Below are 54861 nucleotides of genomic sequence, written 5' to 3'. Positions count from 1 at the left end.
AGGCAATGTCGCCAATTCAACCAACAGCATGTGGGGCAATGTTTCCAACGCCGCCGACGCCAATATGTAGGGAGGTGATCGACTGTCCCGTTTTCGGCCGGAACACCGACCGGATCGCATAAGGCCCATTAAGATTTTCAAAACCTATTCGACCTACACCGTTCATGTTGACCCAGACCAGACCGTCAACAGGGTAAGTGATATCAGGAGACCAGTCATGAAGTTCATCAAGAAGTTCGTTCGCGACACCAAAGCCGCCACCGCCATCGAATATGGCCTGATCGCGGCCCTCATCGCCGTCGCCGGTATCTCGGCCATGGGCCTCGTCGGCAACAGCGTCAGCAACACCTTCAACGAAGTTTCGGAAAACCTCGACGCCTAATCGTCGATGTCTTGCGCGCCGTTCGGCGCGCAGCGAAACAGGAAAGGGCGGTGGGCAATCCCACCGCCCTTTCTTATGCGCCGCGCCTAGCGGCCCGAATAAACGACGATTTTCACTTTCTGCCCCGGCGTCAGGCGACTCGATGCGGTCAGCCGGTTGAGGACTTGAAACCGTTCGGTCTGATAATCATTATAGGCCATCCGTCGCGCGAGGCTGGCCACCGTGTCGCCGCGCCCCACGGTGACGACATCGACGCGACGCGGCCGGATCGCGGCGGCTTCGGACGTGCTCAAGCGCTGCACGCTGGCGAACATCGGGTCAAAGACGCTGCTGCGTCCCGCTTGCGTCAACGTGACGAAATGAAACGCCTGGCTGGGCGAAAACTCATAGGCGAAAACGGTGACGTCGACCTGCCCCGACTGGCTGTTGACGCGCGCGGTCGAATAATAGGCCGGAATCCCGTTCACCGTCGTGCGCTGGATCGTCCCCGGGCTGATCGCCGCATTGCCCGCCACGGCGCGAAACACCGACGCGATATAGGCGTTCATGTCACCGCTATAGGGGGCGGTCGAAAACTGCCCCTGGCCGCCATTGCCGCTGATCGACACCGCGGTCGTGCCATTCTGCATCACATAACCGCTGGGGACGGTAAAACGCAGGCGAAGATCAGGGTGCAGGAAATTGCGCCCTTCGACCACGCCTTGCGCGGGATCGTCGCCGTAAAGCACGCCATCGACCGACGCCAGAAAGGCATCGGCGTTGCGCATACCGCCAGCGCCGACGCGATTGGCGAGCGATTGCGCGTTGCGCACGCGCGACGCAGGGTCGGGGTGCGTGCTTGCCCATTCGGGCAGCGAGCGGGCATTGCCGCCTGCAAGGCGGGCGTCGAGGCTGGTCTGGTTGGCAAGACTCGCGAGCATCGTCGACAAGGCCATCGGATCATAGCCCGCGCCGCGCAGATACTGGACGCCCAGCTGGTCGGCCTCCAATTCCTGGCTGCGCGAAAAGCCCAGTGTTGCAAGCTGCGCGATCCGCATCGAATTATTCTGGAGCAGTCCGCCAAGCCCGCCAAGCAGCCCGCCATTGTCGCCGATCGCGCTCCCAAGCACGGCGCCAAGAATGCCAAGGATCGAGTTGCGCGTCGCCGCCGACTGGCGCTTCTTGCTGTGCTGCGCGGCGACGTGGCCGACCTCGTGCCCCAGCACGCCTGCCAGTTCGGCCTCGTCGTTCATCAGCGCCATCAACTGCCGCGTCACATAGACATAGCCGCCGGGGATCGCGAAGGCATTGTTCACCGGCGAGTTGAGCAAAGTGACAGTAAAGTCGCTCGGCGACCGCGACAGGCCCGACTGGACGGCGATATTCTGTCCGACGCGGTTCACATAGGACGCCTGCGGCCCGCTATAGGCGCCGCCGAACTCCTGCAACAGCTGCGGATGCGCCTCGTCGCCCTGCTTGCGTTCGGCCGGCGAAATGCTCGTCGCGGTCTTGACCGGTTTCGTCTGAGCGCCGGCCGTGCCGTTTAACCCGCCGCCGCCTGCTGCCGCACAGCCCGCCAGAATCGCGGCAATCGCTGTCACTGTCGTCAACCGGCCCATGATCGCGCCTCCCACCTTTGCTGTCATCGTTCAGAATATCCCTATCATTCCATCGGACAAGCGGGGGCCAGGGACCGTCGCTTGCCCGTTAGGCAATGTGGGGAACGCTGGCGGGGTGGATCGGGTTCCGCACCCGTCAGGCGCGGCCCATCGCGAGAAACTTTTCCTCGCGCGCGGCGAGCAAAGTGTCGCGGGGAAGGCCCGACAGACCGTTCAGTTCCTGTTCGATCGCATCGCCCAGCGCGGCGATTGCGACTTCGGGCGCGCGATGTGCGCCCCCGACCGGTTCGGGAACGATCCGGTCGATGACCTTCAACGCCAGCAGATCCTGCGCCGACATCTTCATCGCCGCCGCTGCCTCCGCCGCCTTGTCCGACGTGCGCCACAGGATCGAAGCGCAGCCTTCGGGCGAGATCACCGAATAGACGGCGTGTTCGAACATCAGCACGCGGTTCGCCGCGGCAAGCGCGATCGCGCCGCCCGAACCGCCCTCGCCGACGATCGCCGCGACCATCGGCACGCCCAACGCCAGACATTGTTCGGTCGATCGCGCAATCGCCTCGGCCTGCCCGCGCTCTTCGGCCTGGATGCCGGGAAAGGCGCCCGACGTGTCGACCAGAGTCACCACCGGCAGGCCGAAACGGTCGGCAAGCTGCATCAAGCGGATCGCCTTGCGATAACCCTCGGGCTTCGCCATCCCGAAATTATGTTTCATCCGCGACGGGATGTCGTCGCCCTTTTCATGGCCGATCACCATGACGCGGCGACCCCGGAACCGGGCCAACCCGCCCAGGATCGCCTGGTCGTCGCCGAAGTTGCGGTCACCCGCAAGCGGCATCCAGTCGTCGAACAGGCCCGCGACATAATGTTTGAAATGCGGCCGGTCGGGGTGGCGCGCCACCTGCGTTTTCTGCCACGGCGTCAGCCTGGCATAGATATCGCGGAGCAGCCTGGCGGACTTGTCCTCCAGCCGGGCGATATCGCCCTCGATATCGAGCGTGGGATCGTCCCCCATTTCGCGCAGTTCGGCAATCTGTCGATCGAGCGCGGCGACCTGTTTTTCGAAGTCCAGAAAGGCTGTCATGCGCCGTCGCTAGGCCGAAGGCGCCTTCAGGTCAACGTCATCCATCCGCGCCAGCGGGTGCCGACGGTTGACCAGTTCGACAAGGCGCCGACTGTCGACATGCGTGTAAATCTCGGTCGTCGCGATATCGGCGTGGCCGAGCATCAGTTGCAGCGCGCGCAGGTCGGCGCCGCCTTCGAGCAGGTGCGTCGCAAAGGCGTGGCGCAGGACGTGCGGGCTGACCGCAGCCGGATCGACGCCCGCGCGCGCGGCAAGTTCGCGCAGCATCTGGAACAGCCGGACGCGCGAGATATGCGCCTTGCCCGATGGAAACAACCATGGCGATCCGTCGCCAAGCAAAGGCAACCAGCGATCGAACGCCGCCCGCGCGCGCGCCGACAACGGCACCAGCCGCTCCTTGTCACCCTTGCCGCGGACGATCAGATAGTCACGCTCGCCCGCCATGGCCCGCCGCGGCAGCGACACCAACTCACTGGCGCGCAGCCCCGATCCATAAAGGAGTTCGAGGAACAGCAGCATCCGCACCGCCGCAAGCGGGGGCGCTTCGCCTGCGGCCTCGGTAGCCGCCTGCGCGAACAGGCGTTCGACATCGTCGTGATTCAATATGCGCGGCAGCGGGCGCCGCGTGGTCGGCCGCGCAATGTCGAGCGCCGGATTGTCCGCGCGTTCGCCTTCGTCGAGCAGGAAGGCAAAGAATTGCCGCAGCGCCGACAGCTTGCGCGCCGCGCTGCTCGCCGCCAACGCGCGATATTCGGCCATCAGGTGCCGCAGCACCGCGGAATCGGCCTCGGCCAGCGGCCCCCTGGCCCGCTCGGCCGCCTGCTCCAGATCGCGGCGATAGGCGGCGAGCGTATTGCGCGACGCGCCACGCTCGGCCGCCATCATCTCCAGAAAACGGTCGATTAAGGCCGCGTCAGACACGCACCAAAGCTTCGGCGGCGATCATCCGGGCTTCGGCGGACAACCCCACATCGCGCAGCGCGCGGACGATATGATAGAGATGATAGGGCGGCACCTTCGACCAGTCGCCCTGCATCCCCGCCGCCGCGAGCAGCGCGACCATGCCGGGCTCGCGCCGCTCGGCCGCGGTCATCATCGCGCGCGTCCAGCGCGTCTGTCGTCCCAGATCGACGTCAAGGTCGCGCGCCGCCGCGGCCGTGGCATTGGCGTCGAGCCGCCCCAGCCCGGCCAGCCCCGCAAGCAGGAACTTCGAGCGCAGATAATCGGCGCTGTCGTCATCGTCCGAAAACCGTTCGACCGCGCTTGCGCTCATGTCGCCAAGCGCGCGCGGCGACCCGACCGCAAGCACGCCCCAGGCGCGGCTGCCCACCTCGACACGGGGCACCCATGCCAGCGCATTGGCATCATAGCCTGCCGCGAGCATCGAACCCACGAGCTGCCACGGATCCTCGCCGACGTCGGTGCCCGGCGGCAGCGCGGCGGCAGCGCGCGCGGTCGCGATCATCGCCGCATAAGCCTCCGCAGGCGTGTTCGCCGCGCCCCACAGCGCCACCATCGCGGCATAGCGATCAGCCCCGGCCGCCGCGCCGAACGCCCCGCGCAGTCGGTCGGTCTGCGCCACCAGCTCCTCGCCGGGTTCTTCCTCACCCGCCGCAGCGCTCAGCAGCGACACATAGGCTTCGCTCGACAACACGCCGCGCGTCGCGGCTTCGGGCGCTGCGGCGACGCGCTGTGCCATATCGGTCATCGGCGCGAGCACGGTCCAGCCTTTCATATAGCCGGGTGCGGCGTCACGCAGCGTCTCTGGCACCGGAATGGCGGTCGCGGTCGCCATGCCAAAGCGCCAGCTCGTCAGCCGCCCGACATTATCCCATTCGATTGTCGTCGAACGCCGCCCGGCGCCCGTCGCGCCCAGCACACGTTCGGCGAGCAGAATGTCGAAGTTCGACAGCCGGCCGCTCGACCGCACGCGGCCGATCGCCCAGCCCGCCGGCCCCGCTTCGCCCGACAGGCCCGCACAGATCGCCGACGCGAGCCGCCAGCTGTGCTCGTCGCCATGCGCCAGCCCCGCAGGCACATAGGGGCAGAGGCCCGCCGGGTCGGCCGTGGCAAGATAGACCTGCTGTGCCGCAGCGACGAGGCGCGGGCTCGCGCGATCATAATCGACCGACTGCACGATTCGCCGCGCCGTCGTCGATTCGCCCATGCGGAGCAGCAGCGACACGCGCTCGGCGGCGAGGTCGGCGCCGTTGATCGTCGGGGGCGTGTCAATGGCCGAGGCGAGCGCGCGGCGCAGCAATATCTGGCCCCAGCGCGAGGCAAGCTGGCCATTCGTCTTGCGCATGATCGCCGCGGCATATTGGCCGCGCACGCCAAAGGCGTCCGCCGCCAACCCGCCGGTTTCCGGAGTGAGTGGGCCGATCCGCGTCAGCAGCCGGCGCGCGCCGGGCGGCAGGTCATATTTGAGCCCGCCCGATTCAACCGCTTCCTCGTCCGCATCTTCGCCTTCGTCGGCGTCCGCATCGCTTGCGCTGCCGCTGATCGACGGGGCGGCGGCGGGCGGCGCGCTGCCGTTCGTCGGCGGCGACGTCGGCGGCGGTGAACCCGGCGTCGGGGCGGGCCGCGGCGCAGGCGTGTCGGCGGGGGTGCCAAACCCTTCGGGCAGCAGCGATTCCTGCGCAATCGCGGGCAGGACCAGCGCCGCAGCCGACAGGCCCAGCGCCAAGGACAAGGTCGTTCGCTTCATACTGCGGCGCTTTCGGCCATCTTGTCGTTCCCATCCACCTCGATCGTCGGGCGCGCCATCGCGCGCCAGTTCGCTTCATCCCGGTTGCCGCGCAGCAAAACCATTGTCCCCTGCCGTTCGGGCGGTATAGCCGCGCGCACCATGTCGCGAAACCCGAAAAGCCCGGCGCGTTCGTCGCCCGACGCCGTCCCCGCGTCGATCCGCGACCGGTCGATCGTGCTCGTCGGGCTGATGGGGTCGGGAAAATCGACCGTCGGCCGCCGCCTCGCGCAGCGGCTGGGAATGCGCTTCGCCGACGCCGACGACGAGATCGAGCGCGCCGCGGGCATGACGATTTCAGATATTTTCGCGCGGTTCGGCGAAGCGCATTTCCGCGACGGCGAGCGCCGCGTCATCGCGCGCCTGCTCCGCGGCAAGCCGATGGTGCTCGCGACGGGCGGCGGCGCCTTCATCAATGACGACACGCGCGCGCTGATCCTGAAGGACAGCCTCAGCATCTGGCTCGACGCCGACATCCCAACGCTGGTCGATCGCGTTGCCCGTCGCAGCCACCGTCCGCTGCTCAAGGATCGCGATCCCGGCGAGGTGCTCCGCGAACTGGCCGCGGTGCGCAATCCCATCTATGCCGAAGCGCATATCCGCGTCAGCTCGGCGAGCACGCCGCACGAACATGCGGTGCGCGCGATTCTGGAGGCCCTCAAGAAATGGAAAAGCTGATCGTCGAACTGGGCGCCCGCAGCTATCCGATCCTGATCGGCGAAGGGTTGATCGGCGACATTGGCGCGCATGTCGCGCCGCTTTTGAATCGCGCGCGGACGATGATCGTCACCGATGCGCACGTCGCCGACCATTATCTCGCCCGGCTCGGCACCGCGCTGGCGACAGAGAATATCTCCTTCTCCTCCTTCGTCCTCGACCCCGGCGAGGGAACCAAGAGTTGGGCAGGCCTCGCGCGCCTCACCGAATGGCTGATCGGCGAAGGCATCGAGCGCAGCGATCATGTCATCGCGCTTGGGGGCGGCGTGATCGGCGATCTTGTTGGGTTCGCGTGCAGCATCGTCAAGCGCGGCTGCCCCTTCATCCAGATACCGACCACCCTGCTCGCGCAGGTCGACAGCAGCGTCGGCGGCAAGACCGCGATCAACGTGCCCGCGGGCAAGAACCTCATCGGCGCCTTTCACCAGCCAGCGATGGTCGTGATCGACCCGACGACGCTCGACACCCTGCCGCGCCGCGAACTCGGCGCGGGATATGCCGAGGTCGTCAAATACGGGCTGATCGACGACGCGGGCTTCTTTGCCTGGTGCGAGGCGAATGGCGCTGCGCTGCTCGCGGGCGACAGCGCGGCGCGCGCGCATGCCATTGCGCACAGCGTCGCCGCCAAGGCGCGGATCGTCGCCGCCGACGAGCGCGAGACACAGGATATTCGCGCGCTGCTCAACCTCGGCCACAGCTTCGGCCACGCGCTAGAGGCCGAAACCGGCTATTCGGACCGGCTGCTCCACGGCGAGGCGGTCGCGGCGGGCATGGTGCTCGCGCACCAGTTTTCGGCCGCCAACGGGCTCTGCCCCGCCGCGGACGCGGCGCGCGTGCAGGGCCATCTGGCGAGCGTTGGCCTGCCGCACAGCCTCGCCAGCGCGGGCATCAACAGCGGCGGCGCCGAACTCGCCGCGCATATGGCACACGACAAGAAGGTGCGCGGGGGCAAGCTGCCCCTCATCCTGTCGCGCGGGATCGGGAAAAGCTTCGTCACCGACGAATATGGTTTGGATGCGGTGGCCTCCTTCCTCGACGAACAGCGCGGCGCATAACAAGGGGCGGCGTGCCAACGGAACGCCGCCCTGGTTGCTATCATCGATCAGGCCTCTCCCAGTTCTTTCGCCAACTCATCGAGCAAACCGCGCGTCCCAGCCTCGCGGCCGGCGACATCGCGGTCGTGATAGGCGCCCTGTTCGGTGAACAGGAGGCGCGTGCCGTCACCATCGTCGAAAAATTCGACCGTCGAAAGCGATGAGGACAAGGGTTTGCCGTCGACCGTCATCGCATAGGCAAAGATCAGCCGCTCCTGCGCAGCGACGTCGAGGAAGGTCGTATCGTTGGTAAGGACAACATCGGCGCCGGGCGGGCTGAAGCGGCTGGCCTCGACCGCGCCCGGTACGACTTCGGCGGGCGGGTCATAGGCATGAACCGTCCAGCCGTCGGATTCGACAAGCCAGCGACGCCGTGCCTCGGCACTGGTGAAAGCCGCGAAAACGCGCTCGCGCGGCGAACGATAGGCGCGTTCAACGGTAAAGCTGGCGTGATGGATCAGACTGTCAGTCATGGTCTTTCCTTTCATCGTCGGGGGATTCGCCCAGATAGTCGCCAAGCCGGTCGAGGCGGCGCTCCCAGGCCGTTTTCTGCTCGGCTACCCAGCGTTCGACCTGGCGGAGCGCGGTGGGGTTCAGAGACACGGTCCGTACCCGCCCGATCTTTTCGCTGCGCACCACCTCCGCGGCTTCAAGCACCGCGAGATGCTGCATCGCCGCCTGGAGCGACATCGGTAGCCGCCCGGCGAGCGCGCTGACCGAGGCCGGTCCCTTGGCAAGCTGTTCGACCATGACGCGCCGCGTCGGATCGGCGATGGCGTGCAGGATCGGGCCGAGTGCAGTTTGATAGTCAAGCATATGCTTTACTAAAAACGCAATAGGATAATAGTCAAGAGAATAATTGACTATTAAAAGTCGGACCTGCCCCAGCGAAAGCGCGGCGCAATCCGCCGCGCACCTCGATTACGATCAGGGAAGGATCGCCATAGCGATCAGGTTTCGGCGGTCAGTCTTGCCGCATCGCCCTCTTCTCGCGCCGCCTTTGCCGCGCGGCGGCGCTGGCGGAAGGTTTCGATCACGCTGTCGGCCTCGCGGCCGCCGCCGGGTTTGAAACGATGTTCCATGCCCGCGGTCAGATCCCCCTCGTCGATCTGCGCCGCCAGCCGCGTTTCGTCGAGCTGGCGAAACGCCGCTTCGACGTCTTCGATTTCGCGCGGGTCGACATCGAGTTCCTCCAGCGCCTTGATTCCGAGCGCGACCGAGCTTTCGAACACCTCGCGCACCGCAGCCGACACGCCCGCGCCGTCGATCGCGATCAGCTGGCGGCGATCAAACACGCGCGCCAGCACACGCGCCTGTGGAAAGGCCTCGACGATCGGGCGCATCGTCGCGGCGTCGAACGCGGCGTCGTCGATGCAATAGATGATGAGCCTTGCATCATCGGCGCCCGCGCGCCGCAGCAGATCGAGCCGCAACCCGTCGCCATAATAGACTTTGGTATCGAACCGCCCCGATCGTTCGATCTGGCTCGGCTTCTTGTCGATAAGCGTCACCGAACAATCGACCGCGTGCAGCATCTGCGCCACCGTCTGTCCGAACCGGCCATAACCGATCACCAGCGCCGAACCGCGCGGCGCATGTTCGGGACCGTCCATCGCGGGGCCGTCGCGGTCGGGTGCAAACTCCAGATTGCGCGCGAACAGCATCAGGAAGGGCGTCGAGATCATCGACAGCGTGACCACGGCGCTGAACAGGCTCGCCGCCTCGGGCGCGATGAGCAGCGCCTGCTGCGCCTGCGTGAACAGCAGAAAACCGAACTCGCCGCCCTGGCTCAGAAGCAACCCCAGGCCGAGCGCGGTGTTCCACGATTTGCCGAACGCGCGGACGATCAGGGTGAGCACCGCGACCTTGACCACGACCAGCGCGGCCGCGAGCCCGACGACGCGCAGCGGGTCGGCAAGCACTACATTGATGTCGAGCACCATCCCCACCGCAAGGAAAAAAAGACCGAGCAGGATCAGGCGGAAGGGTTCGACATCGGCCTCGATCTCGTGCCGATAGGGCGAGTCGGCGAGCATCACGCCCGCGACAAAGGCGCCGAGTGCGGTCGACAGGTGCAGGCTGTGCATCAGCGCCGCGCTCGCCAGCACCGCGAGCAGCCCGACCACCACGAACAATTCGCGCTCGCCATAGCGGCCGATGAGCCTGAGCAGCGGATTGAGGATGAACCGCCCCGCGAGCACCAGCCCGATGATCGCGCCGACCGTATAGAGCGCAAGCATCGCGCCCGGCGGTGCCGACGGATCGGCAGGCGCGCGCGACAGCGCGGCAACGATGGTAATCATCGGCACGATCGCCAGATCCTGAAACAACAGGATCGAAAAGGCTTTCTCGCCAAAGGGCGAATTGATGCGACCCGAACTTTTGAGGCCGGGGAGCACCTGCGCGGTCGACGAAAGCGCCAGCGGCAGGCCCAGCGCGATCGCTGCGGCGGGGCTGAACCCGAGGACGAGGTAGATGAGGCCGGTGAGCACCAGCCCGGTAACCACCACCTGCGTCATGCCGAGTCCAAAGATCGCGCGGCGAAGCTGCCACAGCCGCCGCGGATGCAGTTCAAGCCCGACGAGGAAGAGGAGGAAGGCAATGCCGAGTTCGGCGATCGCCAGTTTCGATTCGCCGCCGCCCACCAGTGCCAGCCCGTGCGGTCCGACGATCGCCCCGGCGATCAGATAGCCGAGCACGGCGCCAAGGCCGAGTCGGCGAAAGATCAGCACGAACAGCGTCGCGACACCCAGCAGGATCGCGCCTTCAAGCAGCGCGGTATCGGTGGCGGCTTCGGCGGCTTTTTCTGCCGCTTCGGAGGCCGCGGCCGACAGCGCAAGCAAAGTCATGCCGCAGCGACCCGTTCATCGAGCGCGGCGATCGCGGCGTCAAAGGGCAGCAGAATCGCACCATGGCGCGCCGGATAGTCGCGCGCGGGGGCCAGCAGGTCGAACCCCGGCCAATCGGGTTGCGCGCCGGTGCCCGCAAACCAGCCCGCGATGCCGTCGCGCGCGCGGCGCAGGTCGGCGAGGCCGCGGCCGGGCGCATGGCGCGCGAGCAGCGCCGCCGATGCCTGCCCCAGCGCGCACGCCTCGACATGCAGCCCGACGCGCGTCACCCGCCCGCCCCCGTCGGTATCGAGATCAAGGATGATCGCGCTGCCGCACAGCGGTGCACGCTTGCTCGCCCGGTATCGCGCGTCGGGGTTGGGCAGATAGTCGGCGGTGGCGATCGCCAGCGCCAATATGTCGCGGTTATAAAGCGCGGCGCTCATGGCGCGTCCGCCTTCGCTTCGGCATCGCGCGCCTCGGCGCGGCGTTCGGCGATCACCTTGCTCATCGCCGCGCCACTCGCGCTGAGCGCGGGGTAGGTGCGGCTGGCCGTCATCCATTCGGGGCGCGGTGCGGTGCCATAGCCGATGTCGTAAAGCATCGTCAGCAGCATGAAGCCGATGGTGGCGATCAATAACCCCTTGATCGCGCCGAACCCGGCCCCCAGCCCGCGGTCGAACCCGCCGACGATCGAGGCGCGGCTGCGCCGCCCCATCGCGCGCGATCCCCATTTGGCCAGCGCAAAGATTCCGCCGAACAGCAGGACAAAGGCGAGCACCGCCGCCGCGCCGCCGGTGCCGACCCAGCCGCTCGTCAAATCCGTCACCGGCGCGTGAAAAAAATACACCGCCGCGATCGCCAGCACCCACGCGAGCAGCGTCGTCACTTCCTGCACGAGACCGCGCATGAAACCGAGCACCGCGCTGCCGCCGACGAGCGTCAGCACGATCATATCCAGAGCCGTCAAACTTCCCATGCTCGCCGGGCTAGTCGCGCCCGAGCATCAGGTCAACGAGTTCGCCGAGCCGCGCAAAGCCGGTGACGCCGATGCCGTTCACGCGCTTCATTCCCTTTGGCCCCCATCCCGTTGAAAACCCAAGCTTTGCCGCTTCGCGAAGCCGCAGCGCATCGTGCGCGACAGGGCGCACTTCGCCCGACAGCGACAGCTCGCCGAACACGATTGCATCGGCGGGCACCGGCCGCTCGCTGAACGCCGAGATCAGCGCGGCGGCAACGGCGAGGTCCGCGGCGGGATCGGTGAGCCGGTATCCGCCCGCGATGTTGAGATAGACTTCGGCTGCTCCCATTTGCAGCCCGCAGCGCGCCTCCAGCACCGCGAGCACCATTGCGAGTCGCCCGCTGTCCCAACCGACCACCGCGCGCCGCGGGGTCGCCCCACTCGCCAGCCGCACGGTCAGCGCCTGCACCTCGACCAGCACCGGGCGCGTGCCTTCCAGTGCGGGGAACACCACCGATCCCGGCACGTCGCGGCTGCGGTCGGTCAGGAACAGGCTCGACGGATTCGATACCTCGCCCAGCCCTTCCTCGCCCATCGCGAACACGCCGATCTCGTCGGTGCCGCCGAAACGGTTCTTGACCGCGCGAAGGATGCGATACTGGTGGCTGCGCTCGCCCTCGAACGCGAGCACCGTGTCGACCATATGTTCGAGCACGCGCGGCCCCGCGATCGTCCCGTCCTTCGTCACATGGCCGACGAGCACGATCGCTGCGCCGCTGTCCTTGGCATGGCGGATCAGTTCCTGCGCGCTCGCGCGCACCTGGCTCACCGTCCCCGGTGCGCTGTCGATCAGGTCGCTGTGCATCGTCTGGATCGAATCGATCACGACGAAGTCGGCGGCCTGGCGGTCGAGCGTCGCGAGGATGTCGCGCACCGATGTCGCGCTGGCGAGCGCGACCGGCGCATCGCCCAGCCCCAGCCGCTGCGCGCGCAGCCGCACCTGCGCCGCGGCTTCCTCGCCGCTGATATAGACGACCGACCTGCCCGCCTTCGCGAGTTGCCCCGCCGCCTGCAACAGCAGCGTCGATTTGCCGATCCCCGGATCGCCGCCGATCAGCGTCGCCGACCCCGCAACGAACCCGCCGCCCAGCGCGCGGTCGAACTCGGCGATCCCGCACAGCATCCGTTCGGGCATCAAACTCGCGGCGTCGAGCGTTTCGAGCGTCAGCGGCCGTCCGCCTTTGCTCAGGTCGTGCTTCGCGGAAAAGGCGGTTGCGGGCGCCTCTTCGACCAGCGTGTTCCATTCACCGCAATCGCCGCACTGCCCCTGCCAGCGATAGGTGGCGGACCCGCAATTCTGGCAGATATATTGACGTTTCGCTTTGGCCATCACGCAGGCTTAATGGGAACAAAGAAAGAACTCCAGCGCTTTTCAAGCTTCGTCACCCCGGACTTGATCCGGGGTCCGTGCGGCAACGGCGGAATGGATGCCGGATCAACCCTGTCCTGCGCTTGCCGAAGGGTCCGGCATGACGAAACTGGGAGCGGAAGGTTCATATTTCGTGCGCGTTGCTCTAGGGCGATGGGCAACCCGAATCATCTGCCCACCAGAAAGCCCATCCCATGAAATTCTTTGTCGACACCGCCGAAATTGACGCCATTCAGGAGCTCGCCGCGACCGGCCTGCTCGACGGCGTCACCACCAACCCGTCGCTGATCGCCAAGTCGGGCCGCGACTTCAAGGAAGTGACCAGGGAAATCTGCGGCATCGTCGATGGCCCCGTTTCGGCCGAAGTCGTCGCGCTCGATCATGAAACGATGATGAAGGAGGCCGAAATCCTCCGCAAGATCGCCGACAATGTCTGCATCAAGGTGCCGCTGACGATCGACGGCCTCAAGACATGCAAGGCGCTGACCGGCGACGGCACGATGGTCAACGTGACGCTCTGTTTTTCGGCGGCGCAGGCGCTGCTCGCCGCCAAGGCTGGGGCGACGTTCGTCTCGCCCTTCGTCGGGCGCCATGACGACAATGGCTTCGACGGGATGCAACTGATCGGCGACATCAAACTGATCTACGACAATTATGATTTCAAGACCGAAATCCTGGTCGCGAGCGTCCGCCACGGCATCCACGTCCTTCAGGCCGCGCAGATCGGTGCCGACGTGATGACCGCGCCGCCCGCCGTCATCAAGGGGCTGTTCAAGCATGTCCTGACCGACAAGGGCATCGAGGGCTTCCTCGCCGATTGGGCGAAGACCGGGCAGTCGATCTGACCCGCGCCGAACATGGAATTGCGGCGTGTCCCCGCAAAGGCGGGGACCCATCGTCCGCCGGATCAAGCTTGCCCCTTTCGCAGATGGGCGCCCGCCTTCGCGGGAGCGCGCCGCATTGTCATTCTCCACCCTTTACAGTTGACGTAAACGTCAACCGCCCGCGATAATCGCCCGAAAGGGAGAGATTCGCGATGACCGACACCACCATCCTCACCGAACGTCACGGTCACATATTGATCGTGACGATCAATCGCCCCGAAGCGCGCAACGCGGTCAACGCCGCGGTTCATGTCGGCATAGGTACGGCGCTGGAAAAGGCCGAAGCCGACCCCGAAATCCGCGTGGTCGTCATTACCGGCGCGGGCGACAAGGCTTTTTGCGCGGGAGCGGATCTGGTCGCCCTGTCGCGCGGCGAAAGCCTTTATCCCGACGATGCGGCGCAGCAGGCGTGGGGCTTTGCGGGCATGGTGGCGCACCCCATCTCGAAACCGATTATCGCCGCGGTCAATGGCATTGCCTTTGGCGGCGGGTGCGAGATCGCGCTGATGAGCGACATCATCATTGCCGCAACCCACGCGCAATTCGGCCTGCCCGAGGTCAAGGTCGGGCTGTTCGCGGCGGCGGGCGGCGCCTTTCGCCTCGCGCAGCAGCTGCCAAAGAAGCTCGCGATGGAACATATGCTCACCGGCGACCCGATCCCCGCCGCGCGCGCCGCCGAGTTCGGGCTGGTCAACCACGTCGTGCCGCTCGGCGAGCTGATGCCCACCGCGCTCGCGCTCGCCGAAAAGATCGCGGGCAACGCGCCTTTGTCAGTGCAGGCGTCGAAGCGCGTGGCGCTTGGCATCCAGAACGGGCGGATCGCGGCGGACGCACCCTATTGGGAACATAACAGGCTGGAACGCAGCGCGCTGATGCAGAGCGAGGATGCGCGCGAAGGCCCGCGCGCCTTTGCAGAGAAACGCAAGCCCGAATGGAAAGCGCGCTAGTGATGACGATGACCGACCCGGAACGCATCCCCGTTATCATCGGGGTCGGCCAGGTGAACGATCGGCCCACCGACCCCGACGACGGGCTGGATTCGCTTGGCCTGATGGTTGCAGCGCTGAAACTGGCCGCCGAGGACGGTGGCATCCCGCTTGCCGACATCGACAGCCTCGCGATCGTCGACCAGATCAGCTTTCACCATCTCGGCAAGCTCTGCGAGCCGCTCGCCGCCGCAATCGGCGCCACGCCGGCGATCAATTACCAGTCCGCCGCGCCGCACGGCGACACGCCCGTCCGCCTGCTGAACGAGGCCGCCAACCGCATCGGCGCAGGCGAGGTCAAGCTCGCGGCCATCGTCGGCGGCGAGGCGCTGCGCACCGCCGCCGGGCGCGCCGCCAAGGCCGCCAGCGGCGAGGACAAAAGCTATAACGCGGTGCGTCAGGTCGCGACGCGGCGCGAGCCCAACTATGCCCAGAAACATGGCCTTGCCGCACCGGTCGATGTCTATCCGCTCTACGAAAACGCGACCCGCGCCGCGTGGGGACAAAGCCTTGCCGAGGCGCAGTTCGAGAGCGCCGAAATCTGGTCGCATTTTTCCAGGGTCGCCGCCGCGAACGACGGCGCATGGATTCGCAAACCCGCTTCGCCCGACGACATTCTGGACGTCAATGAACGCAATCGCCCGATCGCCTTCCCTTACTCAAAACTGATGGTCGCGAACTCTTCGGTAAATCAGGGCGCAGCCTTTATCGTCGCCAGCCTTGCCGAAGCACGGCGGCGCGGCATCGCCGACAGCCGCCTCATCCATGTCGGCATGGGCGCCGCGGCGAAAGAGCCGCCCGGCATCCTCGCGCGCGACCGCTACGATCACAGCGTCAGCATGGAAACGTCGATCACGCGCACGCTGGCGCTCAATGGCATGACCGTCGACGATTTCGACTGCGTCGAACTCTACAGCTGCTTTCCCTGCGTGCCCAAGATGGCGCGACGCATCCTCGGCTGGCCATGCGATCGCCCCGCCACGGTATTCGGCGGGCTGACCTTCGGCGGCGGGCCGATCGCCAATTATATGAGTCATGCCATCGTTTCGATGGTTCAGAAGCTGCGGAGCGGGGGCCGCCATGGCTTCCTTTTCGCCAACGGCGGCTTCGCGACCGACAATCATTGCATTGTGCTGGGAAAGGAACCGATCGCTGCCGCCCGCTTCCCGCAGGATTTCGACTATCAGGCCGAAGCCGAGGCGAAGCGCGGACCGGTGCCCGAACTGATCGAGGATTATGCCGGGCCGGCGACGATCGAGAGCTATACGGTGTTTTATGGCCGCGACGGCGCGCCGCGGGCCGGCGTCGTCGTGGCGCGCACGCCCGAAGGCAAGCGCACGCTCGCGCATGTCGATGTGGCCGATGCGGCAATGCTGGCGTTCTTGACCGATGGGTCGCGGGAGCCGGTGGGGACCGACGGGCAGGTGGTGCAGCTTGAAGATGGGTGCGGCTGGCGGACGGCCTGACGCCCCCCTCTTTTTCCCGTTCGCTCGATGCGAACGGGAACGGGCGGCGGGCTCGCCGGCCTAAATATCGAACGACACCCCCTGCGCCAGCGGCAACATGTCCGAATAATTTACCGTATTCGTCGCGCGCCGCATATATTGTCGCCACGAATCCGACCCGCTTTCGCGCCCGCCGCCAGTCTCCTTCTCGCCGCCGAACGCCCCGCCGATCTCGGCGCCGCTGGTGCCCAGATTGACGTTGGCGATGCCGCAATCGCTTGCAGCAAGGAAGCGTTCGGCCTCGCGCATGTCGGTGGTGAAGATCGCCGACGACAGCCCCGCGGCGACATCATTGTGCAGCCGGATCGCGGCGTCGAGATCGTCGTAGCGCATCACATAAAGAATCGGCGCGAAGGTTTCTTCGAGCACCGGCCCGACCTGTCCCGGCATCTCGACAAGCGCGGGGCGGACATAATAGCTCGTTCCCCCGCCGACCCGTTCGCCGCCCTCGACGACCCCGCCTGCCGCGCGGGCAGCCGCCAGCGCGGACTGCATCGACTCAAAGGCTGCGCGGTCGATCAGCGGCCCGACGAGCACCTCGCGCGTCAACGGATTGCCGACCGCGACGCTGGCATAGGTGGCCTTCAGCCGTGCGACAAAGCCAGCATAAATGCTGTCATGGACGAACAGGCGCCGCGTCGTCGTGCAACGCTGCCCCGCTGTTCCCATCGCACCGAACGCCACACCGCGCAGAGCAAGGTCGAGGTCGGCCGAGGGCGCGACGATCACGCCGTTGTTGCCGCCGAGTTCGAGGATCGCGCGCGCGAAACGCTGCGCGAGGCGCGGCGCGACCGCGCGGCCCATGCGCGTCGATCCGGTCGCCGAGACCAGCGCCACGCGCGCGTCGTCGACCAGCGCCTCGCCCGCCTCTCGCCCACCGATCAGCAGTTGCGACAACCCTTCCGGCGCATCGCCGAAACGCGCCGCCGCGCGCAGGAAAACAGCCTGTGTCGCAAGCGCCGTCAGCGGCGTCTTTTCCGACGGTTTCCAAACAACGCTGTTGCCGCATACAAGCGCCAGCGCGGCGTTCCATGCCCATACCGCGACCGGGAAATTGAACGCCGAAATCACGCCGACGACGCCCAGCGGATGCCAAACCTCCATCATCCGGTGCCCCGGCCGCTCGGTCGCGATCGTCAGGCCGTATAATTGTCGCGACAGCCCGACGGCAAAGTCGCAGATGTCGATCATCTCCTGCACCTCGCCCGCGCCTTCGGAGCGGATCTTGCCCGCCTCGATCGTCACCAGCCTGGCCAGCTCATCCTTCGCGGCGCGCAGCTCCTCGCCGAACAGTCGCACGAGTTCACCGCGCCGCGGCGCAGGGACATGGCGCCACGCGCGAAAGGCCGCAGTCGCCTTGTCCAGAGTCGCGTCGATCGCCGCCGCGTCGGCGACCCGCACCATGCCGAGCTGTTCACCGGTCAGCGGAGTCACCGCGGGCATCGACCCGTCGGTCCACGCGCGCCGGTCGACGCCCAGCGCATCGAGCAGCGCCGCGACCTGCTGGCCCATCTCTGTCATCATCTGTCCCTTCGTCGGGGCGTTCGCGCCCTTGCAGTTTATGGATCGCGGGTTATCGCAGCCGGCGACCGAGTCAAATCGAAAGCGGGAGAAGCAGACGTGTCCGAACTACCCCCCTCCGAACCTCTCGTCCCCGTCCCCGCCGACGCCGCCGCGAACACCCATTGCACCGCCGCCGATTATGACCGGCTCTACCGGCAGAGCGTCGAGGATCCCGATCGTTTCTGGGCCGAACAGGCGAAGCGCATCGACTGGATTACCCCGCCGACCCGAATCGCGAACTGGTCCTACGATCCTGTCGAAATCAAATGGTTTGAAGACGGCGTCCTCAACCTCTGCCACAACGCCGTCGACCGCCATGTCGCCGCGGGACACGGCGAGAGCACCGCGATCATCTTCGAACCCGACGCCCCCGACGGCGAGACGCGGCATATCAGCTATGCCGCACTGCTCGCCGACGTCGTGCGTTTTGCGAACACGCTCAAGAAGATGGGCGTGCAGAAGGGCGACCGCGTCACCATCTATATGCCGATGGTCCCCGAAGGCGCGGTGGCGATGCTCGCCTGCGCGCGCATCGGCGCGGTGCACAGCGTCGTCTTCGGGGGTTTTTCGCCGGAAGCGATCCTGGGCCGAATCGAGGATTGCGGCAGCGACTGGGTGATTTGCGCCGACGAAGGGTTGCGCGGCGGCAAGACGATCCCGTTGAAGGCCAATGTCGACAAGGCGCTCGAGCGAGTCGAGGTAAAGGGCGTGCTCGTCATCGCGCACACCGGCGGCGATGTCGCAATGCAGGAAGGCCGCGACCATTGGTACGATGCGCTGTCGGCCGATGTCGACGCCGACTGCCCGTGCGAGCCAATGGGCGCCGAAGATCCGCTGTTCATCCTCTACACCTCAGGCTCGACGGGCAAGCCCAAGGGCGTGCTGCACACCGTCGGCGGCTATAGTGTGTGGACCGCCTCCACCTTCTGGTACGGGTTCGACTATCGGCCGGGCGAAATCTTCTGGTGCACCGCCGACATCGGCTGGGTCACGGGGCACAGCTATGTCGTTTACGGCCCGCTCCAGAATGGCGCGACGACCTTGATGTTCGAGGGCGTGCCGAACTATCCCGACCACGACCGCTTCTGGCAGGTCGTCGACAAGCATCGGGTGAACATCCTCTACACCGCGCCGACCGCGATCCGCGCGCTGATGCGCGAAGGCGACGATTATGTGGCACGGCATGACCTTTCGACGCTTCGCCTGCTCGGCAGCGTCGGCGAACCGATCAACCCGGAAGCATGGCGCTGGTATCATCAGGTCGTTGGCAAGGGCCGCGTGCCGGTGATCGACACCTGGTGGCAGACCGAAACCGGCGGGATCATGATCACCACCCTGCCCGGCGCGCACGCGATGCAACCGGGGAGCGCGGGCAAGCCTTTCTTTGGTATCCGTCCCGAACTCGTCGATGCCGACGGCAAGACCCTGGTGTGCGAACAGACCGGCGGCGCGGCCGAGGGCAACCTGTGCATCACGCACAGCTGGCCGGGGCAGGCGCGGACGATCTACGGCGATCACGCCCGCTTCGCCGACACTTATTTTTCGACCTATAAGGGCAAATATTTCACCGGCGATGGCTGTCGCCGTGATGCCGACGGTTATTGGCGGATCACCGGGCGCGTCGACGATGTCATCAACGTGTCGGGGCACCGCATGGGCACCGCCGAGATCGAAAGCGCGCTGGTGCTGCACGAGGATGTCGCGGAAGCGGCAGTCGTCGGCTTCCCGCACGACATCAAGGGCCAGGGCATCTACGCCTATGTCACCCTGAACGCCGGGGTCGAACCCACCGACGCCATCGTCGCCGCACTGAAACAACAGGTCCGCAAGGAAATCGGCCCGATCGCGACCCCCGACCATATCCACCTGACCCCCGCGCTGCCCAAGACGCGGAGCGGCAAGATCATGCGCCGCATTTTGCGCAAGATCGCCGAGAATGACTTTGCTTCGCTGGGCGATACATCGACGCTCGCCGATCCAAGCCTGGTCGACGGGCTGATCGAGGGGCGACGCAATCGGTGATCCTCTCTCCTCCCCCAAGCGGGAAGGGGACTCAGAACCGAAAGTCCGGCAATTCCGCCAGCGCGATCCCCAGCGCTTCGGCCCAGCCTTCCGACACACGGCGGAAATAGGGGTCGTCGCGTTCGAACCGGCGCTCGCGCACGGAGGTGAAGTCGTCGCGCTCGTGGACCTTGAGGTCGATCGGCAAATCGACCCCCGCATTCGCGCGGATCGTCGAATCGAACGAGACGCAGAGCAATTTCACCGCATCCTCGAACGACATCGCGGGATCGTACGACCTGACGATGATCGGGCGGCCATATTTGGTCTCGCCGATCTGGAAAAAGGGATTGTCCTCGCCCGCCTCGATAAAATTGCCCTCAGGATAAATGAGGAACAGCCGCGGTTCGGAACCCTTGATCTGGCCGCCGACGATCAGCGAGGCGCGAAACAATGACTCCGCTGCGGGGCCCTCCTCGCTGTGGCGCATCACGACGCTGCGCAACGTTTCGCCAACGATCGTCGCGACCTGGAACATCGACGGCGCCTCAAGGATCGAGGGATGCCGGTCCTCGGGTGCCTTGGTGCGCTCGTCGAGCAGGCTGACGACCGCCTGCGTCGTCGCAAGATTGCCCGCCGACATCAAGGTGATGACGCGCTCGCCCGGCACATGCCAGCTGCGCATCTTGCGCACCTGAGAGATATCGTCGACGCCGGCGTTGGTGCGGGTGTCCGACATGAACACCAGCCCCTTGTTCAGCCGCATTCCCACGCAATAGGTCATTTCGTCCCGTAATCCCCGCCCCGGTCGTCCTGAATCGTCCCCGCCCGCTTATTGCTGGACCTGCAACTGGACAACCAGATTTTCCTGCCCCGCGCCATAGCGCATCCCGCGCACCGGCGCGGCATCCCGATAGTCGAGCCCCGTCGCGACGCGGATATAGCGTCGGTCGGGCGAGTGTCCGTTGCTGACGTCGAAACCGATCCAGCCGATATGGTCGAAATGCGCCTCCGCCCAGCCATGGGTCGCATCCTGGTGCGTGCGGTCGTCCATCATCAGATAGCCCGATACATAGCGCGCCGGATGCCCCAGATGACGCATCGCGGCGATGAAGATATGGGCATGATCCTGGCACACTCCGCCCTCGCCGCCCAGCGCCTGTTCGGCGCTCGTTTCGGGGTCGGTGACGCCGATGCGATAGGGCAGCTTGTCCAGGATAAGCGCCGACAGCGCATGCGCGCGTTCGATGTCATTGGCATGATCGCGGCCGAGTTCGGCGGTCAGCGACCGCACGCCGCGGCCCGCGCGCGTCAGCGGTGTCGGACGCAGGAAGGTCCAAAGCGGCATCGGTCCCCGGTGCGGTCCGATCACCCCGTCCCAGGTGATGAGTTCGACCTCGCCGGTGCAGCGAATGACAAGCTCGCGCGCACCGCCATCGACCGCCACGAGGTCGACGCCATTGCCATGATGGTCGGTGTAGTGAAGCTGCTGTGCGCCGCCCTCGATTTCGATCCGCCAGTCGTGGATCAATTGCTGCCCCGGCCGCTCCTTCGGCGTCAGCTTGATCTGCTGGAGCGCATAGCGAACCGGACTGTCATATTGATAATGGGTGATATGTTCGACGCGCAGCCGCATCTTCACTCCACAAAGCGGTAATCGCGCTCGATCTGCCGCGCGAGCGCGGCGTTGGCGCGAAGGAAGTCGGTGATGAACTCGTGCAGCCCGCCGTCGAAAATCGACGCGATCGGGCGCGAAAGCCGGTCGTGGCAGAGGGACGCGCCCATCCGCACCGCCTCGGTTTCTTCCCCATAGGCGCGCGCCAGCCAGCCGAGATTGTCGTTCATCTTGTCGCAGCAAAAGGCCAGGCTGCGCGGCATCTGTTTGTAGAGGATCAGGAACTCGGCGATCTTGAGCGCGCTGATTTCGGTGCCGTACAGCCAGTGATAGGCGCGGTGCGCCGACACCGACCGCAGGATCGTCTCCCACTGCACATTGTCGATCGAGGTGCCGATATGCGCGACTGACGGCAGCAGGAGATAATATTTGACGTCGAGGATGCGCGCGGTGTTGTCGGCGCGTTCGAGGAAGGTGCCGAGGCGCGAGAAATTATAGCCATCGTTGCGCAGCATCGTGCCCGCGAAAGCCCCGCGCACCAGCCCGCTCTGCTGGCGGATCGCCGCAAGCACATCGGGCAGATCGTCCTCGCGCACCTGCCGCCTCAGCAGGCTGCCCAGCGTCATCCAGCTGGTATTCACCGCCTCCCACGCTTCGCGGGTCAGATAGGTGCGCGCGGTGCGGGCATTGTCGCGCGCTTGCTTGATCACCGACAGGATGCTCGACGGATTGGCGGGATCGCGCAGCATGAAATCGACGACGCGCTGCGAATGATAATCCTGATGCGCCTGCCGAAAGGCGTAATCCTGTCCCGCGGTCACCAGCACCGACCGCCATTCGTCGGCCGCGGTATTCGACCGCGTCAGCGCGATGCGAAAGCCTGCGTCGATCAGCCGCGCATTGTTTTCGCTGCGTTCCAGATAACGCGCCATCCAGTAAAGCGCCCCGGCGGTCTTTCCCAGCATTCTAAAGCCTCTCCCCTTCGGGGGAGGGGTCATAACCGTGCAGGATCGACACAGTCCCCATCAATCCTCCAGCACCCATGTATCCTTGGTCCCGCCGCCCTGGCTCGAATTGACCACCAGCGATCCCCTGGTCATTGCAACGCGCGTCAGCCCGCCCGGCGTTATGCGAATGCCCTGCGGCGACATCAGCACAAAGGGGCGCAGGTCGACGTGACGCGGCGCCAGCCCCGTCTTGGTAAAGATCGGCACGGTCGACAGCGACAGCGTCGGCTGCGCGATATAACCCCGCGGATTGGCTTCCAGCTTGGCGCGAAAGGCCGCAATCGCCTTTTTCGTCGCTGCGGGTCCGACCAGCATCCCGTATCCGCCCGACCCGTGCACTTCCTTGACCACCAGTTCGGGCAGGCGGTCGAGCACTTCGCGCAGATGTTCCGGTTCCGAACAGCGCCAGGTCGGCACATTGGGCAGCAACGCCTTTTCGCCCGTGTAAAATTCTATGATGTCGGGCATATAGCTGTACAGCGCCTTGTCGTCGGCGATGCCGGTGCCCGGCGCATTGGCGATGGTGATCCCCCCGGCGCGATAGACATCCCAGATACCGGGCACGCCGAGCAGCGAGTCGGGCCGGAAATTGAGCGGGTCGAGGAAGTCGTCGTCGACGCGGCGATACAGGACGTCGATCGGCGTATAGCCCTGCGTCGTGCGCATCGCCACCCGACCATCGACGACGCGCAAATCATGTCCCTCGACCAGCTCGGCGCCCATCTGGTCGGCAAGGAAACTATGCTCGAAATAGGCGCTGTTGTGGATGCCCGGCGTCAGCACCGCAACCGTCGGCGTGCCACCGCACGCGGGCGGCGCGCAAGCAGCAAGCGATTTCAAAAGGTTGAGCGGATAATCGCCGACCTCGCGAACCGAAATCCTCGCGAACAGTTCAGGAAACATCTGAAGCATCGTTTCGCGATTTTCCAGCATGTAGGAGACGCCCGACGGCGTGCGGGCATTATCCTCGAGCACATAAAATTCGTCGGCGCCGGTGCGCACGATGTCGATGCCGCTGATATGCGTATAAACGCCGCCCGGCGGGTCCATGCCCATCATCATCGGCAGGAAGGCCTCGTTGCGCTCGATGAGTTCGACGGGAAGGCGCCCGGCGCGCAAAATCTCCTGCCGGTGATAAATGTCGTGAAGGAAGGCGTTGAGCGCGCGCACGCGCTGCTCGATGCCGCGCGACAGCCGCCGCCATTCGCTCGCCGAGATGATCCGCGGGACGACGTCGAAGGGGATCAGCCGCTCGTCCGCCTCGTCCTGGCCATAGACGTTGAAGGTGATGCCCGTGGTGCGGAAAAACGCCTCGGCCTGCTGGGCCTTGCGCTGGATGCGCGCTGCGTCTTCGCGGTCGAACCAGTCCGCATAGTCGCGATAGGGCGCCCGGACCGCGCCATCCTGTCCCGTCATCTCGTCGAAAAAGGAAATGCGCCTGCCCTTTCCACGCAACATGAAGGTCGGTGCCGCACCCACGATACGGCCGTTGTTGTTCCAACTGCTGCGTCGCCCGCCGACTACATGGCCACCGGGCTTGTTCGGCGATGCTAGCACCGCCGTTCGCGAAGGCAAGAGGCCAAAAAAAGCGTTAGAAACCAAATAACAAACGGATCGCAGCGGCACCGACGAGCACGGCCGTCAACCGGCAGATGAGCGCCGCGGGTCCGCTTTTGACCGCAAGCTGGGTTCCGACCGCGCCACCGATCAACACCGCAGCCAGCAACGGCCAGTGGCTGGCGACCGCGCCGGCCATCGCGTCGCCCTGCCCCTTGATCAGCTGGCCGGTGAGCCCGAACAGGCTGTTGACCAGGATGAACAGGCTCGCGGTCGCCGCCACCGACCGTTCCTCGGCCCAGCGGATCAGGTGCAGGATCGGCGCGAGAAAAATCCCCCCGCCAATGCCGACCACGCCCGCAAGATAGCCGAGCGCCGCGGCGATTGACAGCAAGAGCGCGGGCCGCAGCAGCACGGGCTTGGCGGTTCGCGGCTGGATCAGCAGCGCCAGCGCCGACGCGAGCAGCGACAATCCCAGCAGCGTAACGAGCACGCCCTGCTTCACCGGGGTCAGCCCGCCCAGAAAGGCCAGCGGCGCGGCGACCGCGATCAGCGGCAGCGCCTTTGCCCACGGCATCACCCCAGCGCGCGCAAAGCGGATCGTCCCGCCGCTGACAACGATAATGTTGCACGCCAGGCTGATCGCCGGAACCAGCCCCACCGCCACGCCTCCGAGGAGCAGCAGCGCGGTGTAAGTCGAACCGCCGCCAAACCCGACCGCGGCATAGAGAAGCGCGGTCAGGCCGAAGAGCGCGGCAAGGCCGGTCATCAGGTCAGCGACAGATCAGATCGCGCCGTGGCAATGTTTGTATTTGCGCCCCGAACCGCACGGGCACGGCGCGTTGCGGCTGATTTCCAGCGCGGCATAGGGGTTCTCGCCCTTGGCGATGTCGTGCTTGGGCACCTGCATCGGCGGCAGGGTGTTCGCGATCACGCCCAGCGATCCCGCATCGACGTCGGCGCTGTTATCCTCACCGGTGAAGGGGTCGATGTGCGTCGTCAGGAAATCGGGAAGCTCGGGAAGCGGGAGCGGCGCGGGCTCTTCGAAGCGCAGGTCGAGGCGGGCGACGGTGCGCGTCACATCTTCACGGATGTTCGACAGCATCCGCTCGAACAGCGCGAACGCCTCCTGCTTATATTCGTTGATCGGCTGTTTCTGCGCATAGGCGCGCAGGAAGATGGCCTGACGCAGCGCGTCGAGCGTCGCGAGATGGTCCTTCCAGTGATGGTCGAGCGTCTGGAGCAGGATCGACTTTTCGATCCCCTTCCAGGTTTCGGCATCGACCAGCGCCGCCTTTTCGGCTGCGGCTGCGTCGGCCATCTGCTGAAGCCGTTCCTCGAACACTTCCGGATCGACGGCGTCCTCCTGCATCCAGTCGTCGATCGGCGGGTTGAGGTTCAGGATATTTGCCACCCGCTCCTTCATCGCCTCGACATTCCATTGTTCGGGATAGCTGCCCGGCGGGCAGGCGTCGCCGACGATCGCATTGACCGTCTCGGCGCGCATCGCCGCCATCACGTCGCCGACGGTTTCGCTGTCGATGATCTCGCCGCGCTGTTCATAGATGACCTTGCGCTGGTCGTTCATCACATTGTCATATTCGACGACCTGCTTGCGGATGTCGTAATTGCGCGCCTCCACCTTCTTCTGCGCGGTCTCGATCGCCTTCGACAGCCATTTCGACCCGATCGCCTCGCCATCTTCCAGATTCTTGTTCATCATCTTGGCGAACAGCGTGTCGGGGCCAAAGATGCGCAACAGGTCGTCGTCGAGGCAGAGATAGAATTTGCTGAGGCCGGGGTCGCCCTGGCGCCCCGAACGGCCGCGCAACTGATTGTCGATGCGGCGGCTTTCGTGACGCTCGGTCGCGAGCACGAACAGCCCGCCCGCAGCCTTCACCGCCTCGCGCTCGGCGGCGACTTCCTCGCGGATGCGCGCCTCGGCGGCGTCGCGCTCGGGGCCCGCGGGCATGTCTTTGAGCTCATCCTCGATGCGGAACTCTTCGTTGCCGCCCAGTTTGATGTCGGTGCCGCGACCCGCCATGTTCGTCGCGATGGTCACCGCGCCGCGACGCCCCGCCTGCGCGACGATATGCGCCTCGCTTTCATGGAAGCGCGCGTTCAAAACGCTGTGCGCGACGCCTTCCTTTTCGAGGAAGGAGGAGAGCAGTTCGGACTTTTCGATCGACACGGTGCCAACGAGCACCGGCTGGCCGCGCTCCTGCGCTTCGCGGATGGTGCGCGCGATTGCGCCGAACTTGTCGGTGATATTCTTGTAGAACTCGTCTTCCTCGTCGATCCGCGCGATCGGGCGGTTGGTCGGGATGGTGACGACGTTCATCTTGTAGATGTCGAAAAACTCGGCCGCCTCGGTCGCCGCGGTGCCGGTCATGCCCGCAAGTTTCGGATACATGCGAAAATAATTCTGGAAAGTGATCGAAGCGAGCGTCTGATTCTCTGGCTCGATCCGCACGCCTTCCTTCGCTTCGACCGCCTGGTGCAGGCCGTCGGACCAGCGGCGCCCCTCCATCATCCGGCCGGTGAACTCGTCGATGATGACGACCTTGCCGTCCTTGACGATATAGTCGGTGTCGATGCGGAACATCTGGATCGCCTTCAGCGCCTGATTGACGTGATGGACGATCTGGGTGTTCTCGATGTCATAGAGGTTGCTGCCCTGGAGCAGCCCCGCGGCTTCGAGCAGCCGCTCGACATGCTCGGTGCCCTCTTCGGTCAGGCTGATCGACTTGGACTTTTCATCCTTCTCATAATCCTGATCGGTAAGCTGGAGCACGACCTCGTTGACGCGCACATAGAGTTCGGATTTGTCGTCGGTCGGGCCGGAGATGATCAGCGGGGTGCGCGCTTCGTCGATCAGGATCGAATCGACCTCGTCGACGATACCGAAATTGAACGGGCGGTGGACCATCTGCGCGCGGTCGAACTTCATATTGTCGCGCAGATAATCGAACCCCAGCTCGTTGTTCGTGGCATAGGTGATGTCGCTGTTATAAGCCTCGCGCCGCTGCGTCTCGTTGAGATTGGGGACGATCACCCCGGTCGACAGCCCCAGGAAGCCATAGACGGCCCCCATCCATTCGGCGTCGCGGCGCGCCAGATAGTCGTTGACGGTCACGACATGAACGCCCTTGCCCTCAAGCGCGTTCAGATAGCAGGGCAGCGTCGCCATCAGTGTCTTGCCCTCGCCCGTCGCCATCTCGGCGATCTCGCCGCGGTGCAGCACGACGCCGCCGATCATCTGGACGTCGAAATGGCGCATGCCCAGCGTGCGCACCGCCGCCTCGCGCACCGTGGCGAAGGCTTCGGGCAAAAGGTCGTCGAGCGTCTCGCCCGCGGCCAACCGCTCGCGGAACTTTGCCGTCTGCGCCTGCAATCCCGCGTCATCGAGCGCCTGCATCGCAGGCTCGAAGGCGTTGATCTTGTCGACGATCTTGCGGATCGAATTGACGTAACGGTCATTGGACGAGCCGAAAAGGCTCTTGGCAAGGCCGGAGAACATGGAAATATCCTTGAAATATCATTTGGATGTGCGGCGCCGACAGACGCGCGCATGTCGAATAAGGAACGCCCGTGGCGGGACTGCCCCAGGTCGGGGACGAGGAACGGGGCGCTATTCGAGCGCGCGATCGCTTCGGGTGAGCAATCCGGGAAGATGCGGCGGCGGCGCCTTGCGCGGCCTGGTGCAACTCGCCGAGCTGCGCCGCGTCGGCGCATTGGTCGCGGGACGACGGACGCTGTCGTCCGCCTCGACCTTGGCCGAGCTTTCGGCAAGCAGCACGAGCGACCCCATCGCCGCCGGCATGGCGGGCGCGGCAACCGCCCGGTCGGCACTCGCCAGACCGGTCAGCAACGCCAAAAGGGTCAGCAAAAACCGCAAGAATTGCCCCTCATTTCGTAACGAAGCGGAAAGCTCTGCGCCCCGTTCGCTGAACATAGGGTGAAAGCGGGATGGCGTCTAGGGGTGAGCGGTCGACAAAGAATCGCCCCGATGCGCCGTGGGGTCAGCTATGGTGCGGATTCCCGACTTTCCCCTCTGTCATCCCGGCGAAGGCCGGGATGACGATGGCGATATGGCCGCAACCACTTGAAAACCGCTCTCACTTCAGCTCCGGATTCAGCCCCTTCACCTCCTGCAAAAAACTTTTCGGTTTCTTGAACAACTTGCTTTTCCGATTCACCTTCAGCCCCACGACCTCGGCCAGTTCCATCACGAAATGGACGCAGTTGCGTTTGTTCAGGCTGTAGCTCGGCTGCTTGCGGTCGCGCCATTCGGCGACCTTCGCCAATATCCGCATATAGGTTGCGTCATCGACGACGACATCGAACTGGCGGTCGCTTCTGGCGATGTAATCGGGTTTCGACGATTCGACCTTGCCTTTCACCGCCCCGAACAGGATCGCCGGGCTGACCGACACTGCGGTAAAGCCGTAATTGGCATCGACCGCCTCGCCCGTCGCATCCAGCTTGCCCTTCATCACGATGAAGGCGTGCGGAAAGCGGTCGCCGAAATCATGGCTGTAGAAACTGACCGTCACCGCGGCCTGCGCCGACACGAAACAGAGCAGCCATAGCGAGGCGAGCATCAGGGGAAAGCGCAGCATCCTGAGGCTGATACCGGCCGCGCAGCGCTCCGCCAAGCCGCGATTGCCGCTTGACGGCCCCGTCAACTTCGCATCTTGTGAAACTGACACAAATGTCAGGAGGGAGCGGATGACGCGGAAGGCGATTTTCATCACCGGCGGGGGTTCGGGCATCGGCCGCGCGGTCGCGCGTCATTTCGCGGGCAAGGGCTGGTTCGTCGGCATCGCCGACATCAATGCGCAGGGGATCGACGAAACCGCGGCGCTGCTTCCCGACGGTGCCTCGTCGCGGCATGTCATGGACGTTCGCGATCGCGACCAGTGGAAGGCCGCGCTCGCCGACTTTGCGCGCGCCAGCGGTGACCGCCTCGACGTGCTGTTCAACAACGCCGGCATCGGATCGGGCGGCCAGTTCATCGACATGGCGCCCGAAGAGGCCGACCGGCTGATCGCGATCAATTTCGGCGGCGTGGTGAATGGCATCTATATGGCGCTGCCGCTTCTGCGCGCGACGCCGGGATCGGCGATCCTGAACACCGGGTCGGCGTCGGGATTCTATGGCGTCGGCGGGCTCGCCGTCTATTCGGCGACCAAATTCGCCGTGCGCGGGCTTACCGAAGCACTCGAAATCGAGTTCGCCAAGCATGGGATCAAGGTGCGTTCGCTGATGCCGGGCTTCATCGACACGCCGCTGCTCGACCAGGTGAGCGCCGACAGCAACGAACCCGCGCGCAACCGGCTGGAAGCAAGCGGGTTCGAGATTTCGCCGGTCGAGGATGTCGCGCGCGCCGCATGGGATGCGGTCCATGGCGACCGGGTGCATGTGCCTGTCGGCAAGATGGCGCGCCGCCTGTCGCGCCTTGCCCGCTGGTTCCCCGGTCTGATCGCGCGCCAGTCAAAGAAGATCGACGGACTGGGCACGGCAGGACATTGATGGCGGACGGCGCGACTGCGCGAGCGACTGGCTGGTCATTCGCGCAGCCCCCGCAACGCCGCCCCCGCCGCGAAAGGCCCGATCACGGTAAGCAGCAGGCTCGTCGCCGACAGCAACTTCGCCGCGCCGCGCCCCGACGGGTCGAGCATCCCGGCGCCAAAGATCAGCAATGGCACCGCGAGCGGCAGCACAAGCAGCCCGCCGATGGCGCTGCCGCCCTTGTGACCGGCGGTCAGCGCGGCGCTGAGCACGGCAAGCGAGGCGAGCGCCGGAACCGCGACGGCGATGCCCGCGGCGAGCGTTTCGACGCGCGCGCCATCCTGCGCGAGCAATGCCGATGCGGGGAGCAGCGCGATCAGCAAAGGCAGCCCGAAACCAATGGCATGGGCGCCGATCTTCACGGCCGCGATTACCTCGTCGGCGAAGCCACGCACGGCGAGCTGGTCGAGCACGCCCGCTTCCTTGTCGGGCTTCACCAGGCGGTCGATCGGCAGCAGCGCGGCGAGCAGCGCCGCGACCCACACCATGCCGCCCCCCGCACGCCGCAGCAGCGGCGCATCGGGGCCGACCGCAAAGGGAAAGGCGGTCGCGACGAGCAGGAAGAACAGGACCGGCAGCCACAGCGCCCCGCTGCCCCACGCGCGGCGCAGGTCGCGCCAGAAAAGGGCGATCAGCGCGGTCAAGCGAGTGCCCCCATGTCGAGTTCGGCCAGATCCGGCAGCCCCAGCGCAAAATGCGACGCGAGCAGCACTGCCCCGCCATTCGCCCGATGCGTCGCAATCGCGGCAGCCAGCTGGGCCGCCGCGGCTTCGTCCATCCCGTTTGCCGGCTCGTCGAGCAGCCAGATCGGCGCGCCGCCGGCCATCACGCGCGCCATCGCGGCGCGCTTGCGTTGCCCCGTCGACAGCATCGCCACCGGCACATCGGCCAGGGGATCGAGCGCCATCGCCGCCATCGCCCGATCAACCGCGTGGCCGTCGACCGTATCGACCCGCGCCCAGAAATCGAGCGCGCGACGCAAGGGGAGTTCGGGATCGAGCGCCGCCGCCTCGTCGATCAGCGCCACCCGCCCACGGCGCACGACCGTTCCCGCGGCAGGGCGCAGCAGCCCGGCGGCGAGGCGGATCAGGCTCGACTTGCCCGCGCCATTGGGCCCGCGCAGCCACAGCGCGTCGCTGCGGCTGAGCGCGAATGACAGACCTTCAAACAACAGCCGGTCGCCGCGGATGCACGTCACGCCGTCGAGCGCGAGCAGACTCGTCACGCCATATCCTCGAGCGCGTGCATATCGTCGTCCGAAAAGCCGAAATGATGGCCGATTTCGTGGATCAGCACATGACGCACCAGCCAGTCGAGCCGCTCGCCGCGCTCGATCCATTCGACGAGGATGGGAATGCGATAGAGCGTCACGCGGTCGGGCATCCCGCCGCTTTCGCCAATGCTGCGTTCGGTGAGCGGGCGACCTTCGTACAGCCCGGTGAGATCGTAAGGATGCTCGATGTCCAGCGAGGCGAGAATCTCGTCGCTGGCGAACTCCTCGATCGTAATGACCAGATTGCGGATATGCGGCTTGAACATATCGGGCATCGCGGCAAGCGCCGCCTCGGCCATCGCGAACAGCGCGTCGGCATCGGGCGCGGCGCCGGTCCATCCCGCGGGCAGGTTGTTCTTGTCGCTCATCGCGCCCTTCCTTATGGCCCGGTCACGATATTGACCAGCGGGAGAAAGACAAATGGTCCAGAAACTCGACGACGCGCAGCGCGGCGCGCTGCTCGCCCGCTTTCCCGAATGGACCCACGAGCCGGTCCGCGACGCGATCATGCGCCAGTTCAAGTTCGCCGATTTCGCACAGGCGTTCGGCTTCATGGCGAGCGTCGCGATCATCGCCGAAAAGATGGATCATCACCCCGAATGGTCGAACGTCTATAATCGCGTCGACATCCTGCTGACGACGCATGATGCGAACGGACTTTCAGAGCGCGACGCAAAGCTCGCCGAAGCGATCGAAGCGCTGCTCTGAGCCTGGCTCAGAGGATTTCGCGCACCCTGTCCTGCGGACGGCACAGCCGCACGCCCTTGCCGGTTTCGACAAGGGGGCGTTCGACATAGGCGGGGTTCGCCGCCATCGCCGCGATGATCGCGTCGGGGTCGGCATCGGGCAGGCCGCGTTCGATCGCGTCGGTGCCGCGCAGGCGCAGCGCGTCGCGCGGGGCCAGCCCGGCGTCGGCGAACAGCTGGCGCAGCTTCGCCGCGTCATAGGGATTTTTAAGATATTCAACTACGGTCAGTTCGACGCCCGGCGTCTCCTGAAGGATCGCCAGCGTCTTGCGCGAGGTGCCGCAGGCGGGGTTGTGCCAGATGGTCGCTTTGATGGTCATGGGCCGCGTCCTAATGCCGCCTGACCGCAGCGTAAACCCGCTATTCATGGCATATATGGCACATTTGCCCGCATGAAGGGGAACCACCAGCTTGCCTTTCACGGCACAACCACGATTTATGCAAGGTCGAAGGACCGTCAAAGGGCGGCCGATGCGGGGTTGCTGTCAAAGTGAGTGAATTGATCGATCGCAGGGCATTGCTGGCCGGGCTCGCGGGTGCGGGGGCACTGGCCGCCCTGCCGACGCGCGCGCAGCTTCCGAACTGGGTCCAGCAGCCAGTGGCGGCGCCGCCGGTCGACTATCTGTCCGTGGCAAAAAAGCAGCTTGCGATGCAGGCGCGCAACATCCCGCAGACCGACCGCGTCGGGGTGGTCGATTTCGGCCTGCCCTCGTCACGCCCCCGCTTTGCGCTGGTCGATATGGTCGCCGGCAGGGTCGACCTGTTTCCGGTGACGCACGGCCGCGGTTCGGACCCACAGCATGACGGCTGGCTGAAAAGCTTCTCGAACCGCGTCGGCAGCCTCGCGACCTCGCGGGGTGCCTATCGCACGGGCGACTATTATTGGGGCGCCAACGGGTCGTCGATGCGGCTCGCGGGGCTGGAACCCGACAACAGCAATGCCGACGTCCGCGCCATCGTTGTCCATGGCGCCTGGTATGCCGACCCGGCGCTCATCGCAACGCAGGGCAAGCTGGGGCGGAGCGAGGGTTGCTTCGTATTCGGCGAAGAACTGTTGCCGATGATCCTCTACAAGCTCGGCCCCGGACGGCTGCTCTTTGCCGACCGGCTGAGCGCGCCGCCGCCGCTGCCTGCGCCGTTCGACCTTCCCGCCGATCCGCTGCCCGGCATGGAAAATCTGCGCCGCGCGAATTCGGTGAACGGACCGCTGCCGACGACGGCCGATTGAACGAAGGCCGAACCAGGCGCCGTTCACCAACCATCGTCATCCCGGATCAAGCCGGCGATGACGATGAAACAGCGACATGCCTTCCGGCCGCGGCCAGCCGTCGGCAACCTTGCAGGCGTTCAGGATGAACGTCGACCTTTGATCGACGTCGAGACACGAACGGAATGGACGCGTCGCCGATCCGGCGCACGACGCTTTAATCTCCCGTCCCGCAGGACACCGATCCGCTGCCGACATGGCGCACCGTGCAGACCGGCCGCCCCAGCACGACCGTCCGCCCGATCCCGCGCGCCGTAATGGCCGCGCTTTTGACCGCGCGCAGCCGATGATCGCCAGCGCCTTCGCTGTCGCTGACCAGTTCGTCGACCGCGAGCGCGCCCGCATCGACCATGCCCGCGCCCGACAGCGTCATTCGTGCATTCTTTGCCTTGCCGCCGAGTGTCATCGTGCCATTGCCGATCATGGCGACCTGTAGCCGGTCGGCCGCCACCGCCTCGACCGTCAGCCGCCCCGGCCCGCGCAGCCCGACCGTCACACGCTGTCCCGCCAGCCGGTCGATGGCAAGCGATCCCGCACCCGCCAGCGTTGCGCTCCGCAGATTGGCGGCATTGACCCGCACGACCACCGGTCCGCGCGGTCGCACGCGCTTTGCATCGCCCGCAAACTGCCGCTCGCTGATCACCAGCCGACCGTCGCGCGCCTCGACGCTCAGCCGGTCGAGCGCATCCTGCGGCCCCGTCGCGACCGCGCTCACCGGGGCGCGGCTGACGACCTCGACCGCCACATCGGCCTGCACCTCGATCGCCTCGAAGCTGGTGAGACCATAGCGTTTCTCGGCGCCCGATGCGGGTGCGGCCAGAAACAGGGTGCTTGCCGCCCATGCGGCCCAATAGAGCGGGCTGGTCATGGCGCCATCCTATCGCGTCGGGCGGGACGGCGCCATAGCCACGTCATGTGCAGATTGCGTCGCCCGATCCCAGCGAGCGCGTCGAACATTTGGCGCCGCCGCCGATCGTCGCATCACCCGACCCCAGGATGTTGATGTCGGCGCTGTCGCTCGCCTTCGCATCGACGTCGCCCGACCCCGCGATCGACACGTCGAGCGTCGAAGCCGCAAGATCGCTCGCCGCGATGCTGCCCGATCCCGTCACGTCATAATTCCCCGCGCCGATCGTGCCGCCGCCGACCTCCAGGTCGCCCGAACCGGTGATGGCGAGCTTGGCGCGCTTGCCGTTCATCGTCGCGATCTTGAGGTCGCCCGATCCGGTCACCACCGCTTCGACCGCGTCGCCCTCGACCGCATCGGCGTCGATCGCGCCCGAACCGGTCAGGCGCACAGCCCGAAGCGCGGGCATCACGACCGTCACCTCGACCGCCTGGTCCCCGTCGAAACGGAGCATCGAGTCCTTGCGGCCGATCGACAGCATGTCGCCGTCGAGCTTGATTTCCAGTTCGTCGATCGCCGCCTGCGGCCCGCGTGCGACGATCGAGAAACCGTCGCCGCGGCGGATCGTCACGTCGTCGGGGCCCGTCACCTTGACGCCGGTAAAACCGGTCAGGTCAAAGGCCTGTGACTTCGTCGGCCCCGCTTCGACCGTGCGCTTGCCGTCCTTGCTCTCGTTCGTCATTTCGGCGCTGCACGCCGTCACCGTCATCGCAAGCATCAGCGGCAACGCCGCCATCATTCGGTTCCGCATCGCGAATCTCCTTTGTGTATTATTTGCATAACACACATAGGATCGACCTGTCCAGCGGCACCGCCATCTTGTCGCCACCTTCGTGCGGCAGAGCCGCGGCATGAAAGACCGGTTCGAACGTCACAAACAGCCGTGGACCGCGGCCGAAATCGACAGGCTGCATACGCTTGCCAAAAAAGGCATGGCGCTCAAGGCGATCGCGAAGGCGCTGACGCGCAGCGAGGAATCGGTCAAAATTCGCGCCAAGGCCGACGGGCTGTCGATCGCAAAGCTGCGCTGAAACGTCGATGGGCCTTTCCGGATATGACGCCATCGTGCTGGGCGGCGGCGCGGCCGGGCTGATGTGCGCCGCTGTGGCGGGGCAGCGGGGGCGGCGCATCCTGCTGCTCGACCACGCCGATCAGGTGGGCAAGAAGATCCTGATTTCGGGCGGCGGGCGCTGTAACTTCACCAATATCCATACCGCCCCCGACCGCTTCCTGTCCGCCAACCCTCATTTCGCGAAGTCGGCGCTCGCGCGTTACACCCCCGCCGACTTCATCGCGCTCGTCGAAAGATATGGCATCGCCTATCACGAAAAGACGCTGGGCCAGCTTTTCTGCGACGGGTCGGCCAAACAGATCGTCGCGATGCTGCTGGGCGAATGCGCCAAAGGGGGCGTCGAAATTCGCTGCGGCCAGCCGGCGAACACAATCGACCATGCCGACGGGCGATTCCGTGTGCGCGTCGGCAGCGCCGACTTTGCCGCACCCAATCTGGTCATCGCCACCGGCGGCCCCTCGATCCCGAAGATGGGCGCGACCGGCTTTGCTTATGACCTCGCGCGTCAGTTCGGCCTCAAGGTCGTCGAGCCGCGCCCCGCGCTCGTCCCGCTGACGCTCGGCGGTAACGATGTGTTGTTCCGCGAACTGTCGGGCGTCGCAACCCCCGTCGATGCGCGTGCGGGCAAGGCCGCCTTCCGCGAAGCCGCGCTGTTCACGCACAAGGGCCTGTCGGGGCCCGCAATCCTTCAGATCAGCAGCTATTGGCGGCACGGCGAACCGGTGACGATCGACTTTCTGCCCGATGCCGCGCCAGGCTGGCTGCTCGATGCGAAGCGAAAAAGGCCGCGCGCGGCGCTGGCGTCGGCGCTTCCCCTGCCCGACCGCCTTGCGCAGACGCTCGCCCACCGACTCGCGCTGTCCGGCGAACTCGGCGCGCAGACCGACCGCAAGCTCGCCGACGCCGAGGCGCGCCTCAAGCGCTGGATATTCCATCCCACCGGCACCGAAGGCTTTGCCAAGGCCGAAGTCACCGTCGGCGGTATTGCGACCGCGAACCTCTCCTCGCAAACAATGATGGCCAAAAGCATGCCGGGACTGTATGCGGTCGGCGAAGCCGTGGATGTCACCGGGTGGCTGGGCGGCTATAATTTTCAATGGGCCTGGGCCAGCGGACACGCCGCGGGCCAGGCGCTTTAGGAAAAGATCAACCTATCATTCCCGTCATGCTGAACTTGTTTCAGCATCCATGGCCTGACGCTGCGACCTTGGGCCATGGACCCTGAAACAAGTTCAGGGTGACGACATATTTGGCGGCAATGCAGCGCCGCACAGGATAAGAAGACCAATGCCTTTCGACAATCTTTCGCCCGTCCTTGCGGACGCCCTCACCGCGCGCGGCTATGAAGCGCTCACCCCCGTCCAGGCGCAGGTCACCGAAGAAGGGGCCAAACGCCGCGACCTGCTCGTCTCGGCGCAGACCGGATCGGGCAAGACCGTCGCCTTCGGCCTTGCCATGGCCGACGAGCTGATCGAGGACGGTCGCCTGCCCTTCGCCACTTCGCCGCTGGCGCTGATCGTCGCGCCGACGCGCGAACTCGCACTCCAGGTCAGCCGCGAACTCGGCTGGCTCTATGGCAAGGCCGGGGCGCGCATCGCGACCTGCGTCGGCGGTATGGATGCCAGCCGCGAACGCCGCAACCTCAACCAGGGAGTCCACATCGTCGTCGGAACGCCGGGACGCCTGCGCGATCATCTTGAACGCGGCGCTCTCGACCTTTCGGCGCTCCGGGTCGCGGTGCTCGACGAGGCCGACGAAATGCTCGACATGGGCTTTCGCGAGGATCTGGAGGAAATCCTTGACGCGACGCCGCGAACGCGCCGCACCCTTCTTTTTTCGGCGACGCTTCCCAAGCCGATCGTCCAGCTCGCCAGGCGTTACCAGCAGGGCGCCCTGCGCATCTCGACCGTCGGTGAAGACCGCGGCCATGGCGACATCGCCTATCAGGCCGTCACCGTCGCCCCCGCCGACATCGAGGGAGCGGTGGTCAACCTGCTCCGCCTTCACGACGCCGAAACCGCCATGCTTTTCTGCGCGACGCGCGACAATGTCCGCCGCCTCCACGCCAGCCTCGTCGAGCGCGGATTCGCTGCGGTTGCGCTGTCGGGCGAGCATAGCCAGAATGAGCGCAACCAGGCGCTCCAGGCGCTGCGCGACCGCCGGGCCAAAGTGTGCGTCGCCACCGACGTCGCGGCGCGCGGTATCGACCTGCCGGGCCTCAGCCTTGTCATCCATGTTGAAATCCCGCGCGACGCCGAAACGCTGCAGCATCGGTCGGGTCGCACCGGACGCGCGGGCAAAAAGGGCACTGCGGTGATCATCGTCCCCTATCCGCGCCGCCGCCGCGTCGACGGGATGCTGCGCGGCGCACGCATCAACGCCGAATGGAAGGACGCGCCGACTGCCGCCGATGTGCGGCAAAGGGATCAACAACGGCTGATCGAAAAGCTGCTCGAACCGCAGGAGCACGAGGCCGAGGATCTGGAGCTGGCGCGGCGGTTGATGGCCGAGCGCAGCCCCGAAGACATTGCCGCCAGCCTGGTGCGCGCGCACCGCGCGCTGATGCCGCCGCCCGAAGAGCTTCTTGACAGCGGCCCGCGCCCGCGCGGCGAAGCGCGCGACCGAAAAGACCGCCCGGATCGCGGCGAGCGCGGCGAGCGCCGCGACCAGTTTGACGACAGCGTCTGGTTCCGCCTCAACATCGGCCGTCGCCAGAACGCCGACCCGCGCTGGATCCTGCCGCTGCTCTGCCGCCGCGGCCATGTGACGAAGCACGAGATCGGCGCGATCCGCATCGGCCCGTCCGAAACCTTGTTCAACATCCCCATCGCCATCGCCGACCGTTTCGCCGAAGCCGTGCGGCGCACCGCGAATCAGGATGGCGAGGATGATGCAGGCGTCGCGATCACCCCGGCGCCGGATGGCCCCACCTGGCCGCCGCGCCGCGACAAGGGCGCTTCCAAGGGCAGCCCGCGCGGCTCGCGCGTTCCGGGCGGCAATAGCGAACGCTACAAGCCCAAACCATATGGCCAGCGCAGCCCGCGCCGTCCGGCAAAATAAACCCCCCATATCCCGGAGCGACGACGAGGAGCCGGTTCGAGCAAAGCGGGATGGTCGGTCACCTGGTCCGCCTCGACCGCGCGCAGGAAATCGGCGGTTGAGGGTTGCACCGCTTTCTGCCGCGCCCCAGATGGGCCGGGCAGCAGGAGTGCACGCCATGAAAGCCATCCAAGCGATCATCGAAAAACAGGGCGGACCCGATGTCATCGACTGGCGCGAGGTGACGCTGGACAAGCCCGGCCCCGGCCAGGTGCTGCTGCGCCAGACCGCGATCGGGCTGAATTACATCGACATCTATCACCGCAACGGCACATATCCGGTGCAGCTGCCCGGCGGGCTCGGACTTGAATCCGCGGGCGAAGTGATGGCCGTCGGCGAGGGCGTCCACGGGTTTCAGCCCGGCGACCGCGCCGCGACCTTTGGCCCCGAACGTAATGCTTATGCCAGCGCGCGGCTGGTCGGCGCGGCCTCGCTGTTCAGGCTGCCCGCCGCCATCGATGATGAAACCGCCGCCGCCGCGCTGCTCAAGGCATGCACGGTCGAAATGCTCGCCGAACGCTGCGCCAAGGTCGAGGCGGGCTGGCCGGTTCTGGTCCATGCGGCCGCCGGCGGGGTGGGGCTCATCCTCGTGCAATGGCTGAAAACGATCGGCGCGACGGTCATCGGCACTGTCAGCACCGAGGCGAAAGCGCGGATAGCGCGCGAAGCGGGCGCCGACCATGTCATCAGATACAAGGAAGTGGATGTGGCCGCGCACGTCCGCGAAATCACCGACGGACAAGGCGTTCCGGTCACCTTCGACGGCATCGGCATGGCGACGTGGGAAACGTCGCTCAAGGCCACCGCACGACGCGGGCTTATCGTCAGCTATGGCAATGTCGGCGGCCCCGTCACCGGCGTCAACCTTGGCATCCTTGCGCAGCACGGATCGCAATTCGTCACGCGGCCCACGCTGTTCGATTATTATCACCTGCCCGGCGAACGCGCCGCAGGCGCCGCGCGCGTGTTCGAAATGATCGAAAGCGGCGCGGTGGCGGTCACGATCGGGCAGCGCTATTCGCTGGAGGATGCGGCAAGGGCGCACGCCGATCTGGAGGCCGGGCGGACGACGGGGTCGAGCCTGCTGATTCCCGATCACCCCTAATCCGTTCGCGTCGAGCGAAGGCGACACGCCCGCCCTTTGCGCGCCTTCATGGCATCTCGGCCGCGCCCGATGTGAACGGGATTATTTGGCTCGCTACGCCTTCAACCGTTCCGCATGCCACGCAACATGCTCGGCCATGAAGGTCGAGATGAAATAATAGCTGTGGTCATATCCCGGTTGCATCCGGATTTCGGCCTTTTGCCCATTCCGCTCGCACGCCTCGACGAGCAATTCGGTCTTGAGCTGTTCGACCAGGAAATTGTCGGCGTCGCCCTGATCGACCAGCAGGTCCGGGACGCGAAGGCCATCGTCGAGCAAGGCGCACGCATCATAGGCGCGCCACGCCTCGCGATCCTCGCCAAGATAATGGCCGAGCGCCTTTTCACCCCAGGGGCAGCGGATCGGCGACACGATCGGCGAAAAGGCCGAGACGGAGCGGAAACGGTCCTGATTGCGAAGGCCAATGGTAAGCGCGCCATGCCCGCCCATCGAATGCCCCGCGATCGCCTGCCGCGTCAGGTCGGCGCTCGCAAAATTGCGCAGGACCAGCGAGGGCAGTTCGTCCTCGATATAGGATCGCATCCGGTAATGTTTCGCCCACGGATCGGCGGTTGCATCGACATAGAAACCGGCGCCCAGCCCGAAATCCCACGCCCCGTCGGGATCGTCGGGCACATCGTCGCCGCGCGGAGACGTGTCGGGGGCGACGAAGATGATGCCATGCTCGGCGCAGGCGGCGCGATATTCGCCCTTCTCCATCACATTGGCGTGGGTACAGGTCAGCCCCGACAGATACCACAGCACGGGCAGTTTCGCGCCCGGCGCATGGTCGGGAACGAACACCGCAAAGCTCATGCTGGTGCCGGTGGTCGTGCTGGCGTGTTTGTAGACGCCCTGCGTGCCGCCATGGCTGCGGGTGGAGGAGATCGTTTCGAGGGTCATGCGATTTCCTGAACGGGAATGGGAGCGATCACGGGATCATGTCCCCAATGACGCAGCAGGTCGAGGATCGATCCGCCCGACAGCCCCAGCGTCGCGGTGTTGCGGAGCGGGTGGACGTTGACGACCGGCGCCGCCGCAAGCCCTTCATCGAGCACCACGGTGACGCTTCCCGGCGCGGCATTGATCGCGGCGAGCGGCGTTACCGATCCGGGCGCGATGCCAAGCAGGCGCTCCATCTGGTCAGCGTTGCCGAAACTTACCCGCTTGCTGCCGATCGCAGCGGGCAGCGCCTTCAGATCGACGCGCGCGTCCGACGGCACGGTGACGAGCCAGAAGGCGCCGTCCTTGTCCTTCAGGAACAGATTCTTTGTATGTGCACCGGGAATCGCAGCGTTCACCGCCTCGCTCTCGGCGACGGTGAACACCGCTTCATGCTCGTGCGCGGTGAAGCGAATGGCGAGCGCACTCAGGTCCGCCAGCAATCCCGCTTCGCCGCGCACCACCAGTCCTTACGCAACGCGATGCAGCGCGCAGAGCTTGTTGCCCGACGGGTCGCGCAGATAGGCCAGATAGAGCTGGCCGAAGCCGCCTTCGCGGATGCCCGGCGGGTCTTCGATCGACGTGCCGCCATTTTCGACCCCTGCCTTGTGCCAGGCATCGGCCTGTTCGGGCGTGTCCATCGCGAAACCGACGGTGCAGCCATTGCCAGCGGTCGCCGGCTTGCCGTCGATCGGTGCGGTCACCAGGAACAATCCGCCCTTGTGCATATAGATCAGCCGCCCCTTGTCATCGACGATTCCCGGCTTGCCGCCGATCGCCTGAAAGGTCGCGTCATAGAATTTCTTCGAGGCCTCAAGATCGTTCGATCCGACCATATTGTGGCTGTACATGCTTCCGCTCCTGCTGATTTTGGTTGCGAATCGCTACCTATCGTCCCTTTGCGACTAACGAAAGACCACAGTCTTGCGTCCGTCGATCAAGACCCGCTGTTCGGCGACCCAGCGCACCGCTTTCGCAAGCACCTGCGCCTCGACATCGCGGCCGATGCGGATGAGGTCGTCGACGCTGTCGCGGTGATCGACGCGTTCGACCGCCTGTTCGATGATCGGCCCTTCGTCGAGATCGCTCGTCACGAAATGCGCGGTCGCGCCGATCAGCTTGACGCCGCGTTCGTGCGCGCGGTGATAGGGCCTGGCGCCCTTGAACCCCGGCAGGAAGCTGTGGTGAATGTTGATGCAGCGCCCGGCGAGCTTCGTTGCCAAATCCTCCGACAGCACCTGCATATAGCGCGCAAGCACCAGATATTCCGCTCCGCCGCGCGCCATGACGTCGAGGATCGCCGCCTCCTGGTCGGCGCGGTTTGCGTCGCTGACGGGCAGATAGTGAAAGGGCACGCCGTGCCATTCGGTCAAGCGGCGAAGATGTTCGTGGTTCGACACCACGCCAACGATGTCGATCGCGAGATTGCCCGTCGACCAGCGGTGGAGCAGATCGTTGAGGCAATGGCTGCCCTGCGACACCGCGATCACGAACCGCGGCTTGGCGCTGCAATCGCTGATCCGCGCATCCATCTGAAAGCGGTGGGCGACAGGTGCAAAGGCGTCCTGCACCCCGGCCAGGTCGCCCGGAAAGCGTGGCCCCGCGCCGCGAAACGCGACGCGCATGAAGAAGCGCCCCGAATCGAGGTCGGCATATTGCTGGCTGTCGAGGATGAAGCCGTCGCGCTCCGCGAGCAGTCCGGTGACGGCGGCGACAATGCCCACCGCGTCGGCGCAGCTGAAGGTCAGGACATAAGGCCCGGTCACATTCTTGTCCCCATCATTCGGCAATTCCGCGCACCCTTGCAAAGGCGGGGGTCCATCATCCGCCCGTGCCAATCGGCACCGTCCGGAGTTGGGTGCCCGCCTTCGCGGGGACACACCAGCCCATGGCCGCTTCGCTGCACGCGCTTCAATAAACCACCACGCTGCGGATGCTTTCCCCCGCGTGCATCAGGTCGAATCCCTTGTTGATCTCTTCCAGACCCATGACGTGGGTGATCATCGGGTCGATCTCGATCTTGCCCGTCATATACATATCGACGATCTTCGGGACGTCGGTGCGACCCTTGGCGCCGCCGAAAGCGGTGCCGCGCCAGTTACGCCCGGTGACGAGCTGGAACGGGCGCGTCGCAATCTCCTTGCCCGCCTCGGCCACGCCAATGATGATCGACGTGCCCCAGCCGCGGTGGCAGGCTTCGAGCGCGATGCGCATGACTTCGGTATTGCCCGTCGCGTCGAACGTATAGTCCGCGCCGCCGTCGGTCATCGTAACGATCGCCGCGACGACATCCTCGCGACTCATCCCCTTGGAGTTCAGGAAATCGGTCATGCCGAACTTGCGGCCCCAATCCTCGCGCGCCGGATTGATGTCGACGCCGATGATCTGGTTCGCGCCGGCAAGGCGCGCGCCCTGGATCACGTTGAGCCCGATACCGCCAAGGCCAAAGACCACGACATTGTCGCCGACCTGCACTTTTGCCGTGTTGATGACCGCGCCCACCCCGGTGGTCACGCCGCAGCCGATGTAACAGCTCGACTGGAAGGGCGCGTCCTCGCGAATCTTCGCGACCGCGATCTCCGGCAGCACGGTGAAGTTGGAGAAGGTCGAGCAGCCCATATAGTGAAAGATCGGCTGACCCTTGTACGAAAAGCGCGTCGTGCCGTCGGGCATCAGCCCCTTGCCCTGCGTCGCACGGATCGCGGTGCAGAGGTTGGTCTTGCCCGACAGGCAGCTTTTGCACTGGCGGCATTCGGGGGTGTAGAGCGGGATCACATGATCGCCCGGCTTCACGCTGGTGACGCCCGCGCCGACTTCGCGCACCACGCCCGCGCCTTCATGCCCCAGCACGCTCGGAAAGATGCCCTCGCTGTCGAAACCGTCGAGCGTGTAAGCATCGGTGTGGCAGATGCCCGTCGCCATGATCTCGACCAGCACCTCGCCCGCCTTCGGGCCTTCCAGATCGAGCTCGACGATTTCGAGCGGCTTCTTCGCTTCGAACGCAACGGCGGCGCGGGTCTTCATGGGCGGTCTCCTTCTCGGCGCTCCCAATCAGGCAAATGGATCGGCAATGCAAGCATGTGATCCTCCCCGAAACAGCCGGATGAGGGAGGGCCGGCGGTCAGCAAACATCGATGCGCTCGGCCGGCGCTGCCCGCCATGCCATCAGCATCCGACCGGGCCGCTGGCCCGGCCGCCCCGTCGACACAAAGCCGACGCGGCGCAGCAACGCGCGCGAGCGCTCGTTGTCGGGGTGGCATTCGGCAACGATCGAACAGTCGGGCCGCGCCGCACCGAGCGCCGCGACCACCGCGCGCACCGCTTCGGTCGCGATGCCCTTCCCCCGCGCCCGCGCCCCGAACCAGTAACCGATCTCATATTCATGGCGTGCGCGTCGGTGCACGCCGACGACGCCATAAAGCTCGATCCCGTGCCTGTCGCGCACCGCATGGAACACGTCCCCGCCGCCCGACCGCGCGATGAGCGCGCGCGCGTCGGCCTCGGTGAAGGGGGCGGGCAAAAAATGGACGCGCGACGTCACCGTCTCGTCCGTGATCGCGGTCAGAGCGCGCGCATCGTCGGCGGTGAGCGGCGCGATGCGGCAATGGTCGGTCGACAGGGAAAGCAGCGTATCGGTCATGTCGCGTCTTCTCTTCAAAAGCGCGCGCCGCGACCGAAAGTGGGTTTGGTGATGTGATGACAACCATTCGCCATTCCGGACACGGCGGCGATGGTCACAGGTGATGCCATGCCGCTCCTATGTAAAGGAGCGCCAATACGCCTTGAAACGGGTGAATCGGTCGTTGGTCATCGCGGGCGATTTATCAGCCGTCCGTCACGCGATCAAGCGCGCGGTGCATGACCAGCGCGTCGACAAAGCCGTGCGCCGGATGCGCGAAGGCACCCGGCAATCGCCCGACGATCTTGAACCCCAGCGACTGCCAAAGGCGTATCGCGCGATCATTGGTTGCGACGACGAAGTTGAATTGCATCGCACGGAAACCGCGATCGCGCGCTTCGGCCAGGCTATGCTCGGCCATCGCCCGCGCGACCCCGCGTCCCGTGGCCGATGCCGCGGTCATATAGCCGCAATTCGCGACATGCGCGCCGCCGCCTGCCTGATTGGCGCGCAGATAATAGGTGCCCAGGATCGCACCGTCGGCTTCGGCGACGAACACCACCTTGCCGGGCCCGAACCAGTATGCCAGCGCCTCTGACTTGGTCATGTCGCGATCAAGCGCGTAGGTTTCGCCCGCACGGATCGTCGGGCCGATGATCGCCCAGATCGCGGGGGCATCGGCGGGCGTTGCGGAACGTATCTGCATTTGCCGGCCCCTATCAATTGACAGAGCGATTTCACGTATTATGTAAAGTTACATGAAACGCGACAGCCGACTTTCGGGCGTGCTCCACGTCCTCCTCCATATGGCCGAGCAGCGCGATCCGATGACGTCGGATCAGTTGGCGCAGGCGATGCAGACCCATCCCGTCGTCATCCGCCGCATCCTCGGCGGTCTGCGCGATGCGGGGTTCGTCCGGTCCGAAAAAGGCCATGGCGGCGGCTGGACGATCCAGCGCGCGCTTGGCGATATCACGATGCGCGACATCTATGATGCGATCGGCCGTCCCGCGCTGATGGCGATGGGCCATCGCACCGACGCGCCGGGATGCGTGGTCGAACAGGCGGTCAACGCCGCGCTCGACACCAGCTTTCGCGAGGCGGAGGCATTGCTGCTCGATCGGTTCGCGCAGGTGACGCTGGCCGAACTCGCCGCCGACTTCCACGCCCGCATGGCGGCGCGCGCGATCACCACCCGGCAGGAGTATCGCCATGGCTGAAGGCGCCCGGCATTTCCTCGATCATTTCAACGATGCCGATGCGATTGCGCGTTACGCCGACGGGCCGCGGCGCTTCGTTCCCGGCCTGGATGCGCTCCACCGGATGACGGGACTGCTGCTTGCCGAACGCGTGCCCGATAACGCGCGCATTCTGGTGCTCGGAGCCGGCGGCGGGCTCGAACTCAAGGCGATGGCCGACGCCTATCCCGGCTGGACCTTCACCGGAGTCGATCCCGCAGCCGTGATGCTGCGCCTTGCCGCGCAAACGCTCGGCGCCAACGCCCATCGCGCCGAACTGATCGAAGGTTATATCGATGACGCGCCTCCTGGTCCCTTCGACGGCGCCGTCTGCCTGCTCACCTTGCATTTTCTCGCCGCCGACGAACGCATCCGCACCGCTGCCCAGATCCGCGCGCGGTTGAAAGCCGGCGCGCCGTTCGTTGCCGCGCATGGCAGCTTCCCGCAAGGCCCGGACGAACGCGACCGCTGGCTCGATCGCTATGCGTCCTATGCCATCGCCTCGGGCGCCGCCCCCGAACAGACCGCCACCGCCCGCGCCGCCGTCGCCACGCACGTCGCAATGCTGAGCCCGGAGGCCGACGAAGCCGCCTTGCGCGACGCGGGCTTTACCGGCGTCGAGCAATTTTATGCGGCCTTCACCTGGCGCGGCTGGGTGGGATATGCGTAGCGACGGGTTGCGACCATAAGGCGCGCATTGCGCTCCACCCGACCAGCAACATCACCCCGCAAACGGCGCCACCACTTCCGCAGTCACGCGCAGCGGCCGCCCGCTTGCCTTGTCGAGCAGCGCCCACACCGTCCGTGCCCGCACATGCACCTTGCCGTCGGCGCCGGTGAACTCCATGAAACGGTCGAACTTCGCGCCCTGCGGCTTGTCGGCGACCCAGGTGCGCGCAGTTACCGTTTCGCCGGGACCAAGCGCGCGCAGATAGTCGATTTCGTGCCGGACGACGACCCAGACATAGGCGTCCTTGTGCGCCTGCGGCGCCGCCGCATCCCAATGGCCCGTCGCGACCTGCTGGATCCACTGGACCCAGACCGCATTGTTGACATGGCCAAGCTCGTCGATGCTGTCGGGGGTCGCGGTAAGGGAGACGGTGAAGGATTTCATCGCGGTCATATCCTCTGCGCCCTTCGCTGAAAGAGGGGCGAATACCGTCTAGGCCAGCTCCACCGTCGTCACCATATAGCCCGCATCGCGCAGCGCCGCGACGAGGCTGTCGAGATGTTCGCGATCGCGCGCTTCGCATTCGATGTCAGTGATCAGCCCCTTGGCGGGCAGCGTCGTGAAGATGCGCTGGTGATAGATTTCGATGATGTTGACCTGTTTCTCGTCGAACAGTTTCATCACCTTGAACAGAGCGCCGGGGCGGTCCTGCAAGCGGATGCGCAGCCGCGCGATGCGGCCCGAACGCGCAAGGTCGCGCAGCAGCACGTTGGCGAGCAGCCGCGTGTCGATATTTCCGCCGGTCAGCACCAGCCCGACCTTGCGGCCCGCAAACTCTTCCGGATGCGCGAGCATCGCGGCGAGACCGGCCGCGCCCGCACCCTCGACGACCGTCTTTTCAATCTGGAGCAGCAGGCTCACCGCGCGTTCCAGATGCCGCTCGGCAACCAGCACGATGTCGTCGTTGAGTTCGGCGACGAGTTTGCGCGTATAGGCTCCCGGCTCCTTCACCGCGATGCCCTCGGCCAGCGTGTCGCCCTCGCACGCCATGTCGACGCCGTTGAGTTCGGCGTACATCGAAGGATAAAGTTCGGCCTGCACGCCGACAAGGCGCATGTCGTTCTTGATGCCGCGCGCCGCGGTGCCCATGCCGGCAAGCAGCCCGCCACCGCCTATCGGCACGATGAGCGTATCAAGATCGGGCACGTCGTCGAGCATTTCGAGCGCCACCGTCCCCTGCCCCGCCGCGACATGCGGATGGTCGAAGGGATGCACGAAGGTAAGGCCGCGCTCCTTTTCCAGCTCGCGCGCATGGGCATAGGCGTCGTCGAACTTCTCGCCATGCAGCACGATCGTCGCGCCATGGCCCGCGGTCTGCGACACCTTTACCTGCGGCGTCGTGCTCGGCATCACGATGGTGACAGGCACGCCGAGGCGCTTGCCATGATAGGCAAGGCCCTGCGCGTGGTTGCCCGCCGATGCCGCGATCACGCCGCGCGCGCGCGCATCGTCGTCGAGCAGCAGCAGCGCGTTCAATGCGCCGCGTTCCTTATACGCCGCGGTGAATTGCAGATTCTCGAACTTCAACCACACCTCGGCGCCGACCAGCTCCGAAAGCGTCTGCGATTTCAGCGTCGGCGTCCGCACCACCGCGCCGTTAATTCGTTCCGCCGCCGCGCGCACATCGTCCAATGTGATCGCCGGCAAATCGGCGGCGGAGGTCAGGGTAAGGTGATCGGTCATAGCGTTGCGGCCCTAACGGCAAGGGCAGCGAAGGGAAAGGCCTTCTTGCGTCCACCGCTTCAGGGGAGGGGCCTGATTGCGATGCTCGCTCTGGCACCCCACCAAAACAATGCTATGGACCCGGCATGAGCGAACAGAAATTGCGCATCAGCTTCATCGGCACCGGCGTCATGGGCGGCCCGATGGCAGGGCATCTTGCGAAAGCGGGCCACCAGCTCACCGTTTATAACCGCACGCGCGCCAAGGCCGATGCGTGGGTGGCGCAACATGGCGGCACCGCGGCATCGACCCCCGCCGATGCCGCGCAGGACGCCGATGTCGTGCTGACCTGCGTTGGCAATGACGATGATCTGGCGCAGGTCACGCTTGGCCGTGACGGCGCGTTCCGGGCGATGCGCAAGGGCGCGCTGTTCATCGACCACACCACGGTTTCCGCCCGCATCGCGCGGCAACTGTCGGTCGAGGCCGAAAGCCTCGGCCTGCTCTGCCTCGATGCGCCCGTGTCGGGCGGCGAAGCGGGGGCGCAAAATGGCACGCTGTCGATCATGTGCGGGGGCAGCAAGGCGGCGTTCGCTGCGGCCGAGCCGGTGATGCAGGCCTATGCCGCGCGCATGGTCCACATCGGCGGCCCCGGCGCGGGGCAGACGACCAAGATGGTCAACCAGATCGCGATCGCGGGCGTGCTTCAGGGCCTGTCCGAAGCGCTGCGTTTCGCGCAGGCGTCAAGGCTCGACACCGACAAGGTGTTCGAGGCGGTGTCGGGCGGCGCGGCGGCGAGCTGGCAGATGCTCAACCGCTGGGCCACGATGGCGAAAGGCGAGTTCGACTTTGGCTTCGCGGTCGACTGGATGCGCAAGGATCTGGGCCTTGCGATCGACGAAGCGCGCGTCAACGGCGCGACCTTGCCCGTCGCCAGCCTCGTCGACCAATTCTACGCCGATGTCCAGAAAGCGGGCGGCGGGCGCAAGGACACGAGCTCGCTCGTGACGCGGTTGCCGAAATGAAGCGGCTGTTGCTCACGGCGCCAGCGCTCGCCCTTGCCGCCCCCGCGCACGCCGACACGCTGATCGACAATGTCAACGGCATCACGCTCGACAAGCAGGGCAAACTCGTCCGCTTCACCGGTCTCGTGATCGATCGCGAAGGCAAGGTGAAACAGCTGCTCGATCGCAAGGACAAGCGCCCCGAACGCCCCGATTTCAAGGAGGATGGCAAGGGCCGCACGCTGATCCCCGGCCTGATCGACGCGCACGGGCATGTCATGGGGCTGGGCTTCCAGCTGATGCTGCTCGATCTCAGCGACACGAACAGCCTGGCCGAAGCGCAGGCCGCGATCCGCCGCTATGCCGCGGAAAATCCCGAAATGCCGTGGATCATCGGGCGCGGCTGGAACCAGGAAAAGTGGGGCCTCGGCCGTTTCCCCACCGCCGCCGACCTCGACGCTGCGGTGTCGAACCGTCCCGTCTGGCTGGAGCGCGTGGACGGCCATGCGGGCTGGGCCAACAGCGCCGCGATGGCGGCGGCGAAAGTGACGGCGGCGAGCAAGTCGCCCGAAGGCGGACGCATCGAAATGGCAGCCGGCAAGCCGTCGGGCGTATTCGTCGATGCCGCGATGAGCCTGATCGACAGCGCCAAGCCCAAGCCGCTTGCGCGCGACCTCGACCGCGCGCTCTATCTGGCGCAGCAGAAATTGCTCGAACAGGGGATCACCGCGATCGCCGACATGGGCACGACCATTCAGGACTGGCAGGCGTTTCGCCGCGCGGGCGACAAGAAACAGCTTGCGGTGCGCATCATTTCCTACGGCGCCGACATCGACAATATGGCGATCATCGCCGGGTCCGAACCGACGCCATGGCTTTATGACGACCGCCTGCGCATGGTCGGGGTAAAGCTCTATCTCGACGGCGCGCTGGGTTCGCGCGGCGCGTGGCTGAAGGCGCCTTATGCCGACGCGCCGGGGCAGAAAGGGCTGCCCCTCCTCACCCCGGCGCAGCTTCGCAACAAGATGGTGCGCGCGTCGATGGACAAGTTCCAGGTCGCGATCCACGCGATCGGCGACGCCGCCAATGCCGAAGCGCTCGCCGCCATCGCCGATCTCGACGCCGACCTGGCCACCGACGTTCCGGGCGAGCGCCGCTGGCGCATCGAACATGCGCAGGTGATCGACCCCGCCGACATGGGGCGCTTCGCCAGCCTGAAAGTCGTCGCCTCGATGCAGCCGGTGCATCAGACGAGCGACCGGCTGATGGCCGAAGCGCGGCTCGGCCCCGACCGGCTGGCGGGCGCCTATGCGTGGCGCAGCCTCGAAAAGGCGGGCGTGCGCCTTGCCTTCGGCTCCGACGTGCCCGTCGAAAGCGCCAATCCATTCGCGGGCCTCGCCGCCGCCATCTCGCGCACCGATGCCAAGGGCGAACCCTTCGGCGGCTGGCGGCCACAGGAATCGGTCGGCCGCGAAACCGCGCTCGACGGCTTCACGCGCACGGCGGCCTTCGCGGGATTTGCCGAGGACCGCATCGGCACGCTGATGCCCGGAATGCGCGCCGATTTCCTGATCGTCGACGCCGACCCGCTGCTGGCCAGCCCCGACGAGATTCGCCGCATGGCGCCGCTCGAAACCTGGATCGGCGGCTATCGCTATTACAAGCAACAGGAAGGCGCGACGATTGGCCGCTGACACGCCCTCGCGCCGCGCGCTGCTGACCGGCCTTGCCGCGTTGCCCGTCGCGGCAAGCGCGGCGGCTGCCGAGCGCAAGCAACGCCGATCGAAAAGGCGCAAGCCGCCGCGACCAAAGATCCAGCATGTCGACGTCGCGATCATCGGCGCGGGCGTCTTTGGCGCGTGGACCGCGTGGCACCTTGTCCGCGCCGGAAAGAGCGTGCGCCTGTTCGACGCCTATGGCGCGGGCAATGCGCGCTCCTCATCGGGCGGCGCCAGCCGCGTGATCCGCATGGGATATGGCGCGGACAGTATTTATTCGGATCTGGCGCGCGAATCGCTGCCCTATTGGAAAGCGCTGTCCGACACCGCGAGCGCGCCGATCTTTTACAACACCGGCGTGCTCTGGTTTGCGCCGGCGGGCGAGGCCTATACGGCGCAGTCGCTGGCTTGGCTCCAGGCGAATCGCGTCGGGCATGAGCATGGCGACGTAAACTGGCTCCAGAACAAATATCGCCAGATCCAATTCTATCAGGGCGAAACCGGCATCCTTGAAACCGAGGCAGGCGCGCTGATCGCCGCGCGCGGCGTGCAGGAAGTGATCGCGGATGCCCAGATCGAGGTGGAACGCGTCGTGATGCCCGCACCGCTTTTTTCAAGGCGGATCAGGCGCCACACGCTTCCCGACGGCGGCACCGCCGACCATCTGGTCTATGCCGCGGGCCCCTGGCTCGCCGAACTTTTCCCGCAGCAGTTGATGGGACGGATCGTCGCAACGCGGCAGGAGGTCTATCATTTCGGCGCGCAGCAGGGCGACACACGCTTTGCGCCGCCTGAACTGCCCGTCTGGGCCGATTTCAACAACGGCCGCATCGTCTATGGCATTCCCGATCTCGAAGGGGCGGGGTTCAAGATTGCCTTCGACACGCATGGCCCGGTGATCGACCCCGACACGATGGAACGCGATCCGACCCCCGCCGGAATCGCCGCCGCGCGCGCCTATGTCGCGCGGCGCTTTCCGGGGCTCGCGGGGGCGCCGCTGATCGGTGCACATGTGTGCCAATATGAAAACAGCGCGAATGGCGATTATCTGCTCGACCGCTTTCCGGGGCAGGAACGCGTCTGGCTCGTCGGCGCCGGATCGGGGCACGGGTTCAAGAACGGCCCCGCCGTGGGCAAACGCGTCGCCGCCCATATTCTCGACAAGGATCTGGCCATCGAACCGCGCTTCAGCTTTGCGAGCAAGGGCACGGTGGCTGGCCGGACGGTGTTCTGATGGCCAAGGCGACGCCCCGATCCGGTTCATGCCGGGGCGAAGTCGAGACCCCGGTCGTCAGCGCGCCCCTTCGCGGCACCTCCACCTCGCTCGATGCGAAGGGAATAGGGCCAGCATGAAACTCACCGACTGCCACAATATCGACGATTTCCGCGCACTCGCCTGGCGCCGCCTGCCCTGGCCGGTGTTCGACTATATCGACGGCGCCGCCGACGACGAGGTCACCCGACGCCGCAACCGCGACGCTTTCGACGCCTGCGACCTCATCCCGCGCGTGCTTGCGGGTGTCGACCGCATCGACATGAAAACGACGATCTTCGGGCGGGACATCGCGATGCCGCTTTTTCTCTCGCCGACCGCGCTGCAGCGCCTGTTCCACTGGCAGGGCGAGCGCGCGGTGCTGCGCGCCGCCGCGGACGCGGGCACCGTCGCGGGCATTTCGAGCCTCGCGACGATCGGCCTTGCCGAAGCGGGCGCGCTGACGGGCGGCCCCAAGCTGTTCCAACTCTATGTCCACAAGGACGAAGGGCTCAACCGCGCGATGCTGGAGGCGGCGCGCGCGGCGAAGTTCGACGCCGTTGCACTGACGGTCGATACGATAGTCGGCGGCAATCGCGAACGCTGCCTGCGTTCGGGCTTCACATCGCCGCCGCGCTTCACCGCGCGCAACATGCTGAGCTATGCGATCAAGCCCGGCTGGGGGCTCAACTATCTGCTTCGCGAAAAATTCAGCCTGCCCAACCTTAGCGCACATGTGGCGGAAGGATCGAGCGTCCCCAAATCGGTCGCCGACTATTTCACCTCGATGCTCGACCAGAGCCTCGACTGGCGGCGCGCTGCGACGATCCGCCGGCAATGGGACGGCCCTTTCTGCCTGAAAGGGATCGTCGCGGTCGAGGATGCAAAGCGCGCCGTCGACATCGGCGCCACCGCGATCATGGTGTCGAACCATGGCGGGCGCCAGCTCGACGGCAGCATCGCACCCTTCGACGCACTTGCCGACATTGTCGATGCGGTGGGCGACAAGGTCGAGGTGATCTGCGACGGCGGCATCACCCGCGGCACGCATGTGCTCAAAGCCTTGTCGGTCGGCGCGAAGGCGTGCTCGGGTGGGCGCCTTTATCTCTATGCGCTTGCTGCGGCGGGCGAGGCTGGCGTGAACCGCGCGATCGCGCTGCTGCGCGCCGAGATCGAACGCGGGATGAAGCTGATGGGCGCCAAATCGCTCGCCGACCTGTCGCGCGCGAATCTGCGCTGGCGCTGATCCGCGGGCGCGACCGCGAAGGACGCACGCAAAAAAGGGGGCGGCCTCCCCCGAAGCCGCCCCCCTTCGCGCGTGGTCGCAGACCCGCTAGGCGATCAGAACGAAACGCCCAGCGTAAAGACCACGGTTGGGTCGTACAGCGTGTCGACGGCGCCGATGCCTGTCTTTTTGATGTCGGTGTCGATATATTGCACCGACAGGGTGGCCGGCCCGGCGGCAAAGGAAGCGCCCACCGACCAGTCGAGATAATTGCCGTCGGCCGACGCCGCGCCCAGCGAACCGTCGGTATAGCCGAGCCCGGCGGTCAGCGTGACCGGCGTATCCGGGATGCCATAGCCAAGACCGAGGTTCAGATAGATATTGTCGTCGCTGCCGAGCGATTTCTGGTCGGGAGCATAGGCCACCATGCCCGTCACCGACACCGGGCCGATGTCGTGCGACAGCTTGCCGATGATTTCGACATAATCGCTGGGTCCGGCAAAATCCTGGTTGCCCGGATAGACATAATAGGTTGCGCCGATATCGACCGAGGTGCCCGGCGCGATTTCGGTCGCGAACCCGGCGTAGAGATCAAGCTCATATTTGCCGTAAAGCGGGCTGTCGGGAAGGGTCGATCCCCAGACACCGGCGTAAAGGCCGCTTTCGTGGCTGACGGTCAGCGTCGACTGGAGCGCGACCTTTTCGTTCGACAGCGAAATGCCGCGGAAGCGATAGTCCGACACGACCGAAACGCCGCCCGAAAGCGAGACCGGGCCGCTGGCTTCTTCTTCCTGTGCGAAAGCAGGCGTCGACAGGGTCGACGCGGCGAGCAGCATGCCGAAACACGCTTTGGTAAGAAACTTCATGGGTGATCCCCCTTTTGATACAATGGATCGTCCCAGCCTGCCGTGCGCGTCCGCGCCTCTTCAATCCGGGCTCGTGACGACGAACGCTCCGAAATTGCCGATATTGCTGCGACGCACAAACAAAAATTGCGCAGGACGACGAATCATTGGCAGAGTGTGACTTTCACGCAACATGTCGTGCGGCCCACGCTTGCCTTTGCCAAGCCGCCGCATGGCCGCTAAAGAAGCGCCTGTCTCCCCTGCAACCGAGCCTGCAACCATGAGCGATCACAATCCCGGCCTGCGCCCCTGGCGCGACATTGCGCGTCGCCAATGCCGTCAGATCATGGTCGGCAATGTTCCCGTCGGTGGCGGCGCGCCGATCACCGTGCAGACGATGACCAACACGCCGACGAGCGACCCGGTCGCGACGATCGACCAGATTCGCCGCTGCGAAGAGGCGGGCGCCGACCTGATCCGCGTCTCCTGTCCCGACACCGACAGCACGGCCGCGCTTGGCAAGATCGTCCGCGCGGCGCGGATCCCGGTCATCGCCGACATCCATTTCCACTACAAACGGGCGCTCGAAGCCGCCGATGCGGGGGCCGCCTGCCTGCGCATCAACCCCGGCAATATCGGCAGCAGTGAGCGCGTCGGCGAGGTGGTCCGCGCCGCCAAGGCGAACGGCTGCGCGATCCGCATCGGCGTCAACGCCGGCAGCCTCGAAAAAGACCTGCTCGAAAAATATGGCGAGCCTTGCCCGGAGGCGCTCGTCGAAAGCGCGCTCGACCATATCAAGCTGCTTCAGGACCATGATTTCCACGATTACAAGGTCGCGGTGAAGGCGAGCGATGTCTTCCTCGCGGTCGCCGCCTATGCGCAGCTCGCCGACGCGGTCGACTGCCCGCTCCATCTCGGCATCACCGAGGCCGGCGGGCTGATCGGCGGCACGGTCAAGAGCGCGCTCGGCATCGGCAATCTTCTCTGGGCCGGGATCGGCGACACGATCCGCGTCAGCCTGTCGGCCGAACCCGAAGAGGAAGTGCGCGTCGGCTACGAGATTCTGAAATCGCTGGGCCTCAGAACGCGCGGCGTGCGCGTCGTCTCCTGCCCCAGCTGCGCACGGCAGGGTTTCGACGTCATCCGCACCGTTCAGGCGCTGGAGGACGCGCTCGGCCACATCAAGACGCCGATGTCGCTCTCGGTCCTCGGCTGCGTCGTCAACGGCCCCGGCGAAGCGCGCGAAACCGACATCGGCATCACCGGCGGCGGCAACGGCAGGCATATGGTCTACCTGTCCGGCGTCACCGATCATCATGTCGAGGACGCCGACATGATCGCGCACATCGTCAGGCTCGTCGAAGCCAAGGCCGCCGAAATCGAGGCGGGCAACGCAGTGAGCATGGACGTTGCGCACGGCAAGGCGGCGTAGCGCGGAATGCTGAACCGGCGGCTTTGGCCTTGTTCAGGCCGCCGCGCGGCCACGCCGGCTTCCGGTCGGAACCCGCCCACCCCAGGCAACCGCAAACCATTTACATCACTGTCAGCGATCACTAATCCTCCCTCATCCTGAAGGGGGGGGGGGGG

The 54861-nt window shown here is 65.8% G+C and carries 57 protein-coding genes (1 of these 57 only partly in view); 22 read left to right on the top strand and 35 right to left on the bottom strand.

Annotated elements, in window-relative coordinates; translation table 11 throughout:
• Together HUW43_RS04530 and HUW43_RS04525 are read left to right on the top strand one after the other, a co-directional pair.
• Positions 1-70 carry the 3' portion of a Flp family type IVb pilin gene (locus HUW43_RS04530; RefSeq protein WP_188236293.1) on the top strand. 101 nt of this gene lie to the left of the window's left edge, so 70 of the gene's 171 nt are visible here — the last part of the coding sequence; its start codon lies beyond the left edge, outside the window; the stop codon is at positions 68-70.
• 147 nt (positions 71-217) lie between these two features.
• On the top strand, positions 218-382 hold the full coding sequence (locus HUW43_RS04525; RefSeq protein ID WP_188236292.1) for a Flp family type IVb pilin: 165 nt from the start codon (positions 218-220) through the stop codon (positions 380-382).
• Between the two features lie 86 nt (positions 383-468).
• On the opposite strand, the gene HUW43_RS04520 is transcribed toward HUW43_RS04525, so the two are convergent.
• The 4 genes from HUW43_RS04520 to HUW43_RS04505 form a co-directional block, all read right to left on the bottom strand.
• Complete coding sequence (locus HUW43_RS04520; RefSeq protein WP_188236291.1) at positions 469-2007, bottom strand: M48 family metalloprotease; 1539 nt, start codon at positions 2005-2007, stop codon at positions 469-471.
• Between the two features lie 109 nt (positions 2008-2116).
• The gene (locus HUW43_RS04515; protein WP_188236290.1) at positions 2117-3064 is read right to left on the bottom strand and encodes an acetyl-CoA carboxylase carboxyltransferase subunit alpha; all 948 of its coding nucleotides are present in this window, start codon (positions 3062-3064) and stop codon (positions 2117-2119) included.
• A gap of 9 nt (positions 3065-3073) precedes the next feature.
• The gene (locus HUW43_RS04510) at positions 3074-3985 is read right to left on the bottom strand and encodes a tyrosine recombinase (RefSeq protein ID WP_188236289.1); all 912 of its coding nucleotides are present in this window, start codon (positions 3983-3985) and stop codon (positions 3074-3076) included.
• Complete coding sequence (locus HUW43_RS04505; protein WP_188236288.1) at positions 3978-5771, bottom strand: hypothetical protein; 1794 nt, start codon at positions 5769-5771, stop codon at positions 3978-3980. Before HUW43_RS04505 ends, HUW43_RS04510 begins: the two co-directional genes overlap by 8 nt.
• A 141-nt stretch (positions 5772-5912) precedes the next feature.
• Here HUW43_RS04505 and HUW43_RS04500 point away from each other — a divergent pair, with 141 nt between their 5' ends.
• Both HUW43_RS04500 and aroB read left to right on the top strand, forming a co-directional pair.
• The gene (locus tag HUW43_RS04500) at positions 5913-6488 is read left to right on the top strand and encodes a shikimate kinase (protein WP_188236287.1); all 576 of its coding nucleotides are present in this window, start codon (positions 5913-5915) and stop codon (positions 6486-6488) included.
• A complete protein-coding gene (gene aroB, locus HUW43_RS04495) occupies positions 6476-7582 on the top strand; it encodes a 3-dehydroquinate synthase (protein WP_188236286.1) in 1107 nt (368 codons plus the stop codon). Before HUW43_RS04500 ends, aroB begins: the two co-directional genes overlap by 13 nt.
• 47 nt (positions 7583-7629) lie before the next feature.
• Here aroB and HUW43_RS04490 read toward each other — a convergent pair whose 3' ends face one another.
• The 6 genes from HUW43_RS04490 to radA form a co-directional block, all read right to left on the bottom strand.
• The gene (locus HUW43_RS04490; RefSeq protein WP_188236285.1) at positions 7630-8094 is read right to left on the bottom strand and encodes an SRPBCC family protein; all 465 of its coding nucleotides are present in this window, start codon (positions 8092-8094) and stop codon (positions 7630-7632) included.
• A complete protein-coding gene (locus HUW43_RS04485; protein ID WP_188236284.1) occupies positions 8087-8437 on the bottom strand; it encodes an ArsR/SmtB family transcription factor in 351 nt (116 codons plus the stop codon). The genes HUW43_RS04490 and HUW43_RS04485 overlap by 8 nt, the downstream gene beginning before the upstream one ends.
• Positions 8438-8571: 134 nt before the next feature.
• Positions 8572-10470, bottom strand: coding sequence for a cation:proton antiporter (locus tag HUW43_RS04480; RefSeq protein WP_188236283.1), 1899 nt, complete (start codon positions 10468-10470; stop codon positions 8572-8574).
• Complete coding sequence (locus HUW43_RS04475; protein ID WP_188236282.1) at positions 10467-10895, bottom strand: iron-sulfur cluster assembly scaffold protein; 429 nt, start codon at positions 10893-10895, stop codon at positions 10467-10469. Before HUW43_RS04475 ends, HUW43_RS04480 begins: the two co-directional genes overlap by 4 nt.
• Positions 10892-11428, bottom strand: a complete 537-nt coding sequence (locus tag HUW43_RS04470) for a CvpA family protein (protein WP_188236281.1) — start codon at positions 11426-11428, stop codon at positions 10892-10894. Before HUW43_RS04470 ends, HUW43_RS04475 begins: the two co-directional genes overlap by 4 nt.
• Positions 11429-11438: 10 nt before the next feature.
• Positions 11439-12800, bottom strand: coding sequence for a DNA repair protein RadA (gene radA, locus HUW43_RS04465; RefSeq protein WP_188236280.1), 1362 nt, complete (start codon positions 12798-12800; stop codon positions 11439-11441).
• A gap of 233 nt (positions 12801-13033) precedes the next feature.
• On the opposite strand from radA, the gene fsa reads away from it, so the two are divergent.
• The 3 genes from fsa (at position 13034) to HUW43_RS04450 (ending at position 16175) form a co-directional block, all read left to right on the top strand.
• Complete coding sequence (fsa, locus tag HUW43_RS04460; RefSeq protein WP_188236279.1) at positions 13034-13684, top strand: fructose-6-phosphate aldolase; 651 nt, start codon at positions 13034-13036, stop codon at positions 13682-13684.
• A 191-nt stretch (positions 13685-13875) separates the two neighbouring features.
• Positions 13876-14670: an enoyl-CoA hydratase-related protein gene (locus HUW43_RS04455; RefSeq protein WP_188236278.1), complete on the top strand. Its 795-nt coding sequence runs from the start codon at positions 13876-13878 to the stop codon at positions 14668-14670.
• A gap of 2 nt (positions 14671-14672) precedes the next feature.
• Positions 14673-16175, top strand: a complete 1503-nt coding sequence (locus HUW43_RS04450) for an acetyl-CoA acetyltransferase (protein WP_411157928.1) — start codon at positions 14673-14675, stop codon at positions 16173-16175.
• Positions 16176-16235: 60 nt separating this feature from the next.
• Here HUW43_RS04450 and HUW43_RS04445 read toward each other — a convergent pair whose 3' ends face one another.
• On the bottom strand, positions 16236-17738 hold the full coding sequence (locus tag HUW43_RS04445) for an aldehyde dehydrogenase family protein (protein ID WP_411157927.1): 1503 nt from the start codon (positions 17736-17738) through the stop codon (positions 16236-16238).
• A gap of 96 nt (positions 17739-17834) precedes the next feature.
• Between HUW43_RS04445 and acs the strand changes: the two genes are divergently transcribed.
• The gene (gene acs, locus HUW43_RS04440; RefSeq protein WP_188236276.1) at positions 17835-19799 is read left to right on the top strand and encodes an acetate--CoA ligase; all 1965 of its coding nucleotides are present in this window, start codon (positions 17835-17837) and stop codon (positions 19797-19799) included.
• Between the two features lie 31 nt (positions 19800-19830).
• Here the strand turns inward: acs and HUW43_RS04435 are convergent, their stop codons facing one another.
• The 8 genes from HUW43_RS04435 to HUW43_RS04400 all read right to left on the bottom strand — a co-directional run bounded on the left by HUW43_RS04435 (position 19831) and on the right by HUW43_RS04400 (position 28579).
• On the bottom strand, positions 19831-20562 hold the full coding sequence (locus HUW43_RS04435) for a peptidase (protein ID WP_188236275.1): 732 nt from the start codon (positions 20560-20562) through the stop codon (positions 19831-19833).
• Between the two features lie 48 nt (positions 20563-20610).
• Entirely contained in the window at positions 20611-21414 is an 804-nt protein-coding gene (locus HUW43_RS04430) for a transglutaminase domain-containing protein (protein WP_188236274.1), read from the bottom strand.
• A gap of 2 nt (positions 21415-21416) precedes the next feature.
• Positions 21417-22358 carry an alpha-E domain-containing protein gene (locus tag HUW43_RS04425; protein WP_188236273.1) on the bottom strand — a complete coding sequence of 314 codons (942 nt, stop codon included), beginning with the start codon at positions 22356-22358 and terminating at the stop codon, positions 21417-21419.
• Positions 22359-22418: 60 nt separating this feature from the next.
• Positions 22419-23858, bottom strand: coding sequence for a circularly permuted type 2 ATP-grasp protein (locus HUW43_RS04420; protein ID WP_411157926.1), 1440 nt, complete (start codon positions 23856-23858; stop codon positions 22419-22421).
• Between the two features lie 133 nt (positions 23859-23991).
• The gene (locus HUW43_RS04415) at positions 23992-24726 is read right to left on the bottom strand and encodes a sulfite exporter TauE/SafE family protein (RefSeq protein WP_188236271.1); all 735 of its coding nucleotides are present in this window, start codon (positions 24724-24726) and stop codon (positions 23992-23994) included.
• A 15-nt stretch (positions 24727-24741) separates the two neighbouring features.
• Positions 24742-27477: a preprotein translocase subunit SecA gene (gene secA / locus HUW43_RS04410; protein WP_188236270.1), complete on the bottom strand. Its 2736-nt coding sequence runs from the start codon at positions 27475-27477 to the stop codon at positions 24742-24744.
• A 111-nt stretch (positions 27478-27588) separates the two neighbouring features.
• A complete protein-coding gene (locus HUW43_RS04405; RefSeq protein WP_223181281.1) occupies positions 27589-27834 on the bottom strand; it encodes a hypothetical protein in 246 nt (81 codons plus the stop codon).
• A gap of 241 nt (positions 27835-28075) precedes the next feature.
• Positions 28076-28579, bottom strand: a complete 504-nt coding sequence (locus HUW43_RS04400; protein ID WP_188236268.1) for a hypothetical protein — start codon at positions 28577-28579, stop codon at positions 28076-28078.
• Positions 28580-28688: 109 nt separating this feature from the next.
• On the opposite strand from HUW43_RS04400, the gene HUW43_RS04395 reads away from it, so the two are divergent.
• Positions 28689-29492: an SDR family oxidoreductase gene (locus HUW43_RS04395; protein WP_188236267.1), complete on the top strand. Its 804-nt coding sequence runs from the start codon at positions 28689-28691 to the stop codon at positions 29490-29492.
• Between the two features lie 35 nt (positions 29493-29527).
• On the opposite strand, the gene HUW43_RS04390 is transcribed toward HUW43_RS04395, so the two are convergent.
• Genes HUW43_RS04390 through HUW43_RS04380 form a run of 3 tightly spaced genes read right to left on the bottom strand, consistent with a single transcriptional unit; the run spans position 29528 to position 31172 of the window.
• The gene (locus HUW43_RS04390) at positions 29528-30175 is read right to left on the bottom strand and encodes a heme exporter protein CcmB (protein ID WP_188236266.1); all 648 of its coding nucleotides are present in this window, start codon (positions 30173-30175) and stop codon (positions 29528-29530) included.
• Positions 30172-30756 (bottom strand): heme ABC exporter ATP-binding protein CcmA, encoded by a 585-nt coding sequence (ccmA, locus tag HUW43_RS04385; protein ID WP_317450819.1) that lies wholly within the window; start codon positions 30754-30756, stop codon positions 30172-30174. The genes HUW43_RS04390 and ccmA overlap by 4 nt, the downstream gene beginning before the upstream one ends.
• Positions 30753-31172 carry a metallopeptidase family protein gene (locus HUW43_RS04380; protein WP_188236264.1) on the bottom strand — a complete coding sequence of 140 codons (420 nt, stop codon included), beginning with the start codon at positions 31170-31172 and terminating at the stop codon, positions 30753-30755. Before HUW43_RS04380 ends, ccmA begins: the two co-directional genes overlap by 4 nt.
• A 52-nt stretch (positions 31173-31224) precedes the next feature.
• On the opposite strand from HUW43_RS04380, the gene HUW43_RS04375 reads away from it, so the two are divergent.
• Positions 31225-31512: a 4a-hydroxytetrahydrobiopterin dehydratase gene (locus tag HUW43_RS04375; protein ID WP_188236263.1), complete on the top strand. Its 288-nt coding sequence runs from the start codon at positions 31225-31227 to the stop codon at positions 31510-31512.
• Positions 31513-31519: 7 nt separating this feature from the next.
• On the opposite strand, the gene HUW43_RS04370 is transcribed toward HUW43_RS04375, so the two are convergent.
• Positions 31520-31864, bottom strand: a complete 345-nt coding sequence (locus HUW43_RS04370) for an arsenate reductase family protein (RefSeq protein ID WP_188236302.1) — start codon at positions 31862-31864, stop codon at positions 31520-31522.
• Between the two features lie 176 nt (positions 31865-32040).
• Here HUW43_RS04370 and HUW43_RS04365 point away from each other — a divergent pair, with 176 nt between their 5' ends.
• Positions 32041-32778 carry a murein L,D-transpeptidase catalytic domain family protein gene (locus HUW43_RS04365; protein ID WP_188236262.1) on the top strand — a complete coding sequence of 246 codons (738 nt, stop codon included), beginning with the start codon at positions 32041-32043 and terminating at the stop codon, positions 32776-32778.
• Positions 32779-32974: 196 nt separating this feature from the next.
• Here the strand turns inward: HUW43_RS04365 and HUW43_RS04360 are convergent, their stop codons facing one another.
• Together HUW43_RS04360 and HUW43_RS04355 are read right to left on the bottom strand one after the other, a co-directional pair.
• Positions 32975-33685 carry a head GIN domain-containing protein gene (locus HUW43_RS04360; protein WP_188236261.1) on the bottom strand — a complete coding sequence of 237 codons (711 nt, stop codon included), beginning with the start codon at positions 33683-33685 and terminating at the stop codon, positions 32975-32977.
• 43 nt (positions 33686-33728) lie between these two features.
• Positions 33729-34475, bottom strand: a complete 747-nt coding sequence (locus HUW43_RS04355; protein ID WP_188236260.1) for a head GIN domain-containing protein — start codon at positions 34473-34475, stop codon at positions 33729-33731.
• Between the two features lie 100 nt (positions 34476-34575).
• Between HUW43_RS04355 and HUW43_RS04350 the strand changes: the two genes are divergently transcribed.
• The 4 genes from HUW43_RS04350 (at position 34576) to HUW43_RS04335 (ending at position 39000) form a co-directional block, all read left to right on the top strand.
• The gene (locus HUW43_RS04350) at positions 34576-34755 is read left to right on the top strand and encodes a hypothetical protein (protein WP_188236259.1); all 180 of its coding nucleotides are present in this window, start codon (positions 34576-34578) and stop codon (positions 34753-34755) included.
• 7 nt (positions 34756-34762) lie between these two features.
• Positions 34763-35935 (top strand): NAD(P)/FAD-dependent oxidoreductase, encoded by a 1173-nt coding sequence (locus tag HUW43_RS04345; protein ID WP_188236258.1) that lies wholly within the window; start codon positions 34763-34765, stop codon positions 35933-35935.
• 148 nt (positions 35936-36083) lie between these two features.
• Positions 36084-37856 carry a DEAD/DEAH box helicase gene (locus tag HUW43_RS04340; protein ID WP_188236257.1) on the top strand — a complete coding sequence of 591 codons (1773 nt, stop codon included), beginning with the start codon at positions 36084-36086 and terminating at the stop codon, positions 37854-37856.
• 157 nt (positions 37857-38013) lie between these two features.
• A complete protein-coding gene (locus HUW43_RS04335; protein ID WP_188236256.1) occupies positions 38014-39000 on the top strand; it encodes a quinone oxidoreductase family protein in 987 nt (328 codons plus the stop codon).
• Positions 39001-39093: 93 nt separating this feature from the next.
• On the opposite strand, the gene fghA is transcribed toward HUW43_RS04335, so the two are convergent.
• From fghA to HUW43_RS04300, 7 genes are all read right to left on the bottom strand, one after another.
• Entirely contained in the window at positions 39094-39942 is an 849-nt protein-coding gene (gene fghA / locus HUW43_RS04330) for an S-formylglutathione hydrolase (protein ID WP_188236255.1), read from the bottom strand.
• Positions 39939-40442: a prolyl-tRNA synthetase associated domain-containing protein gene (locus HUW43_RS04325; protein ID WP_188236254.1), complete on the bottom strand. Its 504-nt coding sequence runs from the start codon at positions 40440-40442 to the stop codon at positions 39939-39941. Before HUW43_RS04325 ends, fghA begins: the two co-directional genes overlap by 4 nt.
• Before the next feature lie 9 nt (positions 40443-40451).
• On the bottom strand, positions 40452-40832 hold the full coding sequence (locus HUW43_RS04320; RefSeq protein ID WP_188236253.1) for a VOC family protein: 381 nt from the start codon (positions 40830-40832) through the stop codon (positions 40452-40454).
• A gap of 54 nt (positions 40833-40886) precedes the next feature.
• Positions 40887-41771 (bottom strand): formyltetrahydrofolate deformylase, encoded by an 885-nt coding sequence (purU, locus tag HUW43_RS04315; RefSeq protein WP_223181279.1) that lies wholly within the window; start codon positions 41769-41771, stop codon positions 40887-40889.
• Positions 41772-41892: 121 nt separating this feature from the next.
• On the bottom strand, positions 41893-43005 hold the full coding sequence (locus tag HUW43_RS04310) for an S-(hydroxymethyl)glutathione dehydrogenase/class III alcohol dehydrogenase (protein ID WP_188236252.1): 1113 nt from the start codon (positions 43003-43005) through the stop codon (positions 41893-41895).
• Between the two features lie 97 nt (positions 43006-43102).
• A complete protein-coding gene (locus tag HUW43_RS04305) occupies positions 43103-43621 on the bottom strand; it encodes a GNAT family N-acetyltransferase (RefSeq protein WP_188236251.1) in 519 nt (172 codons plus the stop codon).
• Positions 43622-43805: 184 nt separating this feature from the next.
• The gene (locus HUW43_RS04300; protein WP_188236250.1) at positions 43806-44306 is read right to left on the bottom strand and encodes a GNAT family N-acetyltransferase; all 501 of its coding nucleotides are present in this window, start codon (positions 44304-44306) and stop codon (positions 43806-43808) included.
• A gap of 52 nt (positions 44307-44358) precedes the next feature.
• Here HUW43_RS04300 and HUW43_RS04295 point away from each other — a divergent pair, with 52 nt between their 5' ends.
• Entirely contained in the window at positions 44359-44820 is a 462-nt protein-coding gene (locus tag HUW43_RS04295) for an Rrf2 family transcriptional regulator (RefSeq protein ID WP_188236249.1), read from the top strand.
• A complete protein-coding gene (locus HUW43_RS04290; RefSeq protein WP_188236248.1) occupies positions 44813-45508 on the top strand; it encodes a class I SAM-dependent methyltransferase in 696 nt (231 codons plus the stop codon). Before HUW43_RS04295 ends, HUW43_RS04290 begins: the two co-directional genes overlap by 8 nt.
• A 51-nt stretch (positions 45509-45559) precedes the next feature.
• Here HUW43_RS04290 and HUW43_RS04285 read toward each other — a convergent pair whose 3' ends face one another.
• The gene (locus tag HUW43_RS04285) at positions 45560-45952 is read right to left on the bottom strand and encodes an acyl-CoA thioesterase (RefSeq protein ID WP_188236300.1); all 393 of its coding nucleotides are present in this window, start codon (positions 45950-45952) and stop codon (positions 45560-45562) included.
• A 48-nt stretch (positions 45953-46000) separates the two neighbouring features.
• Complete coding sequence (locus HUW43_RS04280) at positions 46001-47251, bottom strand: threonine ammonia-lyase (RefSeq protein ID WP_188236247.1); 1251 nt, start codon at positions 47249-47251, stop codon at positions 46001-46003.
• 125 nt (positions 47252-47376) lie between these two features.
• On the opposite strand from HUW43_RS04280, the gene HUW43_RS04275 reads away from it, so the two are divergent.
• From HUW43_RS04275 to HUW43_RS04260, 4 genes are all read left to right on the top strand, one after another.
• Positions 47377-48255, top strand: a complete 879-nt coding sequence (locus HUW43_RS04275) for an NAD(P)-dependent oxidoreductase (RefSeq protein ID WP_188236246.1) — start codon at positions 47377-47379, stop codon at positions 48253-48255.
• Entirely contained in the window at positions 48252-49928 is a 1677-nt protein-coding gene (locus HUW43_RS04270; RefSeq protein ID WP_188236245.1) for an amidohydrolase, read from the top strand. The genes HUW43_RS04275 and HUW43_RS04270 overlap by 4 nt, the downstream gene beginning before the upstream one ends.
• Positions 49918-51186 carry an FAD-dependent oxidoreductase gene (locus HUW43_RS04265; RefSeq protein WP_188236244.1) on the top strand — a complete coding sequence of 423 codons (1269 nt, stop codon included), beginning with the start codon at positions 49918-49920 and terminating at the stop codon, positions 51184-51186. The genes HUW43_RS04270 and HUW43_RS04265 overlap by 11 nt, the downstream gene beginning before the upstream one ends.
• A 115-nt stretch (positions 51187-51301) precedes the next feature.
• On the top strand, positions 51302-52450 hold the full coding sequence (locus tag HUW43_RS04260) for an alpha-hydroxy acid oxidase (RefSeq protein WP_188236243.1): 1149 nt from the start codon (positions 51302-51304) through the stop codon (positions 52448-52450).
• A gap of 95 nt (positions 52451-52545) precedes the next feature.
• Here HUW43_RS04260 and HUW43_RS04255 read toward each other — a convergent pair whose 3' ends face one another.
• Complete coding sequence (locus HUW43_RS04255; RefSeq protein ID WP_188236242.1) at positions 52546-53295, bottom strand: TorF family putative porin; 750 nt, start codon at positions 53293-53295, stop codon at positions 52546-52548.
• A gap of 259 nt (positions 53296-53554) precedes the next feature.
• Here HUW43_RS04255 and ispG point away from each other — a divergent pair, with 259 nt between their 5' ends.
• Complete coding sequence (gene ispG, locus HUW43_RS04250; protein ID WP_188236241.1) at positions 53555-54706, top strand: flavodoxin-dependent (E)-4-hydroxy-3-methylbut-2-enyl-diphosphate synthase; 1152 nt, start codon at positions 53555-53557, stop codon at positions 54704-54706.
• Positions 54707-54861 lie beyond the last annotated feature (155 nt).

The sequence above is a fragment of the Sphingopyxis sp. LK2115 genome, from assembly GCF_014595975.1.
Classification (GTDB): Bacteria; Pseudomonadota; Alphaproteobacteria; order Sphingomonadales; family Sphingomonadaceae; genus Sphingopyxis.
The sequence above is the reverse complement of the archived record's forward strand: the minus strand, read 5'-3'. Positions and strand labels throughout refer to the sequence as shown.

What these genes read in the sequence shown, in the direction of transcription:
- HUW43_RS04275 (WP_188236246.1), top strand. Translation starts at nt 47,377, where the DNA reads ATGAGCGAACAGAAATTGCGCATCAGCTTCATCGGCACCGGCGTCATG.
- HUW43_RS04395 (WP_188236267.1), top strand. Translation starts at nt 28,689, where the DNA reads ATGACGCGGAAGGCGATTTTCATCACCGGCGGGGGTTCGGGCATCGGC.
- HUW43_RS04255 (WP_188236242.1), bottom strand. Translation starts at nt 53,295, where the DNA reads ATGAAGTTTCTTACCAAAGCGTGTTTCGGCATGCTGCTCGCCGCGTCG.
- HUW43_RS04485 (WP_188236284.1), bottom strand. Translation starts at nt 8,437, where the DNA reads ATGCTTGACTATCAAACTGCACTCGGCCCGATCCTGCACGCCATCGCC.
- HUW43_RS04435 (WP_188236275.1), bottom strand. Translation starts at nt 20,562, where the DNA reads ATGACCTATTGCGTGGGAATGCGGCTGAACAAGGGGCTGGTGTTCATG.
- HUW43_RS04300 (WP_188236250.1), bottom strand. Translation starts at nt 44,306, where the DNA reads ATGCAGATACGTTCCGCAACGCCCGCCGATGCCCCCGCGATCTGGGCG.
- HUW43_RS04490 (WP_188236285.1), bottom strand. Translation starts at nt 8,094, where the DNA reads ATGACTGACAGTCTGATCCATCACGCCAGCTTTACCGTTGAACGCGCC.
- HUW43_RS04375 (WP_188236263.1), top strand. Translation starts at nt 31,225, where the DNA reads ATGGTCCAGAAACTCGACGACGCGCAGCGCGGCGCGCTGCTCGCCCGC.
- radA (WP_188236280.1), bottom strand. Translation starts at nt 12,800, where the DNA reads ATGGCCAAAGCGAAACGTCAATATATCTGCCAGAATTGCGGGTCCGCC.
- HUW43_RS04380 (WP_188236264.1), bottom strand. Translation starts at nt 31,172, where the DNA reads ATGAGCGACAAGAACAACCTGCCCGCGGGATGGACCGGCGCCGCGCCC.
- HUW43_RS04270 (WP_188236245.1), top strand. Translation starts at nt 48,252, where the DNA reads ATGAAGCGGCTGTTGCTCACGGCGCCAGCGCTCGCCCTTGCCGCCCCC.
- HUW43_RS04295 (WP_188236249.1), top strand. Translation starts at nt 44,359, where the DNA reads ATGAAACGCGACAGCCGACTTTCGGGCGTGCTCCACGTCCTCCTCCAT.
- HUW43_RS04505 (WP_188236288.1), bottom strand. Translation starts at nt 5,771, where the DNA reads ATGAAGCGAACGACCTTGTCCTTGGCGCTGGGCCTGTCGGCTGCGGCG.
- HUW43_RS04475 (WP_188236282.1), bottom strand. Translation starts at nt 10,895, where the DNA reads ATGAGCGCCGCGCTTTATAACCGCGACATATTGGCGCTGGCGATCGCC.
- aroB (WP_188236286.1), top strand. Translation starts at nt 6,476, where the DNA reads ATGGAAAAGCTGATCGTCGAACTGGGCGCCCGCAGCTATCCGATCCTG.
- HUW43_RS04355 (WP_188236260.1), bottom strand. Translation starts at nt 34,475, where the DNA reads ATGCGGAACCGAATGATGGCGGCGTTGCCGCTGATGCTTGCGATGACG.
- HUW43_RS04450 (WP_411157928.1), top strand. Translation starts at nt 14,673, where the DNA reads ATGACGATGACCGACCCGGAACGCATCCCCGTTATCATCGGGGTCGGC.
- HUW43_RS04515 (WP_188236290.1), bottom strand. Translation starts at nt 3,064, where the DNA reads ATGACAGCCTTTCTGGACTTCGAAAAACAGGTCGCCGCGCTCGATCGA.
- HUW43_RS04520 (WP_188236291.1), bottom strand. Translation starts at nt 2,007, where the DNA reads ATGACAGCAAAGGTGGGAGGCGCGATCATGGGCCGGTTGACGACAGTG.
- HUW43_RS04280 (WP_188236247.1), bottom strand. Translation starts at nt 47,251, where the DNA reads ATGACCGATCACCTTACCCTGACCTCCGCCGCCGATTTGCCGGCGATC.
- HUW43_RS04305 (WP_188236251.1), bottom strand. Translation starts at nt 43,621, where the DNA reads ATGACCGATACGCTGCTTTCCCTGTCGACCGACCATTGCCGCATCGCG.
- HUW43_RS04260 (WP_188236243.1), top strand. Translation starts at nt 51,302, where the DNA reads ATGAAACTCACCGACTGCCACAATATCGACGATTTCCGCGCACTCGCC.
- HUW43_RS04350 (WP_188236259.1), top strand. Translation starts at nt 34,576, where the DNA reads ATGAAAGACCGGTTCGAACGTCACAAACAGCCGTGGACCGCGGCCGAA.
- HUW43_RS04400 (WP_188236268.1), bottom strand. Translation starts at nt 28,579, where the DNA reads ATGCTGCGCTTTCCCCTGATGCTCGCCTCGCTATGGCTGCTCTGTTTC.
- HUW43_RS04525 (WP_188236292.1), top strand. Translation starts at nt 218, where the DNA reads ATGAAGTTCATCAAGAAGTTCGTTCGCGACACCAAAGCCGCCACCGCC.
- fghA (WP_188236255.1), bottom strand. Translation starts at nt 39,942, where the DNA reads ATGACCCTCGAAACGATCTCCTCCACCCGCAGCCATGGCGGCACGCAG.
- secA (WP_188236270.1), bottom strand. Translation starts at nt 27,477, where the DNA reads ATGTTCTCCGGCCTTGCCAAGAGCCTTTTCGGCTCGTCCAATGACCGT.
- HUW43_RS04470 (WP_188236281.1), bottom strand. Translation starts at nt 11,428, where the DNA reads ATGGGAAGTTTGACGGCTCTGGATATGATCGTGCTGACGCTCGTCGGC.
- HUW43_RS04290 (WP_188236248.1), top strand. Translation starts at nt 44,813, where the DNA reads ATGGCTGAAGGCGCCCGGCATTTCCTCGATCATTTCAACGATGCCGAT.
- HUW43_RS04340 (WP_188236257.1), top strand. Translation starts at nt 36,084, where the DNA reads ATGCCTTTCGACAATCTTTCGCCCGTCCTTGCGGACGCCCTCACCGCG.
- HUW43_RS04430 (WP_188236274.1), bottom strand. Translation starts at nt 21,414, where the DNA reads ATGCGGCTGCGCGTCGAACATATCACCCATTATCAATATGACAGTCCG.
- fsa (WP_188236279.1), top strand. Translation starts at nt 13,034, where the DNA reads ATGAAATTCTTTGTCGACACCGCCGAAATTGACGCCATTCAGGAGCTC.
- HUW43_RS04455 (WP_188236278.1), top strand. Translation starts at nt 13,876, where the DNA reads ATGACCGACACCACCATCCTCACCGAACGTCACGGTCACATATTGATC.
- HUW43_RS04360 (WP_188236261.1), bottom strand. Translation starts at nt 33,685, where the DNA reads ATGACCAGCCCGCTCTATTGGGCCGCATGGGCGGCAAGCACCCTGTTT.
- HUW43_RS04345 (WP_188236258.1), top strand. Translation starts at nt 34,763, where the DNA reads ATGGGCCTTTCCGGATATGACGCCATCGTGCTGGGCGGCGGCGCGGCC.
- HUW43_RS04415 (WP_188236271.1), bottom strand. Translation starts at nt 24,726, where the DNA reads ATGACCGGCCTTGCCGCGCTCTTCGGCCTGACCGCGCTTCTCTATGCC.
- HUW43_RS04500 (WP_188236287.1), top strand. Translation starts at nt 5,913, where the DNA reads ATGTCGCGAAACCCGAAAAGCCCGGCGCGTTCGTCGCCCGACGCCGTC.
- HUW43_RS04480 (WP_188236283.1), bottom strand. Translation starts at nt 10,470, where the DNA reads ATGACTTTGCTTGCGCTGTCGGCCGCGGCCTCCGAAGCGGCAGAAAAA.
- HUW43_RS04445 (WP_411157927.1), bottom strand. Translation starts at nt 17,738, where the DNA reads ATGATGACAGAGATGGGCCAGCAGGTCGCGGCGCTGCTCGATGCGCTG.
- HUW43_RS04320 (WP_188236253.1), bottom strand. Translation starts at nt 40,832, where the DNA reads ATGTACAGCCACAATATGGTCGGATCGAACGATCTTGAGGCCTCGAAG.
- HUW43_RS04425 (WP_188236273.1), bottom strand. Translation starts at nt 22,358, where the DNA reads ATGCTGGGAAAGACCGCCGGGGCGCTTTACTGGATGGCGCGTTATCTG.
- ispG (WP_188236241.1), top strand. Translation starts at nt 53,555, where the DNA reads ATGAGCGATCACAATCCCGGCCTGCGCCCCTGGCGCGACATTGCGCGT.
- HUW43_RS04310 (WP_188236252.1), bottom strand. Translation starts at nt 43,005, where the DNA reads ATGAAGACCCGCGCCGCCGTTGCGTTCGAAGCGAAGAAGCCGCTCGAA.
- HUW43_RS04420 (WP_411157926.1), bottom strand. Translation starts at nt 23,858, where the DNA reads ATGTTGCGTGGAAAGGGCAGGCGCATTTCCTTTTTCGACGAGATGACG.
- HUW43_RS04285 (WP_188236300.1), bottom strand. Translation starts at nt 45,952, where the DNA reads ATGAAATCCTTCACCGTCTCCCTTACCGCGACCCCCGACAGCATCGAC.
- HUW43_RS04335 (WP_188236256.1), top strand. Translation starts at nt 38,014, where the DNA reads ATGAAAGCCATCCAAGCGATCATCGAAAAACAGGGCGGACCCGATGTC.